Source organism: Pseudomonas hydrolytica (assembly GCF_021495345.1).
GTDB lineage: Bacteria > Pseudomonadota > Gammaproteobacteria > Pseudomonadales > Pseudomonadaceae > Aquipseudomonas > Aquipseudomonas hydrolytica.
The window spans coordinates 2,213,879-2,269,247 of the sequence record NZ_CP099397.1 but is presented as its reverse complement, the minus strand read 5'-3'; the positions used below and the strand labels follow the sequence as shown (position 1 = coordinate 2,269,247).

Sequence of the window (55,369 nt, the reverse complement as noted above, 5' to 3'; positions counted from 1 at the left end):
GCAGAGCGAAGTGGCCGAGGAGCTGAGTCGGTCGGTGGTGGGCATCCGCGATGTCACCGAGCAGACCGTCGGGCAGACCGTGGAGTCCGCTGCCACCAGCCAGCAACTGGCCGAACTGGCCAGCGAACTGAGCAAGGCCATCCGCCAGCTGCGTCTGTAAACGGAGCGCCTGGGCATAAGGCTATCTGCGCCATAGCCAGGAGCAATTCGCTCTGCGCTGGCGGCGATCCTAGACTCGAGCCATCGAGCCGAGGATCGCCCCATGCGCAAACGTCACCCCAACCTGCTGGCCTGGCAATGGCAGCATTACGCCGACCAGCACCGACATCCCACCAACCTGCTGCTGCACCTGATCGCCGTGCCGCTGTTTTTGCTGTCGCTGATCCTGCTGCTGATCGGCCTGTGGCAGCTGGGGTTCGTGCCCCTGGCGCTGGGCATCATCGGCCTGATCGCCGCCCTGGCGTTGCAGGCGCACGGCCACCGCCTGGAACAGCAGCAACCCGAACCCTTCAACGGCAAGCGCGACGCGGTCAAACGCCTGCTGCTGGAGCAGTGCGTGACCTTTCCGCGCTTTGTTTTCAGCGGCGCCTGGTGGCGCGCCTGGCGCCAGCGCCGGCGCCCCTGAGTCAGGCAAACACGGTCACGGTCTGCCGGCTCAGAGCGATCAGTTCGCCACTCGGACTCCACAGCGCCGCCGCCACGTGTCCGTAGCCATCGCGGGCGTGCTCGATCTCCGCGCGGTACAGGCACCAGTGCTCGGTGTTCAGGCTTTGCAGCGGCTGCACGAATTCGATGGTCCAGGTCAGCGAGCTACCCGGTGCCGGGCTCTTCAGATGCGGCAGTACCGCCGGCGGCCAGGCATCGACCAGCGCCAGCAGATGCGCCTCGCTCAATGCCTGCACCTCGTTCTCGCCACGTAGGCGCACCCAGCCGCCCATCTGCCGCGACGGGTTGTTGGTGAAGGGCATGCCGCCAAGGGCCCAGCGCATGGCCAGAAATCGGGTGAACTCCGGGGTGACGTTGCGCACGTAGGGCAGCTCGGTGCATTGCTCGGCAGGCTTGAGCTGCGGCGCCGGCAACGGCGCCACGTCGATGAGCGAATCGCGCGAGGCACCGAAGCTACCCTGCACCATGGTCACCACCTGGCCATCCTGAGCCGCGCGCAGGCACATCTGGCTGACCGCCTTGCCCTCGCGCAGCACCTCGGCCTGAAAGCTCACCGGCACCTCGGCGGCCACCGGGCCGACGAAGGTGATGGCCAGCGAGCGCACCGGACGCCCTTGCGGCACCTTGGCGCGCATGGCTTCGAACGCCAGCGCCGCCACCAGGCCGCCAAAGCTTGCCCGGCCCTGCCCCCAGGTTGGCGGAATCACCACGCCATCCGGGTCACGGCGCACCGCGTCGAGCAGTTCGGAAAAAGTCATACACACCTCGCATTCCATGAATGGCAGGGATCTTAGGGGATCGTCGATGCCTGACGATAGGCCGATGCGAGGCCTATTCGGTCATAGTGGCGGCGAAAATGTCGCCTTATCGCTCGACGGGGAAGTCGACGTACAGCGCCAGCAAGGCCTCGTCCGCGCGGCGCTCGGCCATTGCCTGGGCCTGCAGCCAATGGCCACTGCACGGCTTCAGCGCCTCGCTCGCTTCGCTCTGCGCCAGCCACTGCAGATGATCGTGCCAATCGCCCAGCTCGCTTTGCGCACGCTTGAGACGCGCATATGCGGCCTTGCCCAGACCGCCATGGGCCGGATAGGTCTCTGCGGCGTAACGCACGCGCTTGATCAACAACCGCAGGCGATGCCGGTCATGCGCCGGATCGCGCAGCGCGGCGGCCAGATGGCGCTGCTGGCGGCGCAGGCGGCGACGGATGCGCTTGTCCATCCCGCGCAACTGCCCCTGCGCGGCGGCCTGACGCCAGTTCGTCGGCCAGGCATCGAGCAACAGCAGCAGCTCGGCCAGCTCGCGGCTGCTGGCGATGGCCGCGTATCCCGCTGCGTGCTGCGCCGCATCGAGCGGAGCCAGGTGGGGCAACCCCAGACGCTGCAGCTCGCCGATCAGCACCTCGCGGTCGCGCAGAGGGCCGCTCAGCCGTCCCAGCACCGCCGCGCCCTGCTCCAGCGCGTCGACGCTCGGCAGACCGCGCAACGGCCGCAGCAGGCTGCGCAGCTGGCGCAGGGCGATACGCAGATCGTGCAGGGCTTCGGCATCGGTCACAGCGGCCAGGCGCGCCTGACAGGCATACAGACGGACCTGCAAGGCCAGCACGCGTGCCAGGATCTGTTCGGCCAAACTGCTCATGCACATGCCCCCTTACCCGGATCGGTCATCCACCCCATGCCCACGGCCGGCGCATCCCAGATGATTATTGCGAGACCGCGCGCTAACGCAACAGGCGCCAGGGCAAGGCTCTGCGCAGCTCCCCCAGGGCCTGACGCAAAGCCGCCCGGGAAGCAGGCTGGCCGGCGTAGCGCTGGGCCTCGAAGCAGCGGGCAAAGGCCTGGATCGCCGGGGCCTGAGCCGGCAGTTCGCGGCCGGCGCGTTCGGCGAAGGCTCGCGCGCCTTCGCCCGCCTGACGCCGCACGCCGTGCCGCGCCAGCAGCCGCTCGAAGCGGCGGAAGGCCTGGCGTTGCGGGTCCGCCCGCTGCTGCCAGGGCTTGAGCAGCCAGAGCGCGAGCAAACCGATCAGCAAGGTCCCGCTGCCCACCAGCGCCAAGGCCAGGCGCTGCCAGTCGAGGTTGCCGAACCAGTTGTGCAGCAGCTTCAGCTGCTGCTCGCCCTGATAACCGAGCACCCAGCGCTGCCAGCCGTAATTGAGGTTCTCCCAGCCCAGACGCAGCTGGTTGAGCCAGGCCAGTTCGCGGTATCGCAGCGGCGAGAACGGCTGATCGTCGAGAAAGCCGTCTTCTTCGCCCAGTGCGTCTTCCAGACCCAGCTCGATACGCTGCGGCGCCACCTGATAGGTGGGATCGACGCTGCGCCAGCCCTGCTCGGGCTGCCAGTACTCCACCCAGGCATGGGCATCGAACTGACGCACCTGGATATAGTTGCCGCCGGGATTGAGCTCGCCGCCCTGGTAACCGGTCACCACACGCGCGGGAATGCCGGCGGCGCGCAGCACGAAGGTCATGGCGCCGGCATAGTGCGCGCAGAACCCACGGCGGGTGTCGAACAGGAATTCGTCGATGCTGTCGCGTCCCAGCGGCTGCGGACGCAGAGTGTAGACGTAGGGTTCGCGATTGAAATGCTGCAGCAGCGCGGCCACCAGCGCCTCGGCCTGCGGGTGCTCGCGCTGCAGTTCGGCCGCCCAGGCGCGGCTGCGCGGGTCGCCCTGCTCGGGCAGCTGCAGCGCGCGGCGCAGTGCAGGCGGCTCGGCATCCGCCTCGCGCAGCGCCTGCGGCCAGGAGCGCGCCTGATAGAGCAAGGGGCGATCCACCGGGCGCCGCCGTTGCCAGCGGAAGTCGGTCATCATGCGGCTTTCGTTCTGCGCCACCTCGCCGACATCCAGGGCGAACAGCCAGGGCTTGCCGCTGGGCTGCATGACGATGCTGTAATCCAGCGGCTCGCCCGCCTTGCGCCATTGCGGCGCCGACGGCAATTCGGCGTAGTTGGACTGCGACCAGCGCCGGCCATCGAAACGCTCCAGCGTCAGCGCCCGCCAGTACAGCTGATCGCGCGGTGGCACCGGCCCTTCGAAGCTGGCACGAAAGGCCAGGGCCGAGGAGCGGCTCAGCTCGGCGATATCCGCCGGCTCCATGCTGTCCGACAGGCCGGTCACGCCCTTGTCGCTGGGCATCGGCAGCGACCACAGCGGCCCCATGCGCGGAAAGAACACGAACAGCAGCAGCATCAGCGGCAAGGCCTGCAACAGCAGACCGCCGGCCAGGCGCAGAGTGGGCCAGGGGCGTTCGGCGAAGCCACTGTGCTGCAGGCCCACCAGCGCGGCGAGCAGCGCCGTCACCGGCAACAGGCTGTACAGCGCCGCGACGATGCCGTCCTCGAACAGGTAGGCGGTCACCACGCAGAAGAAGCCGAGGAAGATCAGCACCAGCGCATCACGCCGGGTCCGCATTTCCAGCAGCTTGAGGATGAAGGTGGCGATCAGCAGGACCACCGCGGCGTCGAGACCGACCAGCGTCCCTCGCGACAGCAGGACACCCGCCAGCACCACCAGCATCAGGCCACCCTTGGCCCAGCCGTTGGGATAGCGCGCACGCATGCGGAAGATCTGCACGCGCCAGCCGGCAGCGCCCAGCCAGAGGGCGATCACCCACAGCGGCAAATGCAGCAGGTGCGGCAGGATCACCAGCAGCTGGGCCACCAGCAGCCAGGTCAGGGCGATACGCGGAATGCCCGGCAACGCGCTCATGGACGCTCTCCGAACAGCGCCAGGGCGCGCAGGCAGGCGTCACGATGGCCTTCGCCCTGGTCCGGGGCGATGACCTGCCCCGGCAGCTGCAGGCCGAAGGGCTGCTGCCGCTCGGACAGCTGCAACACCCAGTGGCACAGCAGCGACAGGCGCATTTCGCTGTCGCCGCCCAGGCTGTCGTAATCCAGCCACAGGTCGCGCCCGCTGAGCATGGCGAAGTCCTTCACCAGCAGGCCCTGGCCGCGGGAATAGGCCTTCCAGTCCAGGCGCCGCTTGGAGTCCCCTGGCTGGTAATCACGCAGGCCCTGAAAATCGTCGGCGCCCCGCCCGCGCGCGCGCATGCCCTCCTCCTCATCCTCGGCGCCCAGGCCGACAGACAGCGGCAGGTCACCCTCCAGCGGGCGCGGGTAGATCAGCAGAGCCTGATCCAGATCGACCCAACTCCAGGCCACCAGCAGCCCCAGGGGGAAGCGACTCTCGACGCGCAAACGTCCGGGCCGCAGCCAGCCGCGCCGCACGGCCGGCAGGCTCAGGTCCGCCTCGGCCTGACCCAGGCGCGGTACGTCGCGCAGCACCAGCTCGTTCGGCGGCCAGCCCAGCGCCACGGCCTGGTGCTCGCGCTCACGGCTTTCCAGGCGCACGCGAAAACGCGCCTGCTCGCCGACGAATACCGCACCGCCGCCACCGGCCTTGAGCACCAGCCCGGCCAGGTTGCGATAGGTATGCAGGATGGCGACGACGAACACCGACATCAGCAGGAACGTCAGGCCATAGGCCAGGCTGTTCTGGTAGTTGATGCCCACCAGCAGCATCAGCAGCAGGGCCACGGCGAAGGCCGCGCCCACCCGGCTGGGCAGAATGAAGATGCGCCGCTGATTCAGGCGCACGCTGGCCGCCGGAGGAATGCGCCTGGCCAGCCAGCGTCCCCACAACGGTTTGAGCGCGGCGCGCATCAGAGTGCCGGCACTTCGCGCAGCAGCCACTGCACCAGGCTGCCGCCGCCATGGCCGGTGGGATCGGCGCGCTCGCGCAGGCGATGGCCGACCACCGATGGCAGTACCGCCTGCACATCCTCAGGGATGACATAGTCGCGCTCGGCCAACAGCGCCCAGGCCCTGGCGGCAGCCAGCAGCGCCAGGCTGGCGCGCGGCGACAGGCCCCAGGCGAACTGCGGCTGACTGCGCGTCGCCTCCACCAGGCGCAGCACGTAATCGACCAGCGCATCGCTGGCGCGCACCTTGGGCACCTCCGCCTGCAGACGGGCCAGTTCGGCGTGGTCGAGAATCGGCTCGATGCGCGGCAGCAGATCGCGCCGCGCATCGCCCAGCAGCAACGCGCGCTCGGCGGCCTGCGCCGGATAGCCCAGCGACAGGCGCATGAGGAAGCGATCGAGCTGCGATTCCGGCAGGGCGAAGGTGCCGCCACTGCTGACCGGGTTCTGCGTGGCGATGACGAAGAACGGCTCCGGCAGCGGCCGGGTCGCACCCTCGATGGTTACCTGCCCCTCCTCCATGGCCTCGAGCAGCGCACTCTGGCTTTTCGGCGTGGCGCGATTGATCTCGTCCGCCAGCACCAGCTCGGCGAAGATCGGCCCGGGGTGAAAGACGAACTGCCCGGTGTCCTTGTCGAACACCGAGGTGCCGAGAATGTCGCCGGGCAACAGGTCGGAGGTGAACTGGATGCGCTGGAAGCTCAGTCCCAGCACGCGCGCCAGGGCGTGGCTCAAGGTGGTCTTGCCCATGCCGGGCAGGTCTTCGATCAGCAGGTGACCGCGCGCCAGCAGACAGGTGAGCGCCAGACGCACCTGCGCCTCCTTGCCCAGCAGGATCTGATTGACCGAGTCCAGGCAGGCATCGAGTTTACTTCGCATCATCGGCTCCTTATGCAGAACGCCGATGCTACTGGGCCACTCGGGTGCGGCATAGCTCCGTGCAAACTTTGCTGACGAAACTGTGAGGGCAACCGCTATGTCAGCCGGAAATGCCCGGCCATGCCCTGCAACTCGCGCCCCAGCTCGGCCAGCTCGATGCTCGAGGCCGCGGTCTGATCCATCGCGGTGGCCGACTGGTCGGCGATATCGCGGATGGAGGTGACGCTGCGGTTGATTTCCTCGGCCACTGCCGTCTGCTGCTCGGCGGCTGCGGCGATCTGCTGATTCATCTCGAAGATCTGCGCCACCGCCTCGGCGATGGCGGTCAGCGCCCCTTCGGTCTGGTTGGCGTCGGCCACCGTCAGGCTCACCAGGCTCTCGCTTTGCTCCATGTCCGCGACCGCGCGGCGACTGCCCTCGCGCAGGGCGGCGATCAGCGCCTCGATCTCCGCGGTGGATTGCTGCGTACGCTTGGCCAATGCCCGAACCTCGTCGGCCACCACGGCGAAACCGCGGCCCTGCTCACCGGCACGCGCCGCTTCGATGGCGGCATTGAGCGCCAGCAGGTTGGTCTGTTCGGCCACGCTCTTGATCACCTCCAGCACCGCATCGATGCGCTGGGTGTCCTGGCTCAGACGCTGGATGCTGGCGGTGGTGGCGTTCATCGCCTGCGCCAGTTGCTCGATGCGCTGCAGGGTCTGGCGCACCACCTGGCTGCCGGTATCGACACGCCGGTCGGCCTGCGCGGTGGAGGCCGCGGCGGCCTCGGCATTGCGCGCCACCTCATGCACGGTGGCGGTCATCTGGCTCATGGCCGTGGCGACCTGGTCGGTTTCCAGCTTCTGTCCGTTGACACCCTGGCGCGTCTGCTCCGCGGTGCTCGACAAGGATTGCGCCGAGTTGGAAATCTGCGCCACCCCGCCCTGCAGGCGGCCGACCATGTCGCGCAGGTTGCCGGCCATGGCCTGCATGGCGGCGAGCAACTGCCCGACCTCGTCGCGCCGGTCGACCTCGATATGGGTGCTCAGATCGCCACTGGCAATGCGCTCGGCCAGAGCGATCACGCGCTTGAGCGGGCGCACGATGGCCAAGCTGATCGTCACTGCCGCGCCCAGCCCGAACAGCAGGGCCAGCGCCGCCGCCAACATGATCAGACCGCTGCTGGCCTGACGCTCGGCCTGCATGGCCCTGCGCTGAGCAGCCAGCGCCTGCTCGACCTGGGCCAGGAGCCGCTCGACCTGCGCCACCAGTTGCACGTAGACCTGCTTCTGCTGCTGCAACTGACCGGCGTATTCCCTGAGGCGCTCGTTGAAGGAGTCGACATTGACCACCACCTCGCCGAGCACCGCGGCGTAGCCGGGGTCGTCCAGCGTATCGCGCAATTCCGCGGCCAGCGCCTGAGCCTGGCCGGCCTGGGCGATCTCGGCCTGTTCGCCGGCATCCTCCCGGCGGCTGGCCTCCAGTCGCTGCCGCGCCTGATCCAGCGCCTGCAACAGCAGCTGGTGAATCTTGCCGACCTGCCCGGCCTGCAACACCGCCTCGCCGCCCTGTTCGCCCTGGCTGCGCTTGAGCAGCTCGACCCCATCCTCGGCCAGCCCTTCCTGCAGCAGGTCGAGGCTGTTGGCGGCGCTGACCACCAGCCAGTCGGCGGCCTGCAGCGACAGCTGCATGGTGTCGGTCAGGTCGACGTAACGAGCAAAGGCACTGCGGTACTCGGCCAGCGCCGGCTCGGCCTGCGCGAGGGCAGCGGCGGTTTCGGCATCCAGTACTTCCTGCAGCGCCGCAGCGGCCTGCACGATGGCCTCGGCCTGCTCGGAGAGGCGTTCGGCATGCTGCTTGTCGCCGCTCGAGGCAAAGGCCAGCTCGCTATGGCGCATGCGCAGCACCTGCTCGCCCAGAGCGCTCATGCGCTGCTGCACTTCGGCGCCGGCGCTGACTTCACGCAACGCCAGCAGGCCGGTCACGGCCATCAGAGCGGTCAGACCGAGCACCAGCGCAAAACCCAGCATCAACTTGCTGGCCGTACTGAGACTGGCCAAGCGATTCGCCAACGAGCCACCCATGACATTCCCCTGCCTACTGCTCCCCGAATTCTGGAACATAGGAGCGCGGCGGTGCTGGCGACAAGCCAGCAAAGGCCAGGATGGCCGGAACAGTTAACTGGAGGTCGTTTTCAGAACGCGTTCAGGGGCGTTGCATCTGGAACAGCTCGCTGGTTCGGCAATAGGCACTGCCACCGAGCCGGCCGACCAGATCGAGCTTGAGCGGATCGAGGCGGCCCTGCTCGCTCAGTACGGCTTCGTCGATATGCGCCAGCACCACCTCGGCGAAGATCAGGTGGCAGGTGGGACGCTGCGCCGGATAGGGCTGGATCTGCGCCACGCGGCATTCGAAGGTCACAGGCGCGCCGGCAACCCGCGGCACGTCGATGCGCTCGCATGGCAGGTTGGCGATGTCGCAGTGGGCGAACTCGCTGACCTCATGCGGCAATATGGCCGCACTGGCGTTCATCGCCTCGACCTGAGCGAAGCTGACCAGCTGAATCGCCAGCTCACCGCTGGCCTGGGCATTGCGCAGGGTGTCCTTGAGGCTGCCGTCGTCGCGGGTGTTGACGTTGACCAGCAGGGTCGGCGGGCTGTCGCTGATCACCTGGAAGAAACTGAACGGCGCCAGATTGGCCACCCCGCTCGGGGAGCGGGTGGAGACCCAGGCGATCGGCCGCGGTGTGATGCTGGCAGCCAGCCAACGGTATGCCTCCAGCGGGCTCAGCGTGGCGAAGTCGAGCTGCATCAACGCCCCGCTCGCGATTCACGGATGTAGAAGCGTGCCCGCTCCGCCTTGCTGGTGCAGCCTTCGTAGGCTTCGAACTGCTGCTGCGTCTTGGCCGCGGTCAAAAGCGACAGCGCCTTGGAGTAGCTCACGGTACCGGCGAAGCCTTCGGCCTCGGCGATGCTCAGCTCCTTCCAGGCTGCGTCCAGCTGATTGGCGCAGGTTTCGCGGTAAACGGTCTTGCCGGCGCAGCCGGTCAGCACCAAGGCCAGCAGCGGCAAACAGATCCAGTGTTTCATCGACCACACTCCTCGAACGGATATGACTACGGATTGAAGCTTAGGACGCCGGTGCCTCGGGAAAGTGCCCGCTTCGCTGGCGCAGGTACTCCACCACCGCCTGCTGCTCGCCGGCGAACTCGATGCGTCCGGCCTTGCTCTCGCGCTGGAATACGTACATGGGATCGTAGTACTCCACCAGCAGGGCTTCGATCCAGCCGCGATGGGTATCGACCTGGCCGTCGCGCGCCTGCTCCTCCAGCGCCTGGTCCATGATCGCCGCCAGCCGCTGATAACGCTCGCCGCCAAGACGCCGGGTGATATTGGCCAGGCTTTCGCGCAGGCGTGCGGCAAAGGCGGCGAAACCGGCCTCTGCCCCCTCCACCGCGACGAACTCGGCGCACAGCTCGACCACGTAGGCCTGCAGGATGCGCTCGACGCGATCGCCCAGGCTGTCCTCCAGCCAGACCAGCGGATAGTGCTGCATGCCCTGATAGAGCGGCAGCGGCAAGGAGCAACGACCGATCAGACGCGCCTCGTCCTCCAGAACGAACTGTCGCTGCCCGGCGGCACGGCGCTTGAGCAGGTCGATGGCCAGGGCATTCTCGAAATCGATCTGCGCCGGCTGCCCGCTGGCGCGCTTGCCGAAGCTGGAGCCGCGATGGTTGGCATGCGCCTCCAGATCCACGGCGTTGTGCAGCTGGGCGAGCACCTCGGTCTTGCCGGTGCCGGTCATGCCGCCGACCAGGACGAAATCGCACTCGGCCACCGCCTGCTCGGTGGTCTCCAGGAGAAAGCCGCGCATGGCCTTGTAGCCCCCGATCACCCGCGGGTAATCGATGCCCGCCTCGCTTTTCAGCCATTGCTGCACGATCTGCGAGCGCAGGCCACCGCGGAAGCAGTACAGGTAGCCATCGGGATTGGCCTTGGCAAAGCTCGCCCAGGCCTCGATGCGTTCGGCCTTGGTACGGCCGCTGACCAGCTGATGCCCGAGCTCGATGGCGGCCTGCTGGCCGTGCTGCTTGTAGCAGGTGCCGACCTTCTGCCGCTCGATGTCGTTCATCAGCGGCAGGTTGATGACGCCGGGAAAGGCGCCCTTGTGAAATTCCACCGGCGCGCGGGCATCCATCATCGGCCGGTCGTTGATAAAGAGATCGCGGTAATCGGTGCAGTTCTCGCGCATCAGAGCACCTCGACCGCGTAGCGCTGTCGCTCGACCATCTCACCGATGGGCGCCAGGCTCAGCCCCAGCTCGGCGGCCACGGCGAGGAACTCGGCCTCGCCGTCCGGCGCCACGGCGATCAGCAGGCCACCGCTGGTCTGCGGGTCGCACAGCAGCAGCTTGGCCAGCTCCGGCAGCGGCGCGATCTTCTCGCCGTAGCTGTCGAAGTTGCGCAGCGTACCGCCGGGTACGCAGCCCTGCTCCAGGTAATGCTCGACGCTGGCCAGACGCGGCACCCTGGCGAACTCGACGCGCGCGCTGAGGCCGCTGCCGTCGGCCATCTCCACCAGATGGCCGAGCAGGCCGAAACCGGTCACGTCGGTCATCGCCCTGACCCCGGCCAGCTTGCCGAAACGGCTGCCAGGCTTGTTCAGGGTGCACATCCAGTCACGCGCCAGGCCGACGTCCTCGCTGCGCAGTTTGGCCTTCTTCTCGGCGGTGGTGAGAATGCCGATGCCCAGCGGCTTGGTCAGGTACAGCCTGCAGCCGGCCGTCGCGGTGTCGTTGCGTTTCATGTCGGCCTTGCTCACCAGGCCGGTCACGGCCAGGCCGAAGATCGGCTCGGGCGCGTCGATGGAGTGCCCCCCGGCCAGCGGGATGCCGGCCTCGTCGCACACCGCGCGACCGCCGCGGATCACTTCGCGGGCAACTTCCGGCGCCAGCACATTGACCGGCCAGCCAAGAATGGCGATGGCCATCAGCGGATCGCCGCCCATGGCGTAGATGTCGCTGATGGCATTGGTGGCGGCGATACGGCCGAAATCGTAGGGATCGTCGACGATCGGCATGAAGAAATCGGTGGTCGAGACCACCCCGCGTTCCTCGTCGATGGCGTAGACCGCGGCATCGTCGCGCGAGGCGTTGCCTACCCACAGGCGCGGGTCGAGATTCTGCGCGCCGCTGCCGGCGAGAATCACCTCCAGCACCTTGGGGGAAATCTTGCAGCCGCAACCGGCGCCATGGCTGTACTGGGTCAAACGGATTGGCTCGCTCATGTCTCTCTCTTGCATCGACGACTGGCGGCGGATTCTAGCAAAGACCGCCTTGGCGCAGCGCCTTTGCGCGAGTAAGGTCGAAGCATCCTGGGGGGGAATTGCTATGAGCAAGAAAGTGGCGCTGGTGCTGGGCTCGGGGGGCGCGCGCGGCTACGCCCATATCGGCGTGATCGAGGAACTGCAGGCGCGCGGCTATGAAATCGGCTGCATCGCCGGCTGCTCGATGGGCGCGGTGGTCGGCGGCATCTTCGCCGCCGGCAAGCTGCGCGAGTACCGCGAATGGACCGAAAGCCTGGATTACCTGGACGTGCTGCGCCTGCTGGACGTCAGCTTCCGCCTCGGCGCCATCCGCGGCGAGCGGGTGTTCGGGCGTATCCACGACATCGTCGGCGAGATCAATATAGAGGACCTGTCGATCCCCTTCACCGCGGTGGCCACCGACCTCACCAACCAGCAGGAAATCTGGTTCCAGGAAGGCTGCCTGCATCAGGCCATGCGCGCCTCGGCGGCGATTCCCAGCCTGTTCACCCCGGTGGTGCAGGGCAAGCGTATGTTGGTCGACGGCGGCCTGCTCAACCCGCTGCCGATCGTACCGGTGGTGTCCAGCCACTGCGACCTGATCATCGCGGTCAACCTCAACGCCACCAACCAGAATCACTACCAGCTGCCGGTGATCGAACGGCCAGCGGCGCTCAAGGGCCGCATCGATCAGTTGATGAGCAGCCTCGGCTCGCGCCTGCCCAACTTCCGCCGCAAGGGCGAGGACGATGCCCTGCTGCTGGCCGAGGAGCAGCAGCGCGCCGATGCCGTCAGCCCGGCTGCCGCGCCGAGCCGCGCCTGGGAGGATGAGGCGGCGCCGAAGTCCGCCAGTGGCTCGCGGGTGGCCGAGCTCACCGGCCCGGCCTCCCTGCTGGAGCTGGTCAACCAGAGCTTCGAGGTGATGCAGACCTCGCTGGCGCAGTACAAGATCGCCGGCTATCCGCCGGACGTGCTGATCAACGTGCCCAAGCGGGCGTGCCGTTTCTTCGAGTTCTACAAGGCGCCGGAGCTGATCATGCTGGGTCGGCAGATCGCCCGCGACACCCTGGACCGGTACGAGCGCGAACGCGGCTGAGCAGCCTCAGCCGCGCGCCTCCTCGCCCGGCAACGGCTTGTTCACCACCTCCTCGGCCGGCGGCGCCTTGTCCGCCACCCAGTCGCTGAGCAGGCTGTAGGCCACTGCCAGCAGGGTCGGGCCAAGGAACAGCCCCATGAAACCGAACGCCAGCAGGCCGCCGAACACGCCGAGCAGCACCACCACCAGCGGCAGGTTGCCGCCGCGGCTGATCAGGTAAGGCTTGAGAATGTTGTCCACGCCGCTGATGACGAACATGCCCCAGACGCCGAGGAACAGGGCGAAGCCGTAGTCGCCCTGCCACACCAGCCAGGCGGTGGCGGGAATCCACACCAGCGGCGGGCCCATCGGCACCAGGCTGAGGACGAAGGTGAGAATGCCCAGCACGATCGCCCCCGGCACCCCGGCGATCCAGAAGCCGATCAGCGCCAGCAGGCCCTGGGCGGCGGCCGTACCGATCACGCCGTTGACCACGCGCTGCACGGTGCCGGCCACCAGTTCCAGGTAGTGGTCGGCGCGCTCACCGATCAGGCGCTCCAGCAGGCCGTGAACGAACACCGCCAGACGCGGGCCGTCACGGTAGAAGAAGAACACCAGCACCAGGCTCAGGCCCAGCTCCAGCATGCCGCCGCCGAGTTGCGCGCTACGCGCCAGCAGCCAGTTGCCGACCTGGCCGAGATAGGGCCGCAGGGAGGCGAAGAAGGCCGCGCCCTGCTGGTCGATGGTCATCCACAGTGCAGCCAGCCGCTCGCCCACCAGCGGCAGACCTGTCAGCCAGGCCGGCGGTGGCGGCAAGCCTTCGACCTGCAGATCCTTGATCAGCGCGTTGGCGTCCTTGATGTGATCGGCCAGGTTGAAGCCCAGCCAGATCAGCGGCCCCGCCACCAGGATCACCCAGCCGCAGGTGAGGATGCCCGCCGCCAGCGACAGACGCCCCTTGAGCAGTTGGGTCAACAGACGCATCAGCGGCCAGCTGGCGAAAGCCAGCACCGCAGCCCAGAACAGCGCGGACCAGAACGGCGCCAGCACCCAGAGGCTGGCAGCCAGCAGACCGAGCAGGAGAATCTGCACCAGCAGACGATCATTTGTGGCCATGAATCGAGACTCCCTTCGACAGAACGACAAAGCGCCCATGACGGGCGCTCTGAATAACCGATGCACGTTGAAGCTTAACGCAACAAACGCACCGTCAGGGCATCATCCTGACCTTCGCCCAGTTCCAGGCGCGCCTCGCGAACGCGTTGCGCGATCAAGGCCTCGCGCCAGTCCTGCGCCTGGCTGCCGGAGAGCGTGACGCGCAGGGTGCTGTCCAGATTCAGGCTGCGCGCCAGGACTTCGGCCCAGGCACTGTCGGCACGGACCTCGGCCGGCAACTGCAGCTGGCCGTCGGTGCGCAGCTGGCGCAGCAACGTCGCCGGCGTCGGCAGCAGCTCACCCAGCGGCGCGCCGGCATCCAGCTGCTCGGCATGCAGATAGGCGCGGCGATTGCCGCGGGTGATGCTGTACAGGGCCAGCAGGCTCTCGTGATTCGGTTCGGCCAGACGCAGCAGCGCGTAGGCCTGCTGATCGTCCGAGCCATACAACGTGGCGTTGCCGAACACCGCGTTGGCCCACAGGTTGCTGGCGCCGCACTCGCGCCCCTGGCACCAGTACAGCAGCTCGGCGCCCTGCTCCAGCAAGGCCTCGCGCGAGGCATTGAACACCTGGTCGGCACTGTGGGTGCGCGGCAGCTCGTAGGTCACCGCGCTGTGACGCCCCTGCACCAGAATCTCCCGCTCGTAACGCAGCCGCCCGCTGATGCGGCGAATCGAGCCCTGCGGGTAGATGCGCTCGATGTCGGGCGCCTCCCTGAAGGCGACGATATGGCTGGCGGGAAACCGCGGCAGTACCTCGAGATCGCGGCTGCCGGGCACATCGGCCGCCAGCACGCCAGCGCTGCACAGCATGGCGCCCAGCAGAGGAAACAGCCTCATACGCGCCCTCATCGAGTCGACATCGGTTGGCAGGCGGGCAGCGGGCCCGAGACGGCAAGCCCGGAAAGGGAACAGGGGGTGACGAGATTGAGCGGGTCGATCATGCGATCCTCCATGGCAGACCGCCACACCTTTCCCCAGGTGCCGCCGGCAAGTCAAGGCAAGCGCAAGAATGGATTGAAACAATCCGCTACACGTTGCGCGCCGGCCTCATCGTCCAGATGCAGATGGTGACCGCCCGGCAATCGGTGGACCTGGAACGGCAGCTCCGCCAGCAGCGCCTGCACGGCCGGCTGTGCGCCCATCATGCCCTGCTCCGCCAGCACCAGGCTGACCGGACACTGCAGCGCCCGCACGAAGGCCTGGGCATGCGCCCAGCTCAGGCGCAGGGGCGAAGGCAGCGTCAGACGGCTATCGGTACGCCAGGTGTAACCGCCGGGCACCGGCATCAGACCGCGCTGCGCCAGCAACTCGGCGGCCTCCTGGCTCACCGCGCCGACGCCCTTCATGCGCGCCTGCACCGCACGCGCCATTTCGGCATAGACCGGTTTGCGCTTGTGATCCAGGGCAAGCTTGGCGCGCAGCGCCTCGCCGAGTTTCTCCGGAGCCTGCTCGGCTTCGCCGGTAAAGGGCACCAGGCCATCGATCAGCGCCAGACGCGCCACCCGCTCGGGCATGGCGCCAGCCAGCAGCACCGCCGTGATCGCCCCCATGGAATGCCCCAGGATGGAAAAGCGCGACCAGCCGAACTGCTCGGCGACCTGCAGCACATCGTAGGCGTAGTCCCACAAGGCATAGCCGGCGCCCGCCGGGCGATGCTCGGAATGGCCATGCCCGGCGAAATCCAGGGCGACGATACGCACACCTTCGAGCTTCGGTGCAAGGCGCGCGAAGCTGGCGGCGTTGTCCAGCCAGCCGTGCAGTGCCAGCAGCGGCTGGCCGTCTTCCGGACCGTACAGGTGCGCCGCCAGTTCGATATGCGGCAGGCTCAGGCGGACTTCCTCGAACCCCTTGCTCATGCACTCGCCTCCTGAGCGCCGGCCCAGCGACTGAACAGCTGGCGCAGCAGCTCGGCGGTGGCCTGGGGACGCTCCAGCGGAAACATGTGCCCGCCCGGCAGGTGGTGATATTCCGCGCGCGGCATGCGCCGCAGCAGGCGGGCGTGATGCGGCAGCACCACGCGGCTGTGGCGGCCGCGCACCATGGCCAGCGGCACCGCCAACTGCTGCGGTCGCCCCGGCGCGGTGTGCGGCACGCTGCGATAGATGCTGATCTCGGTGGCCGGATCGAAACGCAGGCGCAGGCCCTGCTCGGCCGGCCGCAGACCGTGGTGCACATAGGCGTCGAGGCATTCGGGGTCGAAACGGCGGAACAGGCTCTTGCCGGCGAAATAGTTACGTGCTTCGACCGGATCGCTGAACGCCTCGCGCCGTCCCAGGGTACGCCCGGCCGGCGTGATGCGGTCGATGAAGCCAAAGCGCTTGGCGGCGCGGATCACCATGCGGTCGGCCAGGGTCAGTACCGGCGAGTCGAGCATCACCACGCCGCGGTACAGCTCGGGGCGGAGCAAGGCCGCGTGGTAGTGCAGCACGCCACCGAGGGAATGACCGACGCCCCAGACCGGCTCGTCGCCGCCTTCCAGGTGGTGGATCAGTTCGGCGACCAGGTTCGCCCAGTTGTCGTCCACGGGAAAGCGCGGATCGTGGCCATGCTGCTCCAGATGGCGTACCTGATAGTCCGGCGCCAGGGCGGCGAACAGCTTGCTGTAGGTGGCCGAGGGAAAGCCGTTGGCATGAGCGAAGAAGATCGGCTGCGACATGCGTCGAACTCGAAAAGGCGAATACCCCGAGATTCTCCGGCAGCCGCCGGCGCGCGGCAATGACCGTAACTGCCATTGATGGCGGCGCAATGGTCAGGGCTATAACAGAAGCCTGCCGACGATGCTCAGCGCCACCAGCAGAAACACCATGCCGCAGACGAAGTCGATGGTCGGCGCCACCTGCAGCAGGCGCTGACGCATCAGCGGCCGACTCAGGGTCAGCCCCAGCAGGCTGAACCAGAACAGGCTCAGGACGAACAGCAGCGCGGCGCAGGCCACCTTGCCGGGCAGCGACATGTCGGCCGGCACCAGGCTGCTGAGCAGGGCGAGGAAGAACACCAGCGCCTTGGGGTTGCCCAGATTGGTGAATACGCCGCGCAACCAGGGACCGAACAGCGACGGCGCCAGTTCGCCATCCAGACGCCTGGGGCCGGCACTGCCCCGCCACCAGGCCCGCACCGCGCCGACACCCAGCCAGCCCAGATAGAGCGCGCCGCCGACCTGCACCAGATCGAACAGCCACTGGGTACGGCTGAGCAGCAAGGCCACGCCGCTGAGCACCAGCGTGCCATGCAGAAGAATGCCGCAGGCCAGCCCCAGGGCGCTGAGCAGACCCGCACGCTGGCCCTGATGCAGGGCGGTTCGCACCACCAGCGCCACATCGGGGCCGGGGCTGATAAGGGCCACCGCGAACACGGCAGCCAGCGACAGCAAGACGGACGTCTCCTGCATGGTGATCTCCAGGAAATGGATAAGAGGGATGTGCGGCTGAATCAGCCCTGGCGCAGGCGCGCCGGAGGCAGACCGTAGGTGCGGCGGAACAGCCGGGAGAAATGCGCCTGGTCATAGAACCCCAGGCGCAGTGCGATCTCGCTCAGGGGCTCCCCTGCCAGCACCAGCGGCAACGCTCGCTGCAGGCGCAGCTGGGTGAGCCACTGATGCGGCGGCAAGCCGGTGTGCTGGCGGAAGCGGCGCAATGCCTGCCAGGGGCTCATGGCGCAGAAGGTGGCGATCTCCTCCAGCGAGGGCGGAGCGTCCAGACGGCTTTCCAGCCAGTCGCGCAGGCGCTGCCAGGTGCGCGGGTCGAAGACCCGATCCGCCTCGCTGACGCGCAAGGTCGAGCCCATCTCCAGCAGATGGGCCAGCGCCTGCCAGAGAGACTCTTCCTGCGCCAGACGTGACCCGCCCAACATCGCCGCATGAAAACGCTGCAGATGCTGCGACAGCGCGGGATGGCGCAAACTGCTGCAGGTCAGTCTCGGTGCCCCCTGACGCCCGTCACTCAGGGTACGACTGGCCTCGTCCAGCCAGAAGGGATCGAAGGCCATCACCCGGATGCGATAGCTCTGCCCCTCCAGGCAGGCGCCGTCATGAATCCCTTCCGGCGCCATCAGCAGCACGTCCCCTGCCCCGACATGCCGACGCTCGCCGCCATAGGCGTAGCGATGCTGCCCCTGGATCAGCAGGCCGACGTGGTACTCCAGGTGAAAGTGCCGGGGAAAGGCGAAGCGGCTGTACTGCGCGTCGATCAGACGAACGCCGGGCAGGCTGCTCTGGATGTGAGTGATCTGGTCCATGGCGCCTACTGTAGCGCCATGAACCGGGCAAATCTTGGATGAAATTGCAGGCAGAAACTCAAAGCTTCGGCGGCTGCTCGCCCAGCGGCACTATGGCCATGGTCAGGCGCGAGATGCAGCTGGGCTTGCCGTCATCGCCACTGAGGCGGATGTCCCAGACATGGGTGGTACGGCCCAGGTGCACGGGCCGCGCCACCGCATGCACACGCCCGCTGCGCAGGCCGCGCAGGTGGTTGGCGTTGACCTCGAGGCCCACGCAATAGAAGCGGCTGCTGTCGATGCACAGGTAGCTGGCGGTGGAGCCCAGCGTTTCCGCCAGCACCACCGAGGCGCCGCCATGCAGCAGGCCATAGGGTTGGTGGGTACGCGCATCGACCACCATGCTGGCGCTGAGCGACTGGTCGTCGAAGGTTTCGAAACGGATGTCCAGCACCTCGCCGATGCTGTTTCTGAGGGTGGCGTTGAGCGCCTCGATGTCGGGAGTTCGTTGCCAGAGAGCCATGGACCTTTCCTTGTGCGGAGGGAAAACAGGGCCGGCGGCGCCGGCCCGGCGCTGCTCAATCGTGCCAGAGCACCACTTCGCTGCGCTGCTGCCATTCGGCGAAACGCTCGCCGTAGGTACCTTCGATCACGGCGCGCTTGATCTTCAGCGTGGGTGTGAGAAAGCCATTTTCCACCGCCCAGACCTCGCGGACCAGCACCAGCCCCTGCAGACGCTCATGATGATCGAGGCGGTCATTGACCTGCTCCACCAGCGCCTTGAGGCTGCTCTCCAGCTCGGCACGACCGTCGTTGGCCGCTTCCTGGCGCCCCACGTCGGACAGCACGCACAGCGCGATCGGCTGGGGCAAGCCGTCGCCCACCACGCAGACCTGCTCGATGCGCGAATGCTCGCCGATGCGGTTCTCGATCGGCGCCGGCGCCACGTACTTGCCCTTGCTGGTCTTGAAGATTTCCTTGATCCGTCCGGTCAGACGCAGATTGCCTTCGGCGTCCTGCTCGCCCTTGTCGCCGGTGCGCAGGAAGCCGTCGGCGGTCAGCGCCTCGGCGGTCTTGACCGGGTCCTTGTAGTAGCCCTGCATGGTGGCGCCACTGCGCACCTGCACCTCGCCATCCTCGGCGATACGCACCTCGACACCGGGGTTGTTCTGGCCGATCCAGCCCTGCTTGAACTTGCCGGGCCGGCAGACATGGGAGTAACCGCAGTTCTCGGTCATGCCATAGACCTCCTGGATCTCCATGCCCAGGCGCCGGTACCAGTTAAGCAACGCCTCGGGCACCGGCGCGGCGCCGGACAGCGCATAGCGAATGGCGTCCAGCCCGAGACCGGCGAGCACCTTGCGCCCGACGATGCGGCCGATGATCGGCAGCTTGAGCAGACGGTCGAGCTTGTGCGCCGGCATCTTGCCGTACACCCCCATCTGGAACTTGGTCCAGATCCGCGGTACGCCGAACATCACGGTCGGCCGGGCACGCTTGAGGTCGTCGAGGAAGGTGTCCAGGCTTTCGGCGAAAAAGATCGTCTGCCCGGCATACAGCGACGCCAGCTCGACGAACATGCGCTCGGCCACGTGGCACAACGGCAGGTAGGAGATCAGGCGGTCATCCTCGCCCACGCCGAACAGCGCGATGGCGTTGCTGGCGGCGAAGCCGAAGTTGGAGAAGTTGTGCATCACCCCTTTCGGCGCACCGGTGGTGCCGGAGGTGTAGATGATGGTGGCCAGCTGATCGGCCGCGGGCTTGGGGTCGTCCTGGATCGGCGCGCAGCGCTGCAGATCGTCCCAGCTGAAGTCGAACTGGCCCTGAGGATGCAGCGGCAGGCTGACGGTCGGCAGCCCTTGTGGCAGCCCCGGGGCCATGGCCTGCCAGTCGTCGAGCTTGCCGATGAATGCCAGCGCCGCCTCGGAATGCTCCAGCACCTGCCGCATGGAGTCGGCGGTCAGGTTGGGGTAGAGCGGTACCGATACGTGGCCGGCCATCCAGATCGCCAGGTCGGCGATGATCCAGTGCGCGCAGTTCTTCGAGACGATGGCGATACGGCTGCCCTGCGGCAATTCGCGGCTACGCAGCCAGTTGGCGGCTCGGCGCGCCTGCTCCCCCACATCGCCCCAGCTCAGCTCCAGCAGCTTTCCGCCGCCCAGGGGTTGCACCATGTAGCGTTTGTTCGGGTGCCTTGCTTCACGTTCGTAGAACAGCTCGAGCGGCAAACGGATTGCATCAGCCACAGGGCTTCCTCCTTTGTTGTTTTTGTAGGAATCGACCAAGCACTTGCTTGGTCGACTATTCCACGCAGACAGGGGAGGTGCAAGTTAAGAAATGTTTCCTCGGCAGCCCGGCTTTCCGGCCAAAGCCGCAGGCAGCGCGCTCAGCGCGGATGAATCAGCGCCAGCAGCTCCATCAGCCCGGCGGCGGGTATGTCACCCTCCAGCTCGGCCAGGCTGGCGGTGCGCATCGGCAACGGATCCTGGCGGTGACCGTGCACCAGCAAACCACCGAGGGCGCCGATCAGGGGCTGGTGGCTGACCAGCAGCACCTCGGCACCGGCGCGCTCGTCGAGGTACTTGAGCACCTCGCGCGGGTCGCTGTCCGGCGTCAGCCAAGGTACGGTGCCCACCTTGCCGGCAAAGCCCAGCGCGCCCCGCACCAGTTCGGCGGTTTGCTGAGCGCGTACGTAGGGGCTGGCAAGAATCGCCGTGAGGGGGCGCCCGGCCAACTGGGCGGCGGCTTGGCGCACCTCTTCGCGGCCGTGGGCAGTGAGCTCGCGCGCGGCGTCACTGGCTGCCTGCGGCTCGGCCTGGCCGTGACGCAGCAGCCAAAGCCTCACAGCTTCGGCTCCTCGTCACGCACCGGATGCGGCGCCGGTGGAATGCTGTGCGCAGCCTCGCCTTCCGGAGCGCGAGGCGTCGGCCAGTCGGCGAACGGCCAGGGTTTTTCATCGGTGTTGAAGGTGCCGAAACGACCGATCTGCGCCAGGTACTGGCTGAGGCTGTCGCCAAAGCCCAGCAGACCGGCATTCGGTGCGCCGTAGAACAGGCGGTAGCCCAGCTGCAGCAGAACCACGGCACCGAGCAGCAGTTCAGCCAGCTGCCAGACGATGACGAAGATCACCATCCACAGAATGCGCAGCAGAATCGACTCGCGTTCCAGTTCCCGCTTTTCATCGCTCATGACTCACTCTCCTTGATTGGCTGCCGGTTCAGAAACCGGCAGTGGGGATGAAATCGACATCGGTCTTGGGCTCGCCGCGCATCAACAGTTCGATCACCTGAGCCAGCGTACGCCCCTCGAACAGCACGGCATGCAGCCCCGCGACCAGCGGCATGTACACCTCCAGTTCCTCGGCACGCGCCTTGAGGACCTTCAGAGTATTGACCCCTTCGGCGACCTCGCCGAGGCGTTGCACCGCCTCGTCCAGGCTCAGCCCCTCGCCCAGGGCGAAGCCGACCTGATAGTTGCGGCTTTTCGGCGAAGAACAGGTAACGATCAGATCGCCCACGCCGGCCAGGCCGAGGAAGGTCATGGGGTTGGCGCCCAGCTTGACGGCGAAGCGGGTCATCTCCGCCAGCGCACGGGTGATCAGCATGCTCTTGGTGTTCTCGCCCATGCCGAGCGCCGCGGCCATGCCGGACATGATGGCGTAGACATTCTTCAGCGCGCCGCCGAGCTCGACGCCAAAGCGGTCGGCACTGGCATAGACGCGGAAGGTTCGCCCATGCAGCGCCTGCTGGACACGCAGGCACAGCTCTTCGTCCTCGCTGGCGATCACCGTGGCGGTCAGCGCATGGTCGGCCACCTCCTTGGCCAGGTTCGGCCCGGACAGCACACCAATGCGGGCATCGGGAGCGATCTCCTCGAGAATCTCGCTCATCAGCTTGAAGGTCCTGGCTTCGATGCCCTTGGTGGTGCTGACCAGCATCTTGCCGGACAGCTGCGCCGCCACCGGCTGCAAGGCATCGCGCAACGCGCTGGACGGCAGCGCGACAAAAACCAGCTCGGCCTGCTGCAGCGCGGCACCGAGGTCGCTGGTCGGCTCGATGCCCGGATGCAGCTTGACGCCCTTGAGGTAGCGCGGATTCTCGCCACTGCGGCGCATCTGCTCGGCCTGCTCGGGGTCGCGCATCCATTGCAGGACGCGCTGGCCGTTTTCCGCCAGCAGATTGGCCAGGGCGGTGCCGAAGCTGCCGCCGCCGAGTACGGCAATGGGTTGGAGCTCTGTCATATCTCTTCCGAATGAAGCCATGCGCGATGGCGGTCTGCAGGCATTATACGGAGCCGAGAGTGACCGGCCAGGGCAAAAGTTCAGCGTGCCGGACGGCAAACGCGAATTACCGCAGACTGCAAGCGCCGGAAGCTGGCAAACAATGGCGGGTCGGTTAACATGCCAGCCTGACGTCAATTGCCAAGGACGATTCGTGCCCACAGGCAGCCCCTTGCCCCCGCCCTGCGCCTCTCGCCAGGCAGTAGCGCCGCTTTCCAGGGACGGTACAACCATGAACCAGCGTCGCGGCTGGAACATTCACACCCGCACCCAGCTGATCAGCGTGGGCCCCGCCCTGCTGCTGACGCTGCTGCTGACCGGTTTTCTCACCTTCACCCGCCTGCAGGATCTGCGTCTGGAGCAGGGTCATACCGGTCAATTGATTGCCAACCAGCTCGCGCCCGCCACCCAGTACGGCGTGCTCAATGACAATCTGAACACCCTGGAAAGCCTGCTACGGGCCACCTTGAGCACTCCCGACGTGCGCTTTGCCGAGGTGCGCGACCGCGACGACAACATCCTGGTCTACGTCGAACGCCCCAAGGAGCAGGGGCACAGCACCGCGCAGGTGGAGGTATTTCAGGCACCGATTCACTTGCAAGGTCCGCCAGGCCGTGAATGGCCATTGCCGCCGGGCAGGTCACTCGGCGACGGCTATCTGGGTCGGGTGATCGTAGGCATATCCAATGACACCTTCAGCACCCGTCAGCAGGAAATCCTGCTCAAGGCCGGGGTTCTGTCGCTGTTCGCCCTGCTGCTGACCTTTCTTCTCGCCAGACGCCTGGCCCGGCGCCTGGCGCAGCCCCTGAGCGCCATGGGCCAGGCGCTGGAGCGCATCCAGAGCGGCGATTACCGGCCCTCGCTGATCGAACGCGGCAACGACGAGCTGACCGATCTCGCCCGGCATATCAACAACCTCGCCTGCGCCCTGGAGCAGAGCGGCCGCGAGCAGCAACAGGCGATTGCCGAACTGATCCAGGCCCGCGAGGAATCGGAGCAGGCCAACCGTGCCAAGTCCGACTTCCTGGCGATGATGAGCCACGAACTGCGCACACCGATGAACGGCGTGCTGGGCATGCTGCAGTTGCTGGAAACCACCAGCCTCAACGACGAGCAGACCGAGTACGCCGCCCTGGCCACCGAATCCACCGAGCATCTGCTCAAGGTTATCAACGACATCCTCGACTTCTCGCGCATTGAACGCGGCGCGCTGGAGCTCGAAGCCATCCCCTTCAACCTGCTGGAGCTGCTGCAGGGCTCGGTGCAGGTGTTCCAGCACAGCGCCCAGCAGCGGGGCCTGCAACTGCTGCTGGAAACCCAGCCGGGCCTGCAGCAGCTCGAAGTGCGCGGCGACCCCACCCGCATCCGCCAGATCCTGGTCAACCTGATCGGCAATGCGCTGAAGTTCACCGAGGAAGGACAGATTCGCGTCGAGACCCGCTGGCAGCCACTGGACGACCAGGTGCTGTGGTTCACCTGCGCCGTGCACGACAGCGGCATCGGCATCGATGCCGAGCGCCTGGAGCACATGTTCGACGCCTTCCAGCAGGCCGACACCTCGATTTCGCGTCGCTATGGCGGCACCGGTCTCGGTCTGCCCATCGCTCGCACGCTGGCCGAACGCATGGGGGGCACCCTGCAGGCGGAAAGCCAGCTGGGCAAGGGCTCGGTGTTCACCCTGGAGATTCCGCTGCCGTTCTGCGAGCAAAGCAGGCAGGTGCAGAGCGGCGCCCACCCCGCCCCCGCCAGCGGTGACGGCCAGGCCGTACTGCTGGTGGAGGACAACCCGGTCAACCAGACCGTGATCGAGGCCATGCTGCGCAGCCTGGGCTATCAGGTCAGCCTGGTCGGCGACGGCCAGCAGGCGCTGCAGAGCGTTGCCCAGCATGTCTATGCAGCCATTCTCATGGACTGCCGCCTGCCGCTGATGGACGGCTATGAAGCGACGCGGCGCATCCGCCAGCAGGCCGGCGGCCAGCAGATACCCATCATCGCCCTCACCGCCAATGCCCTGCAGGGCGACCGGGAGGCCTGCCTGGCGGCTGGAATGAACGATTACCTGGCCAAACCATTCAAAAGAGCAGACCTGCAACGCATCCTGGAGCGCTGGCTGCCAGCCCGACCATAGGCGAGTGGCTTCCGTGACGGCGCAGGGTTACAAGGAGAAACTGCTGTGCCTGTGACAATGCCAGTACAGCAGAGTACAACTGTACTCACTGCGCTGTGACTTTCACCACAACGCAACAGTCTATGACTAGGCTGCCGGCAGACGCCTACCCAGGCGTGGCCGGCCAGGACGATTCGCCCAGCCTTAGAAGCGTGGGGACAATTGAGGAGCTCGCATGACAAGACAAAACGCCTACACCCGGGAAGACCTGCTCGCCTGCAGCCGTGGCGAACTGTTCGGTCCGGGGAACGCGCAACTGCCCGCCCCGAACATGCTGATGATCGATCGCATCGTTCACATCAGCGAGACCGGCGGCAAGCACGGCAAGGGCGAAATCGTCGCTGAGCTCGACATCAATCCGGACCTGTGGTTCTTCGGCTGCCATTTCGAAGGCGACCCGGTCATGCCCGGCTGCCTCGGCCTCGACGCCATGTGGCAGCTGGTCGGTTTCTACCTTGGCTGGCAGGGCAACCCGGGCCGCGGCCGCGCTCTGGGCAGCGGTGAGGTGAAATTCTTCGGCCAGGTCCTGCCGACCGCCAAGAAGGTCACCTACAACATCCACATCAAGCGCACCATCAACCGCTCGCTGATCCTCGGCATCGCCGATGGCACCGTAGCCGTCGACGGTCGCGAAATTTATAGCGCCGAAGGCCTGCGCGTCGGCCTGTTCACCTCCACCGACAGTTTCTGAAGGACTTGCACATGCGTCGTGTAGTGATCACCGGTCTGGGCATCGTTTCCTGCCTGGGCACTGACAAAGAAGCCGTAGCCGCCAGCCTGCGCGCCGGCAAGTCGGGCATCCGCTTCAACCCGTCCTATGCCGAGATGGGCCTGCGCAGCCAGGTCTCCGGCTCGGTCGACCTGAACCTGGAAGAGCTGATCGACCGCAAGGTCTACCGTTTCATGGGCGACGCCGCCGCCTTCGCCTACCTGTCCATGGAGCAGGCGATCAAGGATGCCGGCCTCAGCGAAGAGCAGGTTTCCAATCCGCGTACCGGCCTGATCGCCGGTTCCGGTGGCGCTTCCACCGTCAACCAGATGGAAGCCATCGATACCCTGCGCGAAAAAGGCGTCAAGCGCATCGGCCCATACCGCGTGACCCGCACCATGGGCAGCACCGTATCGGCGTGCCTGGCGACTCCGTTCAAGATCAAGGGCGTCAACTTCTCAATCTCCTCGGCCTGCGCCACCAGTGCGCATTGCATCGGCCAGGCCATGGAGCAGATCCAGCTGGGCAAACAGGACGTGGTCTTCGCCGGTGGCGGCGAAGAAGAGCACTGGAGCCAGAGCTGCCTGTTCGACGCCATGGGTGCCCTCTCCACCCAGTACAACGAAACCCCGGAAAAGGCCTCGCGCGCCTACGACGCCAAGCGTGACGGTTTCGTCATCGCCGGTGGCGGCGGCATGGTGGTGGTCGAGGAGCTGGAACACGCTCTGGCTCGCGGCGCCAAGATCTACGCGGAAATCGTCGGTTACGGCGCCACCAGCGACGGTTACGACATGGTCGCTCCGAGCGGCGAAGGCGCGATCCGCTGCATGCAGCAGGCGCTGGCTACTGTCGACACCCCCATCGATTACCTCAACACCCACGGCACCTCGACTCCGGTTGGCGACGTTGCGGAAATCAAAGGCGTGCGTGCCGTATTCGGCGACAAGGCCCCGGCCATCAGCTCGACCAAGAGCCTGTCCGGCCACAGCCTGGGCGCTGCCGGCGTGCAGGAAGCGATCTACTGCATGCTGATGATGGAAGGCAACTTCATCGCCGCGTCGGCCAACATCGACGAGCTCGACCCGGAAGTGGCCGACATGCCGATCCAGCTCACCACTGTCGAGAACGCCAAGCTCGACACCGTGATGAGCAACAGCTTCGGCTTCGGTGGCACCAACGCCACCCTGGTGCTCAAGCGCTGGACCGGTAAGTAACAGCTGCCACGGTAAAGAAAACGGCGCCTTCGGGCGCCGTTTTCGTTCGTGCTGCTTTACTCCCCCTCCCGCTGGCGGGAGGGGAAATGGCCGTGCCTCAGACCTTGAAACGCGCTACCAGGTTGTTCAGGTCGATCGCCAGACGCGACAGCTCCTGGCTAGCCGCACTGGTCTGGTTGGCACCCGCCGAACTCTGCAGCGACAGATCGCGAATATTAACCAGATTGCGATCCACCTCCCTCGCCACCTGAGCCTGCTCCTCCGACGCGCTGGCAATCACCAGATTGCGCTCGTTGATCGAGGAGATCGCCTGAGTGATCAACTCCAGCGCCGCGCCCGCAGCCTGGGCCACCTCAAGGGTGGAGCGGGCGCGATTGTTGCTGCTCTGCATCGAACCGACCGCCTGATCGGTGCCGCTTTGAATGGCACCGATCATCTGCTCGATCTCCTGCGTGGATTGCTGAGTGCGATGCGCCAGCGCACGCACCTCGTCAGCCACTACTGCGAAGCCTCGTCCCGCATCACCGGCCCGCGCCGCCTCGATGGCAGCGTTGAGCGCCAACAGGTTGGTCTGCTCGGCGATGGAGCGGATCACGTCAAGCACCTTGCTGATCTCACGGACCCGCTCGGCCAACTTCTCGACCTCACCCGCGGTGCCATTTACATCATCGGCCAGCTGACTGATCGAGCTCACGGTCTGGCGCACCTGCTCGCGCCCCTGCTGCGCCGTAGCATTGGATTCGCGCGATGCCTCGGAGGTGCTCACAGCATTGCGCGCGACCTCTTCGACCGCGGCAGTCATCTCGTTGACTGCCGTAGCAGCCTGTTCGATCTCGGTGTTCTGCTGATGCAGGCCGCGAGTCGAATCTTCGGTCACCGCATGCAATTCTTCGGATGCCGATGCCAGTTGATTGGACGAGTCGGCGATGCTCTGAATGGTGTTACGCAGGCTCTGCTGCATGCTTTTCAGGGCGTTTAGCAGCCGTGCCGGCTCGTCACGGCCCTCGACGTGGATGCTCTGGGTCAGATCACCCGACGCCACTACCTCGGCAAGACGTACCGCCTCCGTCAGCGGCGCGACGATGCTACGGGTCAGCAGCAGTGCCAGGCCCACGGTAGCCAGCGCCGCCAGTGCCATCATCACCACTACCCAGGTACGCGCCGAATCGAACACCTGCCCAGCCTTGCGAGCTGCCTCCATAGCGCCCTTGCGGTTCAGCTCGGAAAGATCAGTTAGAGCACGCGCCATATCATCGGCATGTTGATTAAGCGTGCCACGGGTCACGGCAATGGCATCGTCGAAGTTACCTTGGCGAATGAAGGCAACGATCTTGCCCTGCTCCTGCAAGTAGGCCGCTTCGGCTCGGCGAAAAACCTCGTAAAGGCTACGCTCCTCACTACCGGAGATAAGCTTTTGATACGAAGAGTCAGCCGCACTCAACTCAGTACGCAGTTCATCGGCAAGGCGCAGGTTCCTCTGAAGCTCATCAGGGTCACGGTTGAGCATCAGCCGCAGCGTCACGGCACGCAGACGCAGGATGTCCTGGCTGACCTCCCCCAGCGCCATCATACTTGGCAGCCAATGCTGATCGACTGCCTCGGACTGCTTGCGCATCTCGCTCATCTGCAACAGCGAAAAAGCCCCAAGCAGCAACACCAGCAAAGCTACTAGACCGAATCCCAAAGCAGCCCGTGGTGCGATAGAAAGATTACGCAGCGACATTTTTGCAACTCCCATTGCGCGCAGAAATCGAGACATCCTTCGCCGCACTTGGCAAAAGACCTTCAGAGATTGTACTAGGGTCTGTTGCCGTTTCGACGCGAGCCGTGCGCGAAACGACAACAGACCCTAATCCCTTCTTTCTTATCGACGCGATTCAGTCGCTCTTGATAAGGACATAAAGAAATTTCTAACGACGCAGAGCCTTGGCCATCGCCTGGTCGACGTGGTGTCGCCATTCGTCATCGCGCCACTGCTCCTCCCGACGCGCCTGCCAGTCATCGATGCGCTGCACGTCTTCGCATTGGCGGAAGCCATCCTCCCAGCCGCGGGCATACAGCGGCTCGGCCATGTAACGTGGCACGTCCTTGTCGAACTGACCGAGCGGGCCAACAGCCGAACGCCCACTGCTGCAACCGTCCTCGAAGCCGTCGACGAAGGTCGGCGGATAGTTCTCTGCCAGCATCTGCTCGCGCAGGCTCTGACACCCCAGCAAGACCAGCAACGACAGGCCACAGATCAGCAAACGCGCGACCTTCATGACTTCATACCCCCTCGATTACGCCGAGCAGCCGATCCTTTAGCGCGCACAGCGCCCATGCGCTGGTGCTACAGGCGCCTGTGGCCAATGCTGAACGCAACGCCGGAATGTCGGCGTCGCGCAGGTAGCGCTCGGCGTCGCCCATACGCTCTTCGCCGCCAAAACCGCCACCGCGCATTTCTGCCAATGCCTGTTCCTTGCTCCAGTTCTGGTAGATCACCCGGTACAGGGCGGCGATCAGCCCGGTACGGTTTTGCCCATGCTTGCAATGAATCAGTACCGTGCCGCGACTCTGCGCCTGGCGGATGCTGCGCAGCACCTCGATGACATCGGTGTCATCGATACGATCAGTGCGCAACGGCAGGTGTACCTGATGAACGCGCGGATCACCCAACCATTGCTCGTCGCCGCGCTGATAGAAGTTGATCACCGTGGCGATGCCGAGCGCCTGCAGTTGCGGCCAGTCCCGCGCCGCAGGCAATGCGCTGCGGTACAGATCAGGCGTCATGCGATACAGGTTGATGCGGCTGTCCAGTGGCTGTGCCCAGCTGGCCGGGCGCACGCCTTGCACGGGCGCCGCCGACGTCGTCGCGCCCCACGCCATGCTCAGGGGCAGCGCCAACAGCGCACTGACGAAAACCACGGTGGCCAGCGCTAGGCGCAAGCCCTGTTGGAGTCTGTTCATCGGCAGGTTTCTCCCCAGACCACCTGATTCCCTGCGTTTTGTGCGACAGGCGCTCGGTAAAGCAGCCAGCGGTAGGTCAGCACGCAGATCACCCAGTCGATCAGCAGCGTCCACAGGTTGTGCGAGAGAAAGTGCGCGCCCTGCAACATCCGCCCCAGGGAAAACAGCGAACCCAGCCCCAACGCCACCACCAGCGCGATTCGCGCGGCACGTGGGCGGCGGTCGCGCAAGACGAAGAACAGCGCCAGCAGCGAGAATCCTGCCGAAGCATGCCCGCCCGGCCAGCATCGGCCGGGGTTGGCGGTGGGTGCACGTTCGCTCAGCAGCGGGGTGAACTGCTCCTGGCCACCAAACTCGCTCAGGCTCCAGGGGCAATGCATACCGGTCAGCGTCTTCAGTGGCGTGACCACCGAAGTCGACAGACCCAGCGCCAGCACCAGATAACCGAGCTGTCGACGCCAGGCACGCAGCCGTGTCGGCATGAGGCTGAGCAGAAAGCCGGCGATGGCCAGCACACCGAGCATGATCAGCGCCTGCTTGGCACGGTCATGCAGGATGTCTTCGAGCCAGAAACTGCTACGACCGATGAAGCCCTGGCCAGGTTCGTAGAACAGACGGGCCAGGGCGAAGTCCACAGGGCTGGGATCGACTACCAGCAACAGCGCCATCAGCAGCAGCGGAATACCCAGCGCCAGGCGAAAATCGAAATAACGAGACGGCATCTTCACTCCTTAGCGCTGGCTGAGCTGCTGGCTCGATTGAGCGTCTGGTTGCCAGGCGATCAGCCGCTTGCCGAAGGCATGACTGGCGCCCTGGTAGTAGGCGATGTCGCGCCGCAACAGCGGATCGGCATCATCCACCCGCCACTCATGACTCAGGCCCAGAGCATCGTCGTGGCGACGCATGCCCTGGCGCGGGCTGAGAATCGCCAGGTTCTGCCCATCGAACAGGCCCAGATGTTGGTAGTTGCCGAGTAGTGCCCGCCCGGGCGCGTGGTCGGCGCGCAGCAGGTTGCGACCGAAGAAAGTGGAGACGTAATCCAGGTTGAGCAGACCAAGCAGTGTCGGTGCTACGTCGATCTGACTGGCCACATCGGTGTACTGCGCCGGTTTGACATACCTGGGCGAGTAGATGAACAGCGGGATCTGGTAGTTGGCCACCGGCAGATCCTCACGCCCGGCGCTGCCTGCGGTGTGGTCGGCGACGAAGACAAACAGCGTGTTGTCGAACCAGGGCTTGCTGCGCGCCTGCGCCAGGAACTGGCCGATGGCGTAGTCGGTGTATTTCACTGCTCCCTCACGCCCCTCGCCGGAGGCGATGTCGATACGCCCGTCCGGGTAGGTGTAAGGCCGGTGATTGGAGGTTGTCATCAGTTGCAGGAAGAACGGCTTGCCGGCCGCATGGTCGCTATCGGCCACCTTCAGCGCCTGATGGTAGAGATCCTCGTCGGCCATGCCCCAGGCATTCTGGAAGCTCATCTCGGACTCATCGACGCTGCTCTGATCGACGATGCGATAACCATTGCCGCCGAAGAAGGCGTTCATGTTGTCGAAGTATCCGCGCCCGCCATAGACGAAGACGCTGTCGTAGCCCTGCGCGCCCAACTGCTGGCCCAGGCTGGCATAGCCGGACTCGCGGCCGATGCGCTTGACGATGGAGCGCCCCGGGGTCGGCGGTACCGACAGGGTCAGCGCCTCCAGACCGCGGTCGGTGCGCGTACCCGTGGCATAGAAATTGGTGAACACCAGGCTGTGCTTGCGCAGCTCGTCCAGGTTCGGGGTCAACCCACGGGTATCGCCAAAACTGCCCAGATACTTGGCACTCAGGCTCTCGATGGTGACCAGCACCACGTTGAGCTTGCGCGCCTGGCCGGGGTTGTCGATCACCCGGCGGATGTCCTGCGGGTCACTGCCGATGAAGCGCGCATTGGGCTCGGCCACTTCGGCGCGCAACTGCTCGGCCACCGCAGCATCGGGCAAGGTGGCGTAGAACTGCTGATAGTCCAGCTCGTTGTTACGAAACGCAGCGAAGAACTGGTACGGGCCATTGCTCGCCAGCTCACGCTGGTAGGTATTGCCACCCAGGCTACGCGGCGCGTCCTGCCCCACCAGGCCGCTGCACAGCCCGACCAACAATGCCAGCATTACCAGTGCATAGACCGCACGCAGCCGTGGCAAACGCGGCGCCTGCAACGCCGCACGCAGCGGCCGGCGCAGCGCTACGGTCAAGCCGATGGCCAAGACCGCCAACAGCGCCAGCAGCGGATAGATCGGGTAGGACTCGAGAATGTTGTCGACGACCTCTTTGGAGTACACGAGGTAGTCCACGGCAATGAAGTTGAAGCGCACGCCGAACTCGTCCCAGAACAGCCATTCGGCCACCGCGGTGAAGAACATCGCGAACAGGCTGACGGCCGCCAGGGCGATCAACAGACGCTGGTGCCAACGGCGCTGCCACAACCAGGCAGGACACAGCAGCAGGTAAAGCGCCAGCGGCGCGGCGGCGTAGACCAGGAAGCTCAGGTCATAGATCAGACCGACGCCATACAGGCCAAGCAGGTTCGGCAGGGTGACACCGGCATCGCCCAGATGCGCAATCAGCAGCACGCTACGAGTGAGGAAGAAAACCGCCAGCCAAGCCAGCAGAATGATCGACAGATAACGAAGTTGCGCGTAATGGAGACGTGGCATCGTATGATCCTTGTAGGATGAACGAGCCGCAGTCTGCGAGGCGAGCTGTGAGCCTCTCGTCAAAGCCGTGTGAAAAAATCGTCAAACCCAGGAATAACCCGCGATGCGCATTCTGGTCATCGAAGACAACCGAGACATCCTCGCCAACGTGCTCGACTATTTGCAGCTCAAGGGCTTTTCCGTCGACTGCGCGCAGGACGGCCTGAGCGGCCTGCACCTGGCCAGCAGCGGCCACTACGATCTGATCGTGCTGGACATCATGCTGCCGGGCATCGACGGTTATCAGGTGTGCAAGCGCCTGCGCGAGGATGGTCGCAGCGAAGTCCCCATCCTCATGCTCACCGCGCGCGATGCGCTGGATGATCGCCTGAAGGGGCTCAATGCCGGCGCCGATGACTATCTGATCAAGCCTTTCGCCCTGTCCGAGCTGGTGGCGCGCATCGAAGCGATCCTGCGCCGTAGCCGCGGCAGCCGCAAACGCCAGCTGCAGGTCGCCGATCTCAGCTACGACCTCGATACCCTGCAGGTCAGTCGCGCCGGCCAACTGCTCAAGCTCAACCCATTGGGCCTCAAGCTGCTGGCCATCCTCATGCAACGCAGCCCGGCGGTGGTACGCCGTGAAGCGCTGGAAGAAGCCCTGTGGGGCGACGATTGCCCGGACAGTGACAGCCTGCGCAGCCATGTCCATCAACTACGCCAGGTACTCGACAAGCCCTTTCCCACACCACTGCTGCACACCATCCACGGCGTCGGCTATCGCCTGGCGGAGAACCCCGATGCTGTCTAAGCAGCCCTTCCAGCGCCGGATTCTGATCGCCTTCGTGCTGATGACGGTGATGGTCAGCGGCCTGTTCTCGTTGAGCATCGTCGGTGTGGTGCATTTCATCGAGGAGCATCTGGTTTCCCAGGAGATGAGTCGCGAGCTGGGTGAAACACTGAACGAGGACATCCGCCAGGGGCGCCCACCGCGCCTGGACTCCAGCACCCGCTTCTTCTCGTCGAATAATCCCGACTATGCCATCGCGCCCGAATATGACGGCCTGCGGGAAGGGTTCAACGAGGTCGTCAGCGGCAACGAGGCGTTTTACGTCTACGTGCAGAAGATCAACGGCGAGACCTACATGCTGGTGCAGGAGCAACAGGAATTCGAAGCCCGCGAGAATGCGCTGTTCAATGTGGTGCTGGCGGGCTTTCTGCTGACGGTGATCGCCGCCTGGGGCCTGGGCTTGATGATGGCGCGCAAGGTCATGGCGCCGGTCAGCCGGCTGGCCCAGCAAGTGCGTCATCGCGACCAGCTGCATCCGCTGGCGCCACCATTGGCACCGGATTACCCCGACGACGAAATCGGCCAGTTGGCCGCTGCCTTCGACAGCACGCTGGGCCAGGTGCGTCAGTCCCTGGAGCGCGAGCGCCTGTTCACCAGCGATGTCAGCCACGAACTGCGTACACCGCTGATGGTCATCGCCACCTCCTGCGAGCTGCTTGCCGAGGCGCCCCTGGGCCCGCGCGAGAAGGAACAGGTGGCGCGCATCGCCCGCGCCAGCGAGGAAATGCGCGAGCTGGTGCAGACCTTCCTGCAACTGGCGCGCGACAAGAGCAACGAAGCCGTGTTCGTCGGCGACCGCAGCCTGGCCGCCATCGCCCATGAGCAAGCCAGCCGCTGGGGCGCGCTGATGGAAGAGAAAGGCCTGGACTTCCAGTTGATCGAGGAAGGCCAGGACGACGGCCGCTACAACGCCACTTTCCTCGGTACGGTAATGGCCAACCTGTTGCGCAACGCCCTGCACTACACCGAGAACGGCAGTGTGCGCCTGATCCTCGAATCGGGAGCGTTTCGTATCGAGGACAGCGGTGCCGGCATTCCTGCCGAGCAGCACGAGCGCATCTTCCAGCCGTTCGTGCGCGGCTCGCAGGCCCGTGGCGAGGGGCTGGGCCTGGGGCTATCGCTGGTCAAACGCATTTGCGCCAAACAGGGCTGGAGCGTCAGTTTGCAGAGCGAGCCAGGTCATACCCGCTTCCGGGTCACCCTGAACAATGGCGCTTGACGAAATTTTCACACCCCTTTGACGTGAACTTGATGCCTGGCTCTTTAGGCTGACGAACGTATCCATCAAGGGACGTTCGTCATGCCCAAGCCTAGCCCCATCGAACTGGATTTTTCCCGCAAGTACGATTTCGAGCACGCCCAGCAATACCTGCACAAGCATCAGGACGGCCTGTTTCGGCGCCTGTCCCACTGGCGCGACGTGCAGGTGGCGCGCCGTGCGCTGCAGATGGCCGATCAGCCGAACCTGGTGCTCGACCTGCCCTGCGGCGCCGGCCGTTTCTGGCCGATGCTCTGTGAGCAGCCAAACCGGGTGATCCTCGCCGCTGACAATTCCGCCGATATGCTCGCCACCGCGCGTGCCGCACAGGCCCCCGAGGTGGTGGCGCGAGTCAACAGCTTCCGCACCTCGGCCTTCGCGATCGACCTGGGTGACAACGCGGTGGACTGCATCTTCTGCATCCGCTTGCTGCATCACATCGAGTCGGCCGAGCACCGTCTGGCCATCCTTCGCGAGTTCCACCGCGTCAGCCGCGACACGGTGATCGTCTCGCTGTGGGTCGATGGCAACTACAAGGCCTGGAAACGCCGGCGCCTGGAGGCCCGGCGCGCCGCTCAGGGCCGTGCGGCGCAGAACCAGAACCGCTTCGTCGTCCTTCGCAAGACCGTTGAGGATGAGTTCCACCAGGCCGGCTTCGCCATACTCGGCCACCTGGACTTCCTGCCCGGCTATGCCATGTGGCGCACCTACGTACTGCGCAAGGAGGCCTGAAATGGGCGTTCTCAGCGAACAAGCACTGGCCGCCCTGCCCTCGACCGAATTCGATCGCTGGTGGTACAGCCCCGGGGAATGGGTCGAGCCGGCCAATCAACGACGCGGCGGCGAAAGTGGCGTGCGCCTGCTGCAACACTGGGACACAAGCCGGCCCCTGCTGTTCTGCAAGCGCCAGAGCGGGCATCTCTACCGCTCGCTGCGCCACCCGTTGGGGCGGCCAACCATCCTGCGCGAGCTGCAGGCCTACCGCGCCCTCGCCCGCCTCGGCATTCGTACACCGAACATCGTCTACTGCGCAGCGCGCAAACAGGCCGGGCAGTGGCAGGCGCTGCTGGTTACCGAGGCGCTGCCGGGTTTCGTCAGCCTGGAGCAGTGGTACGGCGAGCCCCATGCGCCGCAGCTCAACCAGGTCATGCTGCAACGCCTGGCGGTGACACTTGCACGTCTGCACCTGGGCGGCTGGCAGCACGGCTGCTGTTATGCCAAGCACCTGTTCGTCAAGGTTCGTAGCGACGGCGACGTGGATATCGCCCTGCTGGATCTGGAGAAAAGCCGGCGACGTTGGCGCGTCGCCAGCGCCTCGCGCCGCGACCTGGGCCAATTGGATCGACACCGTGGCGCCATGCCAGATGCCGACATGGCTTACCTGCGTCAGGTTTACCAGCAGGCTCTGAACGATCCCTGGGGCGGGCTGCCGCGATGAATGACAGTTCCGATCTGGACGCCCTGTCCTTCAAGGGGCGCCGCGGCCTGGCGCGCATCCTCGATGCCACCGGGTATTCGCTGGCCGGGCTGCGTGCGGCCTATCAGGGTGAAGCCGCGTTCCGTCAGCTGGTCTGGCTGAATCTGGTGCTGCTGCCGCTGGCCGGGCTGGTCGATGTCAGCCGCGCCGAACGTGCGTTGCTGGTAATAGTGCCGCTGCTGGCACTGGTGGTGGAGCTGCTCAATTCCGCCATCGAGGCGGTGGTCGACCGCATCTCGCTGAACCTGCACCCGCTGTCCAAGCAGGCCAAGGACATGGGCAGCGCGGCGCAGATGGTCGCGCTGCTGATGATCGCCCTGACCTGGGCGATCATCCTGCTTTGATCAGCGCACCGTGAAACGCTGTTCGGCCAGCTTGCGGTCGCCCTGATAGACGATGAAGTGCCATTCGCCGGGCACCACCTCGTGGTGTTCGGTGAATTCGAAGGCCATCACGTCCTGCGGCGCGCCGACCACCAGCTTCTGCTGCACCTCGAACTTGTCGTGGCGCTGGCCGTCCGGCGTGACCACGCCTGGAGTGAGGTAAAGCAGGGTCAGCGGCGCATCACCCTCGCGCTTGCCGGCGAGGCTGTAGCGCAGGCCGAACTTGGTACCCAGCTTGGCGGGAATCTGTTCGGTACGCTGAATTTCCTGATTGCTGCGGGTCAGCACGCGCTCGCCGGGCTGGTAGTCCTGATACTGGCTGCTGAAGATGCCGTATTCCACCGGCCCTTCCACACGGACGTCGGCCTGGGTCAGGCCGGCAAAGGCGAAAAGACCGGCCATCACGGTCACTCGGGTGTAATGCATGGTGCGCTCCTCGTTGAGATGAGCGCGAGCCTATGACGCGCGAATGACAGGCTGATGACAGTCCTGCTAGCGATCCAGCTCGGCCTGCACCCGACGCGGCAGCACGGAGAGGAAATTGTCACGTGCCACCTTGTGCGCGACCGCTTCCGGCAAGGCGTCGAGGAAGGGGTCGAAGCCTTTCATGTAATCGCCCAGGCTGCCAAAGCGCCCCACCACGTCCGAGCCGATCATGAAACGTTCCGGGTAGCTGCTGACCAGCTGCACCCAGTCAGGATCGGGCTTGCCGTCCTGATCCAGCAGATAGGGACGCAGCATGGTCCAGGACAGGTCGATGTAGAGGTTGGGGTACTGGCCGAGCATGCGCTCCACGGTCGCCAGCAGATAGTCGAGCTTCTCCTGATGGCGATGAATTTCCGCACTGGTGCCGGCGTGGGCCCAGATGAAACGTACGTGGGGATGATTGCGCAGCGGCGCCTCGATTTCCTGCAGATAGATCGGCTCGCGCTCACGCTTGGAGGTGATGTTGGAATGCAGCATCACCGGCAGGTCGTACTCGGCAGCCAGATGAAAGACCCGCGCCAGGGCTTCGTTGTTGGCGCGCGGCGCACTGCCGTGGATCAGCGCGGTAAGGTCATCGTGACGGGTGAAGACCTCGCCGATGCCCTGCCACAGGCCAGGATCGAGCTCCAGCATGCGGCGGATATGCGCATCGGCGTTCTTGTCGTTGGGGTTGAAGCCGGAAAGAAAGGGATGAAAACGTTTGCGCTGCTCGGCCGGCAAACGCTTGTAGGCGGCGGCGATGAACACATCGGTGGCGCTGTACCAGTAGGCATTGGCGTCATCGCCTGCGTAGTAGCGCGGGCGCTTGGGCTCGTCCTCGTCCCACTTCTTGGCCACCGGGATGCCGGAGAACATCACGTGGTCGACATTGTTCTGCGCCATCTTTTCCAGCAACTCGTCCATGCCGGCGCTTTCCTGAAAGAAGTCGACGTAGTGCAGATGGGCGTCGCTGTAGCGGTACTCACGGGCCTGCACGCTGCAGGCGAGCATTGCGCTTAAGGCCAGCAGCCAGGGCATTGGGCGGCGAATGGGCAAGACGAGTCCTCCTGACGGTACGAGCAGCATAGACCGCAAGCCAGGCGCGCAAGTTCGGACGCTTGCAGCGCCTCGTCGTGGAACGGAGCGATCGCCCCTGCACCAGGTTCGCTCACCGCCGCCGGGCATGCGCAGACGCGGCGCAGCGAAATCGTCGAGCCAATGATGGCACTTGGCTTGCAACACTCGATGCACATCATCGAGGAGAATCACCATGTTGCAGATGCTGCGCAAGCCAGCCCGCAAAGCCCAGGAAGAGGCTGCATTGGAGGCCCTGTTCAACGACCACGATCTGACCACCCGCCTGCCGGAGCACTATCAATGGATGGCGCGCCTGAACGATTTCAGCGCCGTGCTACAACAGCGCATCCGCGCCAGCCTCGGGGCTGCCGTCGGCATCGCGGCCCACGCGCCGCAGCTGGCAAGAATCGCTGCCGCCAACCAGCAGAGCGGCCAGACCCTGGCGCAATCCTCGGAACTCATCGCCAGCGCCAGCGAACAGGTCACCACCACGCTGGATGCCGAGCTGGTACCCGGTGCCGGAGAAGTGGCACGCCTGTCCGCCGAGGTCTCCGCCACCCTCGCTCAGTGCCACGCCAGCGGTCAGGCCGTCTTGCGCCAGGTCGAGGTGATCGACCTCAGTGAAGCCCAACTGGCACAGGTCATCGAACAGCTGGTTGGGCAGCTCGATGAAGTGAGCAAGGTCATCGGCGTGATCGCCAGCATTTCCCAGCAGACCAATCTGCTCGCGCTCAATGCCGCCATCGAGGCCGCACGCGCCGGGGAGCATGGTCGCGGCTTCGCCGTGGTCGCCGAGGAGGTGCGGCGGCTGGCCGGCCATACCACCGACGCCACCGGCCAGGTCGGCAGCATCATCGAGCGCTTTCGCGAAGGCATGCAGCAGCTGGGTGCTGCCGGTCTGCAGATGAACCAGGCGGTGGCCGACGGCCGCAGCGGCATCCTTGCCGTCAGCGACGGGCTGGACAGCACGCGCCAGGCCATGGATCGCCTCGACGCCCAGGTCGGCCAGATCGCCGCCGGCACCGAGCAGATCGGCCAGGCCGTGCGCTCGATCAACGGGGACGTGCAAAGCATCGCCCAGGTCGCCGGCGAGCTGCTGGGCAAGGCCGGGCAAGTGCTGCACCACAGCAAGGCGGTGCGCGAAGACGGCGATCGTCTGCTCGCCGGGCTGGGAGATTTCCGCCTGGAGATTCACCGCGCCGTGCGCAGCAGTGTCGAGCAACTGGCCAACCAGCCGGCGCTGAAGGAAGACGTGCCGGCAGCCGAACGCCTGCTGACAAACGCCCTTTCCCGTGACGGCCGCTTCGAGCTGTTCTATCTGGTGGACAAGCGCGGCGTGCAGCTTTCCGAGAACCTGTTCGCCGCCGATGTGGCGCAAATCGAAAGCACCAGCTGCCGCGGCCGCGACTGGAGCCAGCGGCCCTGGTTCCGCGCCGTGGCAGAGCGCATGGAAAGTCATATCACCGAAGTCTACCGATCCTCGGCCACAGACGATTTCTGCTTTACCGTCTCGGTGCCCATCGTCGATGAGCGCGGGCAACTGCTGCGTGTACTCGGAGCGGACGTGAGGCTCTCGGCGCTGGTGTGATCGGTGCCGGCTGGGCTAGGCTGGCCATTGTCGATTCGTCACACCTCAAGGGAAGCGCCATGATCCGCATTCACAACAACAAGGGCCTGCAGCAGCAGATCGAAATCGGCTCGCACCAGCTCATCGGCGACGTCTCGCCCGAGCTGGGCGGGGATGGCGCCGGCCCGGAGCCGCACGATCTGTTCGACGCTGCCCTCGGCACCTGCAAGGCCCTGACCCTGCTGCTGTATGCACGCCAGCGCGGCCTGCCGCTGGAGGGCATCGACGTGCAGATCGAGCGTGACGACAGCGAGGAGCGCCAGGGCAACTACCGTCTGGTCGTCGACCTGGCGCTCCAGGGGCCACTGGACGAGACGCAGCGCCAGCAACTGTTGCGCGTGGCGGACAAATGCCCGATTCACAAGCTGATGACCACCACCGACATCCAGGTCGAAACCCGCCTGGCGGGAGCCCCGGCATGAGCGAGCTGCAGCTGATCCGCCCGCGCGCCGAGGACATTTCCGGCCAACCGATCCTGCGCCCCCTGCCCTCGGCACGCTTTCGCAGCATCGGCCCCTTCGTGTTCTTCGATCACATGCTGGAGCAGGACTACCCCGCCGGCAGCGGCTTGAACATCGCCCAGCATCCGCATATCGGCCTGTCCACCCTCACCTACCTGTTCGAAGGCCAGCTGCAGCACAAGGACAGCCTGGGCTCCGATCAGCTGGTCGGCCCCGGCGACGTCAGCTGGATGACCGCAGGGCGCGCGGTGGCCCATGTCGAGCGCACGCCGCCCGAACAGCTCGGGCAGAACAAGCGGGCCCACGGTCTGCAGGTCTGGCTGGCGCTGCCGGAGGCCGAAGAACAGTGCGATCCGGCCTACAGCTACCACCCTGCCGCGTCGCTGCCACGCAGCGATGCCATGGGCGTGCAGATCACCCTGATCGCCGGCAGTGGCTTCTGTCTCGAGTCGCCGGTACCGGTACGTTCGCCGACGCTCTACGCCGAGCTGCGCCTGAGCGCCGGCGCCAGCCTGCTGATCCCGGCCGAGCACAGCGAACGCGCCCTGTATCTGATCGACGGCGAAGCCGAGCTCGATGGCGAAACCCTGCCCCGCCACACCATGGCGGTGATCCCGGCGGGTGAAACGCCACTGCTCAGCGCCTGCGGCGAATGCCACCTGGCGCTGATCGGCGGCGAACCCATCGGCCCACGGCGAATGAACTGGAACTTCGTCGCCAGCACCCCCGAACTGATCGACCAGGCCCGCCAGCGCTGGGCCGCAGGCGACTGGCCGCAGGTCCCCGGCGAAACCACGCGCATCGAACTGCCGCGCTGAACCGACCATCGAACACAGGCGCCAGGCGGCGCCTGTCACAAACTTGCTTTCGTATCGCCCCTCCTCGGCGAGCCGGACCAGGGCCTACCTGATCGAGGGTGACGTCTGCGAGGTGCTGGAGCAGCAAGGAAACTGGCTGCTGATCCGCTACGCCTCGCGCAAGGGGCCGCTGCAGCGCTGGGTTTCTCTCGATGAGGCTTATGGGCTGGCGCGTCCCTGAACGGCCATCATCTCCGCCGTTTTTTGTTACGCCTGCGTGATCCAGCACGCCCGCTCGCGGGTATAAGCTGCAGGCGGATTTCTCAGGCCAACGGATGACCCATGGCAGATCGCGACTTCGATTACGAAAGCACCCTGGAAGCCTGCGCGCGTGGCGACGAGCGCGCCTTCCAGGCGCTCTACCGGCAGGAGGCCGGGCAACTGCTCGGCCTGGCCATCAGCATGCTGGGCCGCCGCGATATGGCCGAGGATTGTCTGCACGACGCGTTCGTACGCATCTGGCAGCACGCCGCGCGCTATCGACGCGATCTGGGCAGCGGTCGCGCCTGGGTGCACAGCATCCTGCGCTACCGCGTGCTCAACGCCCTGCGCAGCGGCGGGCATCAGATCGAGGTGGACGATGACTTCATCGAGCGCATGCTGGACGACAGCCCGCAGGCCGAGGCACAGGCGCTGCAGCAATCCGAGCAGCGCCTGCTGCGCAGTTGCCTGCAGCGCCTGGAAAGGCCGCGCCGCCATCCGATTCTGCTGGCCTTCTACCGTGGCCTGACCCACGAGCAGATCGCCCGCCGCCTGAGCACACCGCTGGGCACCATCAAGGGCCGTATCCGCGCCGGCCTGCGCGCGCTGCAGGAGTGTCTGCAAGCATGATTCCGCATGACCCCGAAGAACGCCGCGCCCTGATCGGCGAATACCTGCTCGGCCTGCTCGACGAACCTGAAGCCGCCGAGGTGCGCCAGTTGCTCGAAGAGGATGAGAAGGCCGCCCGCATGGCCCTGGATTGGGAGCGCCACTTTCTCGAACTGAGCGACCGGTTGCCGGCACAGGCCCCCTCCCCGGCACTCTGGATGCGAATCCGCCGCAGCCTGGGCCTGCAGGATGAGCCACGCCCGGGCGCCCTGGCCAACTGGTGGAACAGCCTGCCGGCCTGGCGCCTGACCGCCGCCACACTGGCCGTTGCCCTGCTGGTCGCCGTGCTGCTGCCGATCCTGCGCAGCCCGGACAGCGTGGGCGAACGCTACACCGTGGTGCTGCAGCAGCCCGGCGAGGCGGCCCAGCCAGGCTGGGTCATCCAGGTTGGCAGCGATGGCACGCTGCTGCTCGATCCGCTGGTCGCCGACCAGGTGCCGGAAGGCCGCGCCCTGCAGTTCTGGACGCTGGTCGATCCGGCCGAAGGCCCGCGCTCGCTGGGCCTGGTCGAGGCCGGCAAGCCGCTGCGCCTGCCTGCCGAGCAGATCGGCGCGGTGCAGGCGGGCCAGCTGTTCGAGCTGACGCTGGAGCCGGCCGGTGGCTCGCCCTACGACCGCCCCAGTGGCCCGGTGCTCTATATCGGTCGAGCCGTGCTGGCCAGCGCCAATTGATAGCGCTTGCCGGCCGCTCGGCCGGCAAGCCGCTTGAAAAAATTTTCAGCCGCCGACATCCAGCTCCATTCCTCGCGGGTATAGCTCACAGGTGTTTCGTCGAGGCACCTGCGAAACCGGCCAGCCGGCTTCGTCTCGATGCTGAAATCTTCACGAGGAACCCACATGAAACGCATCACTTCCCTCTGCACCGCCGGCCTGCTGACTCTGGGCGCAGGTGCCGCCGGCGCCACCGAACTGCTCGCACTGAGCGCCGATGGCACGCTGTACAAGGTCGATGTCGCCAGCCTCAAGGTCACTGCCAGCATGGCGGTCAGCGGCGCCAGCGACCTGCGCGGCCTGGATGTGCGCCCCGCCAACGGTCAGCTCTATGCCCTGAGCGGCACCGATCAGCTCTACACCCTCGACGCCGCCAGCGGTCAGGCGACCGCAGGCAGCAAACTGCAAACCGCGCTGTCAGGCAGCGGCCAGGCCGTGGTCGACTTCAACCCGGTGGCCGACCGCCTGCGCCTGCTCGGCCCGGACGGCACCAGCCTGCGGGTGAATGTCGATACCGGTGAAGTGGCCGTGGACGGCAAGCTCGCCTACGCCGCCGACGGCCCTTACGCCGGTCAGCAGCCCAAGGTGGTCGCCGGCGCCTACACCAATGCCTATGCCGGCACGCAAAGCACCGCGCTGTACAACATCGACCTGGCCAGCGCCGGCCTGATGCTGCAGAACCCGCCAAACGACGGCGTGCAGCAACTGGTCGGCAAGGTCGCCGATGGCCTAGAGGCGGCCGCCATGGATATCGCCAGCGATGGCAAGGGTGGCAACACCGCCTACGTGCTGACCGGCAAGACCCTGCATCAGCTCGATCTGGCCAGCGGCAAGCCCACCACCCTGGGAGAGGTGGCCGAGCTGCCGGACGGCATCATCGACATCGCCGTACTGCCGGCGCAGTGAGCATGAAAAAAGGCTGCGCCCGATGAGCGCAGCCTTTCGTTCAGGCCCTGGCTGCAACCCGCCCTCACTGCTTGGCGAAGACCTCGTCGAACAGATCGTTCATCGCCTTGAAGGCCCGCGCGGCCACCACCGGGTGGTATTCGTTGCGCCCCGGCACGTTGGCCTTGGGGTTGGTGAACGAGTGCACCGCGCCGCCGTAGCTGACCAGTTGCCAGTCGGTCTTGGCCGCCTTCATTTCGGCGATGAAGCCGTCGACCTGCTCCTGCGGCACGGCCGGATCATCGGCACCGTGCAGCACCAGCACCGGCGCCTGAATGTTCTTCGCATCACTCGGGTTGGGCGTGTCCAGATTGCCGTGGAAGGACACGAAGCCCTTGAGCGGCGCGCCTGAACGCGCGAGTTCCAGCACCGTGCCGCCGCCGAAGCAGAAGCCGATGGCGCCGAGCCTGTCGAGATCCAGCGCCACCTCGCCGCTCTGCGCCTTGAGCACCTCGACCGCCGCCTGAGCACGCTTGCGCATCAGCGGACGATCGGCGCGCACGGCAGTGGCCGCGGCCCCCGCTTCTTCGGCGTTGCTCGGACGAATCGACTTGCCGTACATGTCGGCGACGAACACCACGTACTTGTCGCCCGCCGCACGGGCAGCCTTGGCCACGGTGTCCTCGTTCACCCCCATCCAGTTGGGCACGGCGAGCAGCCCCGGGCGCGGCGTGGTCACCGAGTCGTCGTATACCAGCACGCCTTCGAAAGCTTCGCCCTCGATCTCGTAGGCAATCGTCTTGGTCACGACAGCCGCGTCGGCAAGACCGGCGAATGCGGCGCATAACAGGGGAACCAGTGTCTTCTTCTGCATGGAGAGGCCTTCCTTCGCAAGGGTTGGCCCCTAAACATAGCCCTGCAACCGGCGATGACCAAGCCGCGGGGGCACGGGTTTGACACAGGACGTGTCAGAGTACCCCCAAGCCCGGTCCAGTGTATTTCCGCACTAGCCAGGGCAAGCGCCTGGCGAACGCTTGCGCCATCTGCGGCACTGGCTCGTTTGTCCTGCAAGAGTGCGCAGAGCCATAAAAAAGCCCGCCGAAGCGGGCTTTTCTACAGCGTGGCCAGTCAGGCGGACAGTTCCACCAGCAGTTTGTTCAAGCGCTGCACATAAGCGGCCGGGTCCTTCAAGCTGTCGCCGGCGGCCAGCGCGGCCTGATCGAAGAGGATGTGTGTCAGGTCGACGAAACGGTCTTCGTCGGCCTCGGCATCCAGTCGCTCGATCAGCGGGTGGCTCGGGTTGAACTCGAAGATCGGCTTGGACTCGGGCACCTTCTGTCCGCTGGCCTCGAGAATCTGGCGCATCTGCAGACCCAGGTCCTGATCGCCGATGGCGAGGATCGCCGGCGAATCGGTCAGGCGATGCGACACGCGCACCTCCTTGACCTGTTCACCCAGCGCGCCTTTAAGACGCTCGATCAACCCTTCCTTGGCCTTGGCCACCTCTTCCTGGGCCTTCTTGTCCTCTTCCGAGTCCAGCTTTCCCAGGTCCAGGTCGCCACGGGCCACGTCGACGAACTGCTTGCCGTCGAACTCGGTCAGGTAGCTCATCAGCCACTCGTCGATGCGGTCGGTGAGCAGCAGCACTTCGATGCCCTTCTTGCGGAAGACTTCCAGGTGCGGGCTGTTCTTGATCTGCGCGTAGGATTCGCCGGTGAGGTAGTAGATCTTGTCCTGACCGTCCTTGACCCGGCCCAGGTAGTCGGCCAGCGACACCGACTGCTCGTCGCCCTCGCCGGCGGTGGAGGCGAAGCGCAAGAGACCGGCGATCTTCTCCTTGTTGGCGAAGTCTTCCGCCGGGCCTTCCTTGAGCACCTGGCCGAAGGCCTTCCAGAACGCCTTGTATTCTTCGGGCTTGTCCTTGGCCAGCTTCTCCAGCATGTCCAGTACGCGCTTGGTCAGCGCCGACTTCATCGAATCGATCACCGGGTCCTTCTGCAGGATCTCGCGGGAAACGTTCAGCGACAGGTCGTTGGAATCCACCACGCCCTTGATGAAGCGCAGGTACAGCGGCAGGAACTCGTCGGCCTGGTCCATGATGAACACGCGCTGCACGTAGAGCTTGAGGCCCTTGGGCGCTTCGCGATGGTACAGATCGAACGGAGCGCGACTCGGCACATAGAGCAGCGAGGTGTATTCCAGCTTGCCCTCGACCTTGTTGTGGCTCCAGGTCAGCGGGTTCTCGAAGTCATGGGCGACGTGCTTGTAGAACTCCTGGTATTCCTCGTCCTTGACCTCGGCACGCGGGCGGGTCCACAGGGCACTGGCGCGGTTGACGGTTTCCCACTCGACCTCGGCCGGCTTGTCCTTCTCCTCACCGTAGTGCTCTTTCGGCAGTTCGATGGGCAGCGCGATATGGTCGGAGTACTTCTTGACGATGTTGCGCAGGCGCCAGCCGTCGGCGAACTCTTCTTCGCCAGCTTTCAGGTGCAGGACGATGCGAGTACCGCGCTCGGCCTTGTCGACGGTGGCGACCTCGAACTCGCCCTCGCCTTGCGACGCCCAGTGCACGCCCTCGGCGGCCGACAGGCCGGCACGACGGGTGAAGACGTCCACCTTGTCGGCGACGATAAAGGCCGAGTAGAAGCCCACACCGAACTGACCGATAAGGTGCGAATCCTTCTTCTGATCGCCGGAGAGGTTCTTGAGGAAGTCGGCGGTACCGGACTTGGCGATGGTGCCCAGATGCGCGATGACTTCATCGCGGCTCATGCCGATGCCGTTGTCTTCGAGGGTGACGGTCTTGGCGTCCTTGTCGAAGCTCAGGCGAATTTTCAGCTCGGCGCCGCCTTCGAGCAGCTCGGGCTTGGCCAGCGCCTCGAAACGCAGCTTGTCGGCGGCGTCGGAGGCGTTGGAGATCAACTCGCGCAGGAAGATTTCCTTGTTCGAGTACAGCGAATGGATCATCAGGTGCAGCAGCTGCTTCACCTCGGTCTGGAAGCCCAGGGTCTCTTTTTGAGTTTCCACACTCATGGTCGTCTAACTCCACATGCAGGACTATGCCGCGCGAGCGGCGGATGTCCTGCAGATGGGGGCAGTACGATCAATTTCAAGGGCTTAGGGTTCGAGCAGCTCCAGACGGCCGATTTCTTCCGGTTGGAAACTGAAGCTGGCCTGCCCGCCGCCACTGCCCATCTGCTGGGCCAGACGAATGCTGCCGTCGGCATCGATGCCGACGAAACGCCCCTCAACGGTGCCGCCACTGGCGCGGCTCAGGCGCATGCTGAGGTTACGGTACTGCTCGGGATTGCGTTGCAGACGCGCCAGGCTGAAGCGCTGGCGTCGGTCTGCCGGGCGACTGACGCGCTCCTCTGCAGGCGCAGCTTCAATCTGCGACGCAGGCGGCGCCTCGGCCACGGCCGGCAGCGGCGCGAAGCGATCGCCCTCGACCGCCCAGCCCTGTGCCGGGCGCTTGTGCAGACGAATCGGCAGGCGTTCACTGCGCTGGTCGATCAGCGCTTCGACCTGCAGCTCCAGACTGTCGCCTTCGAAGGTGAACGGTGGCACTTTCAGCTCACGCACGTCACGGCTGGCGAAGCGCCTCTGCAGGTAGTCCTGCAGCACGTGGGCGATGGTGTCGCGCGAGTCGAAACTGCGATCCACGTCGTCGCCCACATAACGCAGCCGATCGCTGTACAGCTCCACACGGCCGCTCAGGCTGGTCTTGAACCGCGGCGGCAGGACCAGATGGAAGTCGCCCACCAGACGATTGGGCGCCTGCGGCCGCAGATCCAGATGCAGGGTATAGCCGCGGCTCAGGCGCCGTGCCTCGGGCAGATCCTGCTCCGGCAGCAGCCAGCTCAGTTCCACCTCCGGCAACTGGCCTTCGTCCTGCGGCAACACGTCGACGCGCACCGCACCGCTTGCCGGCTGCGGCAGACGAATGCTCAGTTCGCGCTGGGCGAAGAAATCCAGGCCTTCACGCAGGCTCAGCACGCCATCGATCAACTCGCCCTGCTGCGGACGGAAGGGCTGCCCGTTGAGCTGGCCGGAAAGCTCGATGGCCAGCTCGGCCGGCTCCTGCACCTCGGGCTTGAGCCAGTCGAGACGCACGATGGCCGCCAGACGCTCGGCGTCCTTGCTGGCCAGCAGGGTCAGACCCACCACTAGGGGGATCACCCCCAGCCCCACCAGCATCATCGCGCTGCGTGCCCGCGCCCAGTGACGCAGGATATAGATCAGGGTGATCGGTGGAATCAGACTGCCCCAGCCCCACAGCAGGCTGGTACCGAAGGCCCGCATGACCAGCCAGACCAGCCCGGCCAGCATCAACAGCAGGCCACCGATTATCAGCAACGCATCCATCCAGAGTTTCCTTGTGATTATTGCCGCGCGCTGCCCGGCCCACCGGCCTGCTTAAGGCTCATCGACCTTGAAGTGGGCGCGAGCGGTGGCGATAGGTTCGGTCTGGGTGGTCTGCCAGGCGGTGATCGCCACGTTGGCGACGCGTCGCCCCTGGCGCCAGACCTGGCATTGCGCGTAGGTGTCACGATAATGGCCGGCGCGCAGGTAATCTATCGAGAAGTCGATGATTTTCGGCAAATGTGGAATGCCCATGAACATCAGCAGATGAAGCATGGCCGCATGCTCCATGAAACCGGCGATCACCCCGCCGTGCAGGGCCGGCAGCACCGGGTTGCCGATGCAGTCGCGGTTGGCCGGCAGGCGAAAGACCATGTCATCGCCCAGGCGCAGGCATTCGATGCCCAGCAGCTTGGCGTAGGGGATCAGGTTGATCAGCGGGTCGTAGTCGTTCTGCTGGTGCGCGCGCGCCACCAGTTGTTCCAGATTCAGTTCGCTCATGCCGCACCGCCCTGCTGAATGTTCTGCTTGAGCCCACCGGCGCCCTGCGCTGCCTTGCCCATGCGCATGAAGGTCCCAACCACATGGGCGATCGGCTGCTCGGGATCGTCCTGATAGGCATAGCCGCGGGTGAAGATCACGTTGGGGGTGACGCGGTAGCACTCGGCAAAGCCGAACACATCCTTGCCGGGCTCGGCCGGGTGCATGTAGTCGATGCGCAGATCCAGGGTCGGGCAGATCTCGAACTCCGGCAGCACGCAGACGGTGGAGATGCCGCAGGTGGTGTCCATCAGCGTGGTGATGGCGCCACCGTGGATCACCCCGGTGTCCGGGTTGCCGACGATGTGCGCGGCATAGGGCAGACGCAGGGTCAGGCCGCGACTGTCGGCCCCCTGCACGCTCATGCCCAGCACCTGGCAATGGCGCAGGGCAGAAAGAAAGCGCTGGGCGCGCTCGAGGATGGTGTTTTCCGACATGACGGCGACCTGGACGGGGGTAAATGCGATAAGGCCGCGCATGATACCTTGCGCCAGGCCGCGCTTCAGCCCCGGCGTGGCCCAGCGTGCAGCCTGTCGCGCCTGCAGGTGCAGTTGAACTTAATGTAAAACCTGAAGTTCAAAGCCCTATGAATGACGAAAGCCATACATGGAGGCTCAACGATGAAAAAGACTCTGCCGTTCGCCCTGCTCCTGGTTGCAGGCCTCGGACTCGCCGCTTGCGACAAGAAGGAAGAGGAGAGATCTCAGGCTCCAGCGGCGCCCGCGACGGAAGCGCAGCCAGCAGCTCCCGCCCCCGCCCCGGAACCGCCGCTGCCGGAAACCAATGAGCCGGTCCCGCAGGACGACATGCCGGGCACCGACGAGCCGGGCGCCAACGCTCCGCTGAGCTCCCCGGAAGGTCAGCCCGAGCAGAACCAATAAAGGTTCAGCACCCGAGCAAACGACAAGGCCCGCCTAGCGCGGGCCTTGTCGCATCACAGCGCCGGGCTGAGCATCAGCAAGAGGCTGCAGAGCAGGCCGACAACCCAGACCAGGCTGCGCTGCCAGTGCAGGTCGTACCAGTAGAACAGCAGATACAGCACCCGGCTGACCACGAAGACGATGGCCAGCAGGTCGATCAGAAAGCCGTAGGTCTGGGTGACATGCGCCATCAGCACGCCGACGGCGAATAGGGGAAACGCTTCGATGCTGTTCAGATGCGCGGCCAGCGCACGGGCACCGAAGCCGGTCAGGCGTGCCTGTTGCGCGCGTGGATGGTGATTGTCGTAACGACCGCCGCCCTCCTCGGCCATGGCCTTGGCCACCGGCGCCTTGGCGATGAAGATCAGCAAGGCGCTGATGAAGACGCACCAGAACGGAATGCTCATTCACTCTTCTCCTTGGCCACCTCGGCGGCCGGCGTTGGGGTATAGACCATTACTTCCAGAACGTCCGAGTGGAACTCACGGCGATACAGCACCACGACCACACCGGCGGTGACCAGCATGAAGAACCAGGGGTTGATGAACCAGGCCAGGGTCGCCATGCCGAAATAGTAGGCGCGCAGGCCGAAGTTGAACTGGTTGGCGGCCATCGAGATCACCCGCGCGGTGCGCTCGGCGAAGGCCTTGCGTTCCTGCTCGGTGACATGCCGCTCGCCCACCATCGGCGCCGAGCCCACCAGCACGGCGGCGAAGTTGTACTGGCGCATGCACCAGCTGAAGGTGAAGAAGGCGTAGACGAAGATGATGCCCAGGCACAGGAGCTTGATTTCCGACAGTCCGCGACTGGCCTGCTGCACGAACGGAATGTCGGCCAGCAGCGACAGGGCGCGGTCGGAGGCGCCCAGGACGGTGAGGATACCGGCCAGGATGATCAGGGTGCTGGAGGCGAAGAAGGACGCGTTGCGCTCGAGGTTGCCGATCACGTTGGCGTCGGCGATGCGGTTGTCGCGCAGCAGCATGCGGCGCATCCAGTCCTCACGGTACAGATGCAGGACGCTGGCCAGACAGGGTGTGGTTTGCCCCTTCCAGGAGGCGTAGCGGGTATAGCCGCCCCAGCAGAAGATGAACCAGAGTGCGGCCAGAAAATGCGGCAGGTATTGATCGCTGATGGGCATGCCAACTCCTTGTAGGACTGCCGCGAATTATAGCCAGGCACCTTGCTTCGGGGTCGACAAAAAAGGCCGCCTTGTGGGCGGCCCTTGTGTTGGAAGCGCGACTCAGGCGGTTGCGCTCTGACGCAGCGCGAGGATGCGATCCAGCGCCACGACCAGCACCAGCGTCACCGCCACCGGCAGCAGCCAGCCCAGGCTCTGACCGGCCAGCGGCAGCTGCCCGAACCAGGCGGGAACCTTGTCGGCCCAGGGGGTCGCGGCAACACCGTCAGCCACACCGAAGATCAGCGTAACGGCCATCACCGGCACGAAGACCAGCGACTGGGAAACCCACAGGCGATTGGCCAGGCTCAGGGCGACCAGCACGATGGCCAGCGGATACAGACCGACCAGCACCGGGATGGAGAAGCTGATCAGCTGGGTCAGGCCCTGGTTGGCCACCACCAGACTGAACAGACCGAAGGCGATCACCACGCTGCGATAGGAAACCGGCAGCAGCTTGCTGAAGAACTCGCCGCAAGCGGTCAACAGGCCTACCGCCGTGGTCAGGCACGCCAGGGTGATGACCACGGCCAGCAACAGGCTGCCGGTGGTGCCGAAGGTGTGCTGTACGTAGGTGGTCAGCACCTGCACGCCGTTCTGCGCATCGCCCGCGATGCCCTGGCTGGTGGCGCCGAGGTAGAACAGCGCCAGGTACACCAGCGACAGGCCGATGGCGGCGATGATGCCGGCGATCACCGAATAACGGGTCACCAGGCCGGCGTCGCTGACACCGCGGTCACGAATGGCACTGGCGATGACGATACCGAAGACCAGCGCGCCCAGGGTATCCATGGTCAGGTAGCCCTGCAGGAAGCCTTGCACCAGCGGCGTCTCGCGATAGCTCTCGGCAGCCGTGCCGATCTCGCCGGCCGGTGCGAACAGGGCCGCGCCGCCCAGCACCAGCAGCGCCGCCAGCAGTACCGGGGTGATGAACTTGCCGATGCGATCGACCAGTTGTCCCGGATTGAGCGAAAGGAACAGCACGGCCGCGAAATACACCAGGGTGTAGATCAGCAGCGGCGCGCCTTCGTTACCGGTGAATGGCGCGATGCCCATCTCGAACGACACCACGGCGGTACGCGGGGTGGCGAACAGCGGGCCGATGGCCAGGTACACCGCCACCGCCAGGGTTGCGCCGGCGATCTTGCCCAGCGGCGCGGTGAGCAGATCCATACCGCCACCGACACGAGCCAGGGCGACCACCGTCAGCAACGGCAGGCCGACGCCGGTCAGGAGAAAGCCCAGTGCCGCCGGCAGCAGGTTATCCCCCGCCGCCAGGCCCGCGCTGGGCGGGAAGATGATGTTGCCGGCGCCGAGGAACAGCGCAAAAGTCATGAAGCCGAGGGCCAGGAGGTCCGAGCCTTGCAAACGAGTCATAAAGGGAAATACCACGAACAGGAAATCGAAGAGTTGCGGGGTTTCCTTGAGGGATCGGGGAAACGTCGCCCGAGCGTTTGGCTCGAACCACTAAAGGCATCGCCAGGCGCTTGTGACGCCACGGACACGGTAAGGCGCGGATACTAACGAAAACTGCCGGTCAGCAGCACAGTTGGCGGACGAGCTGTCGAACTGGCGCAACTGGCTGTCGCATGCTCGACAGTCACGCGGCTTTGGCAGCAACTGCCCTGCCCGCCCCGGGCTTACGCATATGCTGATAGATCCAGCCTGTAGGGGGCTCGGTCCCTTTGCATATGCCATCTGGTGCGCACAGCGCACCCTACGGACCGTCGGTACAGGTAACGCGGCAACTGCTCTGCAGACAAACAAAAAGGCCACCCGAAGGTGGCCTTTTTGCGAGGGTCAGAAACGCTTAGGCGTTCTTGACTTCCCAACCGGTCAGCTCGGCCAGGGCCTTGCCGATGTCAGCCAGGGAACGCACGGTTTTCACACCGGCGTCCTGCAGCGCAGCGAACTTCTCGTCTGCAGTGCCCTTGCCGCCGGAGATGATGGCGCCAGCGTGGCCCATGCGCTTGCCGGGAGGAGCGGTCACACCAGCGATGTAGGAAACCACCGGCTTGGTGACGTTGGCCTTGATGAAGGCAGCCGCTTCTTCCTCGGCCGAACCGCCGATCTCACCGATCATGACGATCGCTTCGGTCTTCGGATCTTCCTGGAACAGCTTCAGGATATCGATGAAGTTGGAGCCCGGGATGGGGTCACCGCCGATGCCCACGCAGGTGGACTGGCCGAAGCCGGCGTCGGTGGTCTGCTTCACGGCTTCATAGGTCAGGGTGCCGGAACGCGACACGATGCCTACTTTGCCCGGCAGGTGGATGTGACCCGGCATGATGCCGATCTTGCACTCGCCGGGAGTGATCACGCCCGGGCAGTTCGGGCCGATCAGGCGTACGCCCAGCTCGTCGCACTTGACCTTGGCTTCCAGCATGTCGATGGTCGGGATGCCTTCGGTGATGCAGACGATCAGCTTGATGCCGCCGTTGGCCGCTTCCAGGATCGAGTCCTTGCAGAACGGAGCCGGAACGTAGATCACCGACGCTTCAGCGCCAGTGGCTTCCACGGCTTCCTTGACGGTGTTGAACACCGGCAGGCCCAGGTGAGTGCTACCACCCTTGCCCGGAGTCACGCCGCCGACCATCTTGGTGCCGTAGGCGATGGCTTGTTCGCTGTGGAAGGTGCCCTGCGAGCCGGTGAAGCCCTGGCAGATGACCTTGGTGTCTTTGTTGATCAGGATGCTCATTACTTACCCTCCGCGGCCTTGACGACCTGCTGGGCAGCGTCGGTCAGGCTGGTTGCCGCGATGATGTTCAGACCGCTGTCAGCCAGGACCTTGGCGCCCAGCTCGGCGTTGTTACCTTCCAGGCGGACGACCACCGGGATCTTCACGCCGACTTCCTTCACGGCGCCGATGATGCCTTCGGCAATCATGTCGCAACGAACGATACCGCCGAAGATGTTCACCAGAACGGCTTTGACGTTGTCATCGGAGAGGATGATCTTGAACGCTTCGGTCACGCGCTCTTTGGTCGCGCCACCACCTACGTCGAGGAAGTTGGCCGGCTGACCGCCGTGCAGGTTGACGATGTCCATGGTGCCCATGGCCAGGCCGGCACCGTTGACCATGCAACCGATGTTGCCTTCCAGCGCGACGTAGTTCAGTTCCCACTTCTGCGCATGGGCTTCACGCGGATCGTCCTGGGACGGGTCGTGCATGGCGCGCAGCTTGGGCTGACGGTACATGGCGTTGGAGTCGATGTTGATCTTGGCGTCCAGGCAGTGCAGGTTGCCGTCAGCCTTGATCACCAGCGGGTTCACTTCCAGCAGAGCCAGGTCGTAGTCCTGGAACAGCTTGGCCAGGCCAACGAAGATGTGGGTGAACTGCTTGACCTGATCGCCTTCCAGACCCAGCTGGAAAGCCAGCTCGCGGCCCTGGTACGGCTGAGCGCCGACCAGCGGATCGATGGTGGCCTTGAGGATCTTCTCAGGGGTTTCGTGGGCCACTTTCTCGATGTCCACGCCACCTTCGGTGGAAGCCATGAACACGATGCGACGGCTGGAGCGGTCCACGACGGCGCCCAGGTACAGCTCCTTGGCGATGTCGGTGCAGGATTCGACCAGGATTTTGCTGACCGGCTGACCGTTGGCGTCAGTCTGGTAGGTCACCAGACGCTTGCCCAGCCAGTTGGCGGCGAAGGCCTTGGCGTCTTCTTTGCTCTTGACCAGCTTTACGCCACCGGCTTTGCCGCGGCCACCAGCGTGGACCTGAGCCTTGACGACCCACTCGCTGCCGCCGATTTTTTCGCAGGCTTCTGCGGCTTCTTCGGGGGTGTCTACCGCGAAGCCCTTGGATACGGGCAGGCCGTATTCAGCGAACAGCTGCTTACCCTGATACTCGTGAAGATTCATGCTTGTCTACCGTCTTCGTTTAGGTATTGCGCATTCGGCGCTGTACTTGTGATACCGCGCCACCTGTGACTGCCGAAGCAGTCCGTCGGGCTTTCCGCCGCGAGACGAACTCGACGCGGGCCATCCGACGTGGTTCTGCTTGCAAACACCGCCGCAGCGATGGGGCGATTGCACGACGCCCCGCCTACCCGGCGGCTTACAACAATTTGCGTGGCCGCACGAGGCGGCCACTTGTGACGCTTAGCGCTTCTTGCGGTTGGCGATGTGGATCGCGCCACCGTTGACCGCCAGGGCCGCTTCGTGCAGCGCCTCGGACAGGGTCGGGTGGGAGAAGACCATCATGCCCAGGTCTTCGGCGCTGGTGCCGAATTCCATGCCGATCGCGCCCTGCTGCACCAGTTCGGCAGCGCTTGGGCCGATCACGTGAACGCCCAGTACGCGGTCGGTGTTGGCGTCAGCGATGACCTTGACCAGACCACCGGTGTCGTTGGCAGCCATGGCGCGGCCGCTGGCGGCGAACGGGAAGGTACCGACGTTGACGGCAACGCCTTCGGCCTTCAGTTGCTGCTCGGTCTTGCCGACCCATGCGATTTCCGGGTGGGTGTAGATCACGGACGGGATCAGGTCGTAGTTCATCTGCGCCTTGTGGCCGGCGATGCGCTCGGCAACCATCACGCCCTCTTCCGAGGCCTTGTGCGCGAGCATGGCGCCGCGAACCACGTCACCGATGGCGTATACGCCCGGAACGCTGGTTTCGCACTGGTCGTTGACGAAGATGAAGCCACGCTCGTCCAGATCCACGCCGCTGTCGGCAGCCAGCAGATCGGTGGTCACCGGGCGACGGCCAACGGCCACGATCAGCTTGTCGAAGGTCATCTTCTGCTCGCCATTGGCGTCGGTGAAGGTGACGGTAACCTGCTTCTTCTTGACTTCGCTGGCGGTGACGCGCGCGCCCAGGCGGATGTCCAGGCCCTGCTTGGTCAGGGTCTTCTGGGCTTCCTTGGCGATCTGCTCATCGGCAGCGGCAAGGAACTTGTCCATGGCTTCCAGCACGGTCACTTCCGAGCCCAGGCGAGCCCATACCGAGCCCAGTTCCAGACCGATCACGCCCGCGCCGATGACGCCCAGCTTCTTCGGTACGCTCTGGAATTCCAGGGCGCCGGTGGAGTCGACGATCACGTCCTGATCGACCGGTGCCGGCGGGATCTCGACCGGCTTGGAGCCGGAGGCGATGATCACATGAGCGCCTTCGACCACCTGGGTCTTGCCGTCGATACCGGTGACGTCAACCTGCTTGCCGGCCAGCAGCTTGCCGTGGCCTTCCAGCAGGGTCACACCGTTGGCCTTGAACAGCGCGCCGATGCCGCCGGTCAGGTTCTTAACGATGTTGGCCTTGCGACCGATCATCGCCGGCACGTCGATGGTCACGCCCTTGGCTTCGATACCGTGTACGGCGAAGCCTTCTTTCGCTTCATGGTACTTCCAGGAGCTGTCCAGCAGCGCCTTGGAGGGAATGCAACCGACGTTCAGGCAGGTACCGCCGAGGGCGATCTTGCCGTCCTTGCCCTGGTACTTCTCGATGCAGGCAGTCTTCAGACCGAGTTGCGCTGCTTTGATGGCGGCTACGTAGCCACCAGGGC

Annotated in this window: 58 protein-coding genes (2 of these 58 cut by a window edge); 19 read left to right on the top strand and 39 right to left on the bottom strand. The window is 65.4% G+C overall.

Features of this window, described 5'->3' with window-relative positions:
• Positions 1-160: the 3' portion of a methyl-accepting chemotaxis protein gene (locus L1F06_RS10530; protein ID WP_012018752.1), read on the top strand. 1,310 nt of this gene lie to the left of the window's left edge; the window shows 160 of its 1,470 coding nt (coding positions 1,311-1,470); its start codon lies off the left edge, out of view; it ends in the stop codon at positions 158-160.
• A 102-nt stretch (positions 161-262) separates the two neighbouring features.
• Entirely contained in the window at positions 263-625 is a 363-nt protein-coding gene (locus L1F06_RS10525) for an Mpo1-like protein (protein ID WP_003240736.1), read from the top strand.
• 1 nt (position 626) lies between these two features.
• On the opposite strand, the gene L1F06_RS10520 is transcribed toward L1F06_RS10525, so the two are convergent.
• The 10 genes from L1F06_RS10520 to selD all read right to left on the bottom strand — a co-directional run bounded on the left by L1F06_RS10520 (position 627) and on the right by selD (position 11,503).
• A complete protein-coding gene (locus L1F06_RS10520) occupies positions 627-1,424 on the bottom strand; it encodes an acyl-CoA thioesterase (RefSeq protein ID WP_041772888.1) in 798 nt (265 codons plus the stop codon).
• Positions 1,425-1,530: 106 nt separating this feature from the next.
• The gene (locus L1F06_RS10515) at positions 1,531-2,301 is read right to left on the bottom strand and encodes a CHAD domain-containing protein (protein ID WP_003240740.1); all 771 of its coding nucleotides are present in this window, start codon (positions 2,299-2,301) and stop codon (positions 1,531-1,533) included.
• A gap of 82 nt (positions 2,302-2,383) precedes the next feature.
• Positions 2,384-4,369: a transglutaminase TgpA family protein gene (locus L1F06_RS10510; protein ID WP_003240742.1), complete on the bottom strand. Its 1,986-nt coding sequence runs from the start codon at positions 4,367-4,369 to the stop codon at positions 2,384-2,386.
• On the bottom strand, positions 4,366-5,322 hold the full coding sequence (locus tag L1F06_RS10505; RefSeq protein WP_003240744.1) for a DUF58 domain-containing protein: 957 nt from the start codon (positions 5,320-5,322) through the stop codon (positions 4,366-4,368). The genes L1F06_RS10510 and L1F06_RS10505 overlap by 4 nt, the downstream gene beginning before the upstream one ends.
• Positions 5,322-6,239 (bottom strand): AAA family ATPase, encoded by a 918-nt coding sequence (locus L1F06_RS10500; protein ID WP_003240746.1) that lies wholly within the window; start codon positions 6,237-6,239, stop codon positions 5,322-5,324. The genes L1F06_RS10505 and L1F06_RS10500 overlap by 1 nt, the downstream gene beginning before the upstream one ends.
• A gap of 95 nt (positions 6,240-6,334) precedes the next feature.
• Complete coding sequence (locus tag L1F06_RS10495) at positions 6,335-8,302, bottom strand: methyl-accepting chemotaxis protein (protein WP_003240748.1); 1,968 nt, start codon at positions 8,300-8,302, stop codon at positions 6,335-6,337.
• Positions 8,303-8,423: 121 nt separating this feature from the next.
• Positions 8,424-9,029, bottom strand: coding sequence for a flavin reductase family protein (locus L1F06_RS10490; protein ID WP_003240750.1), 606 nt, complete (start codon positions 9,027-9,029; stop codon positions 8,424-8,426).
• On the bottom strand, positions 9,029-9,307 hold the full coding sequence (locus L1F06_RS10485; RefSeq protein WP_003240752.1) for a hypothetical protein: 279 nt from the start codon (positions 9,305-9,307) through the stop codon (positions 9,029-9,031). Before L1F06_RS10485 ends, L1F06_RS10490 begins: the two co-directional genes overlap by 1 nt.
• A 40-nt stretch (positions 9,308-9,347) precedes the next feature.
• Positions 9,348-10,469 (bottom strand): tRNA 2-selenouridine(34) synthase MnmH, encoded by a 1,122-nt coding sequence (gene mnmH / locus L1F06_RS10480; protein WP_003240754.1) that lies wholly within the window; start codon positions 10,467-10,469, stop codon positions 9,348-9,350.
• Entirely contained in the window at positions 10,469-11,503 is a 1,035-nt protein-coding gene (gene selD, locus L1F06_RS10475; protein ID WP_003240763.1) for a selenide, water dikinase SelD, read from the bottom strand. The genes mnmH and selD overlap by 1 nt, the downstream gene beginning before the upstream one ends.
• Positions 11,504-11,606: 103 nt before the next feature.
• Between selD and L1F06_RS10470 the strand changes: the two genes are divergently transcribed.
• A complete protein-coding gene (locus L1F06_RS10470; protein ID WP_003240765.1) occupies positions 11,607-12,617 on the top strand; it encodes a patatin-like phospholipase family protein in 1,011 nt (336 codons plus the stop codon).
• Between the two features lie 6 nt (positions 12,618-12,623).
• On the opposite strand, the gene L1F06_RS10465 is transcribed toward L1F06_RS10470, so the two are convergent.
• The 11 genes from L1F06_RS10465 to L1F06_RS10415 form a co-directional block, all read right to left on the bottom strand.
• Positions 12,624-13,712 carry an AI-2E family transporter gene (locus L1F06_RS10465; protein WP_003240767.1) on the bottom strand — a complete coding sequence of 363 codons (1,089 nt, stop codon included), beginning with the start codon at positions 13,710-13,712 and terminating at the stop codon, positions 12,624-12,626.
• 74 nt (positions 13,713-13,786) lie between these two features.
• Complete coding sequence (locus L1F06_RS10460; RefSeq protein WP_129483612.1) at positions 13,787-14,590, bottom strand: DUF4892 domain-containing protein; 804 nt, start codon at positions 14,588-14,590, stop codon at positions 13,787-13,789.
• 155 nt (positions 14,591-14,745) lie between these two features.
• Positions 14,746-15,609 (bottom strand): alpha/beta fold hydrolase, encoded by an 864-nt coding sequence (locus L1F06_RS10455; protein WP_003240773.1) that lies wholly within the window; start codon positions 15,607-15,609, stop codon positions 14,746-14,748.
• On the bottom strand, positions 15,606-16,409 hold the full coding sequence (locus L1F06_RS10450; protein WP_129483613.1) for an alpha/beta fold hydrolase: 804 nt from the start codon (positions 16,407-16,409) through the stop codon (positions 15,606-15,608). The genes L1F06_RS10455 and L1F06_RS10450 overlap by 4 nt, the downstream gene beginning before the upstream one ends.
• A 99-nt stretch (positions 16,410-16,508) precedes the next feature.
• Positions 16,509-17,141 (bottom strand): LysE family translocator, encoded by a 633-nt coding sequence (locus L1F06_RS10445; protein WP_129483614.1) that lies wholly within the window; start codon positions 17,139-17,141, stop codon positions 16,509-16,511.
• Between the two features lie 41 nt (positions 17,142-17,182).
• Entirely contained in the window at positions 17,183-17,986 is an 804-nt protein-coding gene (locus L1F06_RS10440) for an AraC family transcriptional regulator (RefSeq protein ID WP_129483615.1), read from the bottom strand.
• Positions 17,987-18,044: 58 nt separating this feature from the next.
• Positions 18,045-18,488, bottom strand: a complete 444-nt coding sequence (locus L1F06_RS10435) for a hotdog fold thioesterase (protein WP_003240781.1) — start codon at positions 18,486-18,488, stop codon at positions 18,045-18,047.
• 55 nt (positions 18,489-18,543) lie between these two features.
• The gene (locus tag L1F06_RS10430) at positions 18,544-20,211 is read right to left on the bottom strand and encodes an AMP-binding protein (protein ID WP_012018762.1); all 1,668 of its coding nucleotides are present in this window, start codon (positions 20,209-20,211) and stop codon (positions 18,544-18,546) included.
• 140 nt (positions 20,212-20,351) lie between these two features.
• Positions 20,352-20,810: a phosphohistidine phosphatase SixA gene (sixA, locus tag L1F06_RS10425; RefSeq protein WP_012018763.1), complete on the bottom strand. Its 459-nt coding sequence runs from the start codon at positions 20,808-20,810 to the stop codon at positions 20,352-20,354.
• Positions 20,807-21,154 (bottom strand): DUF4389 domain-containing protein, encoded by a 348-nt coding sequence (locus tag L1F06_RS10420; RefSeq protein WP_129483616.1) that lies wholly within the window; start codon positions 21,152-21,154, stop codon positions 20,807-20,809. Before L1F06_RS10420 ends, sixA begins: the two co-directional genes overlap by 4 nt.
• Before the next feature lie 28 nt (positions 21,155-21,182).
• The gene (locus L1F06_RS10415; RefSeq protein WP_129483617.1) at positions 21,183-22,205 is read right to left on the bottom strand and encodes an NAD(P)H-dependent glycerol-3-phosphate dehydrogenase; all 1,023 of its coding nucleotides are present in this window, start codon (positions 22,203-22,205) and stop codon (positions 21,183-21,185) included.
• A gap of 271 nt (positions 22,206-22,476) precedes the next feature.
• On the opposite strand from L1F06_RS10415, the gene L1F06_RS10410 reads away from it, so the two are divergent.
• The 3 genes from L1F06_RS10410 to fabB all read left to right on the top strand — a co-directional run bounded on the left by L1F06_RS10410 (position 22,477) and on the right by fabB (position 26,334).
• Complete coding sequence (locus tag L1F06_RS10410; protein WP_177491259.1) at positions 22,477-24,372, top strand: ATP-binding protein; 1,896 nt, start codon at positions 22,477-22,479, stop codon at positions 24,370-24,372.
• A gap of 214 nt (positions 24,373-24,586) precedes the next feature.
• Entirely contained in the window at positions 24,587-25,102 is a 516-nt protein-coding gene (fabA, locus tag L1F06_RS10405) for a 3-hydroxyacyl-[acyl-carrier-protein] dehydratase FabA (protein WP_129483619.1), read from the top strand.
• Positions 25,103-25,113: 11 nt separating this feature from the next.
• The gene (gene fabB / locus L1F06_RS10400; RefSeq protein ID WP_129483620.1) at positions 25,114-26,334 is read left to right on the top strand and encodes a beta-ketoacyl-ACP synthase I; all 1,221 of its coding nucleotides are present in this window, start codon (positions 25,114-25,116) and stop codon (positions 26,332-26,334) included.
• Between the two features lie 97 nt (positions 26,335-26,431).
• Here fabB and L1F06_RS10395 read toward each other — a convergent pair whose 3' ends face one another.
• The 5 genes from L1F06_RS10395 to L1F06_RS10375 all read right to left on the bottom strand — a co-directional run bounded on the left by L1F06_RS10395 (position 26,432) and on the right by L1F06_RS10375 (position 31,970).
• Positions 26,432-28,057 (bottom strand): methyl-accepting chemotaxis protein, encoded by a 1,626-nt coding sequence (locus L1F06_RS10395; RefSeq protein ID WP_129483636.1) that lies wholly within the window; start codon positions 28,055-28,057, stop codon positions 26,432-26,434.
• A 187-nt stretch (positions 28,058-28,244) separates the two neighbouring features.
• Entirely contained in the window at positions 28,245-28,595 is a 351-nt protein-coding gene (locus L1F06_RS10390) for a hypothetical protein (RefSeq protein WP_003240801.1), read from the bottom strand.
• Between the two features lie 4 nt (positions 28,596-28,599).
• A complete protein-coding gene (locus L1F06_RS10385) occupies positions 28,600-29,280 on the bottom strand; it encodes a phosphatase domain-containing protein (RefSeq protein ID WP_129483621.1) in 681 nt (226 codons plus the stop codon).
• Positions 29,277-30,002, bottom strand: coding sequence for a phosphatase PAP2 family protein (locus tag L1F06_RS10380; protein ID WP_129483622.1), 726 nt, complete (start codon positions 30,000-30,002; stop codon positions 29,277-29,279). Before L1F06_RS10380 ends, L1F06_RS10385 begins: the two co-directional genes overlap by 4 nt.
• Positions 30,003-30,011: 9 nt before the next feature.
• Entirely contained in the window at positions 30,012-31,970 is a 1,959-nt protein-coding gene (locus tag L1F06_RS10375; RefSeq protein WP_129483623.1) for an LTA synthase family protein, read from the bottom strand.
• A 103-nt stretch (positions 31,971-32,073) separates the two neighbouring features.
• Here L1F06_RS10375 and L1F06_RS10370 point away from each other — a divergent pair, with 103 nt between their 5' ends.
• From L1F06_RS10370 to L1F06_RS10350, 5 genes are all read left to right on the top strand, one after another.
• Positions 32,074-32,757 carry a response regulator transcription factor gene (locus tag L1F06_RS10370; RefSeq protein WP_075747322.1) on the top strand — a complete coding sequence of 228 codons (684 nt, stop codon included), beginning with the start codon at positions 32,074-32,076 and terminating at the stop codon, positions 32,755-32,757.
• Entirely contained in the window at positions 32,747-34,015 is a 1,269-nt protein-coding gene (locus L1F06_RS10365; RefSeq protein ID WP_129483624.1) for a sensor histidine kinase, read from the top strand. Before L1F06_RS10370 ends, L1F06_RS10365 begins: the two co-directional genes overlap by 11 nt.
• 81 nt (positions 34,016-34,096) lie before the next feature.
• Positions 34,097-34,786 carry a class I SAM-dependent methyltransferase gene (locus tag L1F06_RS10360; protein WP_129483625.1) on the top strand — a complete coding sequence of 230 codons (690 nt, stop codon included), beginning with the start codon at positions 34,097-34,099 and terminating at the stop codon, positions 34,784-34,786.
• A 1-nt stretch (position 34,787) separates the two neighbouring features.
• On the top strand, positions 34,788-35,492 hold the full coding sequence (locus L1F06_RS10355; protein WP_129483626.1) for a lipopolysaccharide kinase InaA family protein: 705 nt from the start codon (positions 34,788-34,790) through the stop codon (positions 35,490-35,492).
• Positions 35,489-35,875 carry a diacylglycerol kinase gene (locus L1F06_RS10350; protein ID WP_012018778.1) on the top strand — a complete coding sequence of 129 codons (387 nt, stop codon included), beginning with the start codon at positions 35,489-35,491 and terminating at the stop codon, positions 35,873-35,875. Before L1F06_RS10355 ends, L1F06_RS10350 begins: the two co-directional genes overlap by 4 nt.
• On the opposite strand, the gene L1F06_RS10345 is transcribed toward L1F06_RS10350, so the two are convergent.
• Together L1F06_RS10345 and L1F06_RS10340 are read right to left on the bottom strand one after the other, a co-directional pair.
• Positions 35,876-36,340, bottom strand: a complete 465-nt coding sequence (locus L1F06_RS10345; protein WP_012018779.1) for a DUF3859 domain-containing protein — start codon at positions 36,338-36,340, stop codon at positions 35,876-35,878.
• A gap of 66 nt (positions 36,341-36,406) precedes the next feature.
• Entirely contained in the window at positions 36,407-37,417 is a 1,011-nt protein-coding gene (locus L1F06_RS10340) for an amidohydrolase family protein (RefSeq protein WP_012018780.1), read from the bottom strand.
• A gap of 232 nt (positions 37,418-37,649) precedes the next feature.
• On the opposite strand from L1F06_RS10340, the gene L1F06_RS10335 reads away from it, so the two are divergent.
• The 7 genes from L1F06_RS10335 (at position 37,650) to L1F06_RS10305 (ending at position 42,887) form a co-directional block, all read left to right on the top strand.
• A complete protein-coding gene (locus L1F06_RS10335; protein ID WP_129483627.1) occupies positions 37,650-39,044 on the top strand; it encodes a methyl-accepting chemotaxis protein in 1,395 nt (464 codons plus the stop codon).
• A gap of 59 nt (positions 39,045-39,103) precedes the next feature.
• Positions 39,104-39,505, top strand: a complete 402-nt coding sequence (locus L1F06_RS10330; RefSeq protein WP_129483628.1) for an OsmC family protein — start codon at positions 39,104-39,106, stop codon at positions 39,503-39,505.
• Positions 39,502-40,362, top strand: coding sequence for a pirin family protein (locus L1F06_RS10325; RefSeq protein ID WP_129483629.1), 861 nt, complete (start codon positions 39,502-39,504; stop codon positions 40,360-40,362). The genes L1F06_RS10330 and L1F06_RS10325 overlap by 4 nt, the downstream gene beginning before the upstream one ends.
• 43 nt (positions 40,363-40,405) lie before the next feature.
• Positions 40,406-40,582, top strand: coding sequence for an SH3 domain-containing protein (locus L1F06_RS10320; RefSeq protein ID WP_177491257.1), 177 nt, complete (start codon positions 40,406-40,408; stop codon positions 40,580-40,582).
• A 101-nt stretch (positions 40,583-40,683) separates the two neighbouring features.
• Positions 40,684-41,232, top strand: coding sequence for a sigma-70 family RNA polymerase sigma factor (locus tag L1F06_RS10315; RefSeq protein ID WP_129483630.1), 549 nt, complete (start codon positions 40,684-40,686; stop codon positions 41,230-41,232).
• On the top strand, positions 41,229-41,942 hold the full coding sequence (locus L1F06_RS10310; protein ID WP_129483631.1) for an anti-sigma factor: 714 nt from the start codon (positions 41,229-41,231) through the stop codon (positions 41,940-41,942). The genes L1F06_RS10315 and L1F06_RS10310 overlap by 4 nt, the downstream gene beginning before the upstream one ends.
• Before the next feature lie 165 nt (positions 41,943-42,107).
• A complete protein-coding gene (locus L1F06_RS10305; protein ID WP_129483632.1) occupies positions 42,108-42,887 on the top strand; it encodes a DUF4394 domain-containing protein in 780 nt (259 codons plus the stop codon).
• A 64-nt stretch (positions 42,888-42,951) separates the two neighbouring features.
• On the opposite strand, the gene L1F06_RS10300 is transcribed toward L1F06_RS10305, so the two are convergent.
• The 5 genes from L1F06_RS10300 to L1F06_RS10280 form a co-directional block, all read right to left on the bottom strand.
• Entirely contained in the window at positions 42,952-43,740 is a 789-nt protein-coding gene (locus tag L1F06_RS10300) for a dienelactone hydrolase family protein (protein WP_096826593.1), read from the bottom strand.
• A gap of 254 nt (positions 43,741-43,994) precedes the next feature.
• On the bottom strand, positions 43,995-45,899 hold the full coding sequence (gene htpG, locus L1F06_RS10295; protein ID WP_129483633.1) for a molecular chaperone HtpG: 1,905 nt from the start codon (positions 45,897-45,899) through the stop codon (positions 43,995-43,997).
• An 84-nt stretch (positions 45,900-45,983) separates the two neighbouring features.
• Positions 45,984-47,231, bottom strand: coding sequence for an MFS transporter (locus tag L1F06_RS10290; protein WP_129483634.1), 1,248 nt, complete (start codon positions 47,229-47,231; stop codon positions 45,984-45,986).
• 51 nt (positions 47,232-47,282) lie between these two features.
• Complete coding sequence (locus tag L1F06_RS10285; RefSeq protein ID WP_003240834.1) at positions 47,283-47,729, bottom strand: PaaI family thioesterase; 447 nt, start codon at positions 47,727-47,729, stop codon at positions 47,283-47,285.
• Positions 47,726-48,205 carry a PaaI family thioesterase gene (locus L1F06_RS10280; RefSeq protein WP_012018791.1) on the bottom strand — a complete coding sequence of 160 codons (480 nt, stop codon included), beginning with the start codon at positions 48,203-48,205 and terminating at the stop codon, positions 47,726-47,728. The genes L1F06_RS10285 and L1F06_RS10280 overlap by 4 nt, the downstream gene beginning before the upstream one ends.
• 183 nt (positions 48,206-48,388) lie before the next feature.
• On the opposite strand from L1F06_RS10280, the gene L1F06_RS10275 reads away from it, so the two are divergent.
• A complete protein-coding gene (locus tag L1F06_RS10275; RefSeq protein WP_003240838.1) occupies positions 48,389-48,649 on the top strand; it encodes a hypothetical protein in 261 nt (86 codons plus the stop codon).
• A gap of 53 nt (positions 48,650-48,702) precedes the next feature.
• Here the strand turns inward: L1F06_RS10275 and L1F06_RS10270 are convergent, their stop codons facing one another.
• The 6 genes from L1F06_RS10270 to lpdA form a co-directional block, all read right to left on the bottom strand.
• Complete coding sequence (locus L1F06_RS10270; protein WP_003240840.1) at positions 48,703-49,095, bottom strand: MAPEG family protein; 393 nt, start codon at positions 49,093-49,095, stop codon at positions 48,703-48,705.
• A complete protein-coding gene (locus L1F06_RS10265) occupies positions 49,092-49,826 on the bottom strand; it encodes a DUF599 domain-containing protein (RefSeq protein WP_012018793.1) in 735 nt (244 codons plus the stop codon). The genes L1F06_RS10270 and L1F06_RS10265 overlap by 4 nt, the downstream gene beginning before the upstream one ends.
• A 102-nt stretch (positions 49,827-49,928) precedes the next feature.
• Complete coding sequence (brnQ, locus tag L1F06_RS10260; RefSeq protein ID WP_129483635.1) at positions 49,929-51,242, bottom strand: branched-chain amino acid transport system II carrier protein; 1,314 nt, start codon at positions 51,240-51,242, stop codon at positions 49,929-49,931.
• A gap of 433 nt (positions 51,243-51,675) precedes the next feature.
• Entirely contained in the window at positions 51,676-52,563 is an 888-nt protein-coding gene (gene sucD, locus L1F06_RS10255; protein WP_003240843.1) for a succinate--CoA ligase subunit alpha, read from the bottom strand.
• Positions 52,563-53,729 (bottom strand): ADP-forming succinate--CoA ligase subunit beta, encoded by a 1,167-nt coding sequence (gene sucC, locus L1F06_RS10250; protein WP_003240844.1) that lies wholly within the window; start codon positions 53,727-53,729, stop codon positions 52,563-52,565. Before sucC ends, sucD begins: the two co-directional genes overlap by 1 nt.
• A gap of 240 nt (positions 53,730-53,969) precedes the next feature.
• Positions 53,970-55,369: the 3' portion of a dihydrolipoyl dehydrogenase gene (lpdA, locus tag L1F06_RS10245; protein ID WP_129483440.1), read on the bottom strand. 37 nt of this gene lie beyond the right edge of the window; only the last 1,400 of its 1,437 coding nucleotides appear in the window; its start codon lies beyond the right edge, outside the window; the stop codon is at positions 53,970-53,972.

Coding starts and splice junctions, on each gene's coding strand:
- L1F06_RS10335 (WP_129483627.1), top strand. CDS start 37,650: ATGTTGCAGATGCTGCGCAAGCCAGCCCGCAAAGCCCAGGAAGAGGCT.
- L1F06_RS10500 (WP_003240746.1), bottom strand. CDS start 6,239: ATGCGAAGTAAACTCGATGCCTGCCTGGACTCGGTCAATCAGATCCTG.
- L1F06_RS10350 (WP_012018778.1), top strand. CDS start 35,489: ATGAATGACAGTTCCGATCTGGACGCCCTGTCCTTCAAGGGGCGCCGC.
- L1F06_RS10460 (WP_129483612.1), bottom strand. CDS start 14,590: ATGAGGCTGTTTCCTCTGCTGGGCGCCATGCTGTGCAGCGCTGGCGTG.
- L1F06_RS10275 (WP_003240838.1), top strand. CDS start 48,389: ATGAAAAAGACTCTGCCGTTCGCCCTGCTCCTGGTTGCAGGCCTCGGA.
- selD (WP_003240763.1), bottom strand. CDS start 11,503: ATGAGCGAGCCAATCCGTTTGACCCAGTACAGCCATGGCGCCGGTTGC.
- L1F06_RS10325 (WP_129483629.1), top strand. CDS start 39,502: ATGAGCGAGCTGCAGCTGATCCGCCCGCGCGCCGAGGACATTTCCGGC.
- L1F06_RS10330 (WP_129483628.1), top strand. CDS start 39,104: ATGATCCGCATTCACAACAACAAGGGCCTGCAGCAGCAGATCGAAATC.
- L1F06_RS10410 (WP_177491259.1), top strand. CDS start 22,477: ATGAACCAGCGTCGCGGCTGGAACATTCACACCCGCACCCAGCTGATC.
- L1F06_RS10385 (WP_129483621.1), bottom strand. CDS start 29,280: ATGAACAGACTCCAACAGGGCTTGCGCCTAGCGCTGGCCACCGTGGTT.
- L1F06_RS10290 (WP_129483634.1), bottom strand. CDS start 47,231: ATGGATGCGTTGCTGATAATCGGTGGCCTGCTGTTGATGCTGGCCGGG.
- L1F06_RS10455 (WP_003240773.1), bottom strand. CDS start 15,609: ATGAGCAAGGGGTTCGAGGAAGTCCGCCTGAGCCTGCCGCATATCGAA.
- L1F06_RS10370 (WP_075747322.1), top strand. CDS start 32,074: ATGCGCATTCTGGTCATCGAAGACAACCGAGACATCCTCGCCAACGTG.
- L1F06_RS10270 (WP_003240840.1), bottom strand. CDS start 49,095: ATGAGCATTCCGTTCTGGTGCGTCTTCATCAGCGCCTTGCTGATCTTC.
- L1F06_RS10470 (WP_003240765.1), top strand. CDS start 11,607: ATGAGCAAGAAAGTGGCGCTGGTGCTGGGCTCGGGGGGCGCGCGCGGC.
- L1F06_RS10515 (WP_003240740.1), bottom strand. CDS start 2,301: ATGAGCAGTTTGGCCGAACAGATCCTGGCACGCGTGCTGGCCTTGCAG.
- L1F06_RS10380 (WP_129483622.1), bottom strand. CDS start 30,002: ATGCCGTCTCGTTATTTCGATTTTCGCCTGGCGCTGGGTATTCCGCTG.
- L1F06_RS10495 (WP_003240748.1), bottom strand. CDS start 8,302: ATGGGTGGCTCGTTGGCGAATCGCTTGGCCAGTCTCAGTACGGCCAGC.
- L1F06_RS10510 (WP_003240742.1), bottom strand. CDS start 4,369: ATGAGCGCGTTGCCGGGCATTCCGCGTATCGCCCTGACCTGGCTGCTG.
- mnmH (WP_003240754.1), bottom strand. CDS start 10,469: ATGCGCGAGAACTGCACCGATTACCGCGATCTCTTTATCAACGACCGG.
- L1F06_RS10435 (WP_003240781.1), bottom strand. CDS start 18,488: ATGGCTCTCTGGCAACGAACTCCCGACATCGAGGCGCTCAACGCCACC.
- L1F06_RS10300 (WP_096826593.1), bottom strand. CDS start 43,740: ATGCAGAAGAAGACACTGGTTCCCCTGTTATGCGCCGCATTCGCCGGT.
- L1F06_RS10520 (WP_041772888.1), bottom strand. CDS start 1,424: ATGACTTTTTCCGAACTGCTCGACGCGGTGCGCCGTGACCCGGATGGC.
- L1F06_RS10285 (WP_003240834.1), bottom strand. CDS start 47,729: ATGAGCGAACTGAATCTGGAACAACTGGTGGCGCGCGCGCACCAGCAG.
- L1F06_RS10280 (WP_012018791.1), bottom strand. CDS start 48,205: ATGTCGGAAAACACCATCCTCGAGCGCGCCCAGCGCTTTCTTTCTGCC.
- L1F06_RS10465 (WP_003240767.1), bottom strand. CDS start 13,712: ATGGCCACAAATGATCGTCTGCTGGTGCAGATTCTCCTGCTCGGTCTG.
- L1F06_RS10355 (WP_129483626.1), top strand. CDS start 34,788: ATGGGCGTTCTCAGCGAACAAGCACTGGCCGCCCTGCCCTCGACCGAA.
- L1F06_RS10525 (WP_003240736.1), top strand. CDS start 263: ATGCGCAAACGTCACCCCAACCTGCTGGCCTGGCAATGGCAGCATTAC.
- L1F06_RS10445 (WP_129483614.1), bottom strand. CDS start 17,141: ATGCAGGAGACGTCCGTCTTGCTGTCGCTGGCTGCCGTGTTCGCGGTG.
- L1F06_RS10505 (WP_003240744.1), bottom strand. CDS start 5,322: ATGCGCGCCGCGCTCAAACCGTTGTGGGGACGCTGGCTGGCCAGGCGC.
- sucC (WP_003240844.1), bottom strand. CDS start 53,729: ATGAATCTTCACGAGTATCAGGGTAAGCAGCTGTTCGCTGAATACGGC.
- L1F06_RS10345 (WP_012018779.1), bottom strand. CDS start 36,340: ATGCATTACACCCGAGTGACCGTGATGGCCGGTCTTTTCGCCTTTGCC.
- L1F06_RS10310 (WP_129483631.1), top strand. CDS start 41,229: ATGATTCCGCATGACCCCGAAGAACGCCGCGCCCTGATCGGCGAATAC.
- fabB (WP_129483620.1), top strand. CDS start 25,114: ATGCGTCGTGTAGTGATCACCGGTCTGGGCATCGTTTCCTGCCTGGGC.
- L1F06_RS10420 (WP_129483616.1), bottom strand. CDS start 21,154: ATGAGCGATGAAAAGCGGGAACTGGAACGCGAGTCGATTCTGCTGCGC.
- L1F06_RS10440 (WP_129483615.1), bottom strand. CDS start 17,986: ATGGACCAGATCACTCACATCCAGAGCAGCCTGCCCGGCGTTCGTCTG.
- L1F06_RS10390 (WP_003240801.1), bottom strand. CDS start 28,595: ATGAAGGTCGCGCGTTTGCTGATCTGTGGCCTGTCGTTGCTGGTCTTG.
- L1F06_RS10265 (WP_012018793.1), bottom strand. CDS start 49,826: ATGCCCATCAGCGATCAATACCTGCCGCATTTTCTGGCCGCACTCTGG.
- L1F06_RS10365 (WP_129483624.1), top strand. CDS start 32,747: ATGCTGTCTAAGCAGCCCTTCCAGCGCCGGATTCTGATCGCCTTCGTG.
- htpG (WP_129483633.1), bottom strand. CDS start 45,899: ATGAGTGTGGAAACTCAAAAAGAGACCCTGGGCTTCCAGACCGAGGTG.
- L1F06_RS10340 (WP_012018780.1), bottom strand. CDS start 37,417: ATGCCCTGGCTGCTGGCCTTAAGCGCAATGCTCGCCTGCAGCGTGCAG.
- L1F06_RS10375 (WP_129483623.1), bottom strand. CDS start 31,970: ATGCCACGTCTCCATTACGCGCAACTTCGTTATCTGTCGATCATTCTG.
- L1F06_RS10415 (WP_129483617.1), bottom strand. CDS start 22,205: ATGACAGAGCTCCAACCCATTGCCGTACTCGGCGGCGGCAGCTTCGGC.
- L1F06_RS10360 (WP_129483625.1), top strand. CDS start 34,097: ATGCCCAAGCCTAGCCCCATCGAACTGGATTTTTCCCGCAAGTACGAT.
- fabA (WP_129483619.1), top strand. CDS start 24,587: ATGACAAGACAAAACGCCTACACCCGGGAAGACCTGCTCGCCTGCAGC.
- L1F06_RS10450 (WP_129483613.1), bottom strand. CDS start 16,409: ATGTCGCAGCCGATCTTCTTCGCTCATGCCAACGGCTTTCCCTCGGCC.
- L1F06_RS10395 (WP_129483636.1), bottom strand. CDS start 28,057: ATGTCGCTGCGTAATCTTTCTATCGCACCACGGGCTGCTTTGGGATTC.
- L1F06_RS10315 (WP_129483630.1), top strand. CDS start 40,684: ATGGCAGATCGCGACTTCGATTACGAAAGCACCCTGGAAGCCTGCGCG.
- L1F06_RS10490 (WP_003240750.1), bottom strand. CDS start 9,029: ATGCAGCTCGACTTCGCCACGCTGAGCCCGCTGGAGGCATACCGTTGG.
- sucD (WP_003240843.1), bottom strand. CDS start 52,563: ATGAGCATCCTGATCAACAAAGACACCAAGGTCATCTGCCAGGGCTTC.
- brnQ (WP_129483635.1), bottom strand. CDS start 51,242: ATGACTCGTTTGCAAGGCTCGGACCTCCTGGCCCTCGGCTTCATGACT.
- L1F06_RS10305 (WP_129483632.1), top strand. CDS start 42,108: ATGAAACGCATCACTTCCCTCTGCACCGCCGGCCTGCTGACTCTGGGC.
- L1F06_RS10485 (WP_003240752.1), bottom strand. CDS start 9,307: ATGAAACACTGGATCTGTTTGCCGCTGCTGGCCTTGGTGCTGACCGGC.